At 49.1% G+C, this 48850-nt stretch carries 39 protein-coding genes and 1 pseudogene; 35 read left to right on the top strand and 5 right to left on the bottom strand.

Translation table 11 applies throughout. The features are described 5' to 3' along the window. Nucleotides 1–95 precede the first annotated feature (95 nt). The 7 genes and pseudogenes from PUQ60_RS06770 (at nucleotide 96) to PUQ60_RS06740 (ending at nucleotide 8088) form a co-directional block, all read left to right on the top strand. Entirely contained in the window at nucleotides 96–779 is a 684-nt protein-coding gene (locus PUQ60_RS06770) for an HAD family hydrolase (RefSeq protein ID WP_273380213.1), read from the top strand. Between the two features lie 175 nt (nucleotides 780–954). After that, nucleotides 955–2163, top strand: coding sequence for a metal ABC transporter substrate-binding protein (locus tag PUQ60_RS06765; RefSeq protein ID WP_273380211.1), 1209 nt, complete (start codon nucleotides 955–957; stop codon nucleotides 2161–2163). Between the two features lie 89 nt (nucleotides 2164–2252). Further along, nucleotides 2253–2954: pseudogene (locus PUQ60_RS06760) on the top strand (ABC transporter ATP-binding protein); the annotation flags it as partial. Between the two features lie 147 nt (nucleotides 2955–3101). After that, nucleotides 3102–3929: a metal ABC transporter permease gene (locus tag PUQ60_RS06755; protein ID WP_117796421.1), complete on the top strand. Its 828-nt coding sequence runs from the start codon at nucleotides 3102–3104 to the stop codon at nucleotides 3927–3929. 429 nt (nucleotides 3930–4358) lie between these two features. Then, the gene (locus PUQ60_RS06750; RefSeq protein ID WP_273380209.1) at nucleotides 4359–5693 is read left to right on the top strand and encodes an MATE family efflux transporter; all 1335 of its coding nucleotides are present in this window, start codon (nucleotides 4359–4361) and stop codon (nucleotides 5691–5693) included. 244 nt (nucleotides 5694–5937) lie between these two features. Then, on the top strand, nucleotides 5938–7134 hold the full coding sequence (locus PUQ60_RS06745; RefSeq protein ID WP_273380208.1) for a CobW family GTP-binding protein: 1197 nt from the start codon (nucleotides 5938–5940) through the stop codon (nucleotides 7132–7134). Nucleotides 7135–7152: 18 nt separating this feature from the next. Beyond that, nucleotides 7153–8088: a GTP-binding protein gene (locus PUQ60_RS06740; RefSeq protein ID WP_022359817.1), complete on the top strand. Its 936-nt coding sequence runs from the start codon at nucleotides 7153–7155 to the stop codon at nucleotides 8086–8088. 141 nt (nucleotides 8089–8229) lie between these two features. On the opposite strand, the gene PUQ60_RS06735 is transcribed toward PUQ60_RS06740, so the two are convergent. Next, nucleotides 8230–9690 carry a polysaccharide deacetylase family protein gene (locus PUQ60_RS06735; RefSeq protein ID WP_273380206.1) on the bottom strand — a complete coding sequence of 487 codons (1461 nt, stop codon included), beginning with the start codon at nucleotides 9688–9690 and terminating at the stop codon, nucleotides 8230–8232. Nucleotides 9691–9946: 256 nt separating this feature from the next. Between PUQ60_RS06735 and PUQ60_RS06730 the strand changes: the two genes are divergently transcribed. Then, the gene (locus PUQ60_RS06730) at nucleotides 9947–11380 is read left to right on the top strand and encodes a D-alanyl-D-alanine carboxypeptidase family protein (protein WP_273380203.1); all 1434 of its coding nucleotides are present in this window, start codon (nucleotides 9947–9949) and stop codon (nucleotides 11378–11380) included. Nucleotides 11381–11436: 56 nt separating this feature from the next. Here PUQ60_RS06730 and PUQ60_RS06725 read toward each other — a convergent pair whose 3' ends face one another. Both PUQ60_RS06725 and brnQ read right to left on the bottom strand, forming a co-directional pair. Continuing rightward, nucleotides 11437–12453: an ABC transporter substrate-binding protein gene (locus PUQ60_RS06725; RefSeq protein ID WP_118637017.1), complete on the bottom strand. Its 1017-nt coding sequence runs from the start codon at nucleotides 12451–12453 to the stop codon at nucleotides 11437–11439. Between the two features lie 28 nt (nucleotides 12454–12481). After that, nucleotides 12482–13867, bottom strand: a complete 1386-nt coding sequence (gene brnQ, locus PUQ60_RS06720; RefSeq protein WP_273380201.1) for a branched-chain amino acid transport system II carrier protein — start codon at nucleotides 13865–13867, stop codon at nucleotides 12482–12484. Nucleotides 13868–14001: 134 nt separating this feature from the next. Between brnQ and PUQ60_RS06715 the strand changes: the two genes are divergently transcribed. The 9 genes from PUQ60_RS06715 (at nucleotide 14002) to PUQ60_RS06675 (ending at nucleotide 26011) form a co-directional block, all read left to right on the top strand. Continuing rightward, the gene (locus PUQ60_RS06715) at nucleotides 14002–14904 is read left to right on the top strand and encodes a LysR family transcriptional regulator (RefSeq protein WP_022359822.1); all 903 of its coding nucleotides are present in this window, start codon (nucleotides 14002–14004) and stop codon (nucleotides 14902–14904) included. Between the two features lie 92 nt (nucleotides 14905–14996). Continuing rightward, nucleotides 14997–16412 (top strand): Wadjet anti-phage system protein JetA family protein, encoded by a 1416-nt coding sequence (locus PUQ60_RS06710; protein WP_118691633.1) that lies wholly within the window; start codon nucleotides 14997–14999, stop codon nucleotides 16410–16412. A 3-nt stretch (nucleotides 16413–16415) separates the two neighbouring features. Then, on the top strand, nucleotides 16416–17102 hold the full coding sequence (locus PUQ60_RS06705) for a DUF4194 domain-containing protein (protein ID WP_273380198.1): 687 nt from the start codon (nucleotides 16416–16418) through the stop codon (nucleotides 17100–17102). Beyond that, nucleotides 17077–20337, top strand: a complete 3261-nt coding sequence (locus tag PUQ60_RS06700) for an SbcC/MukB-like Walker B domain-containing protein (protein WP_273380196.1) — start codon at nucleotides 17077–17079, stop codon at nucleotides 20335–20337. Before PUQ60_RS06705 ends, PUQ60_RS06700 begins: the two co-directional genes overlap by 26 nt. 16 nt (nucleotides 20338–20353) lie before the next feature. Beyond that, complete coding sequence (locus tag PUQ60_RS06695) at nucleotides 20354–21631, top strand: Wadjet anti-phage system protein JetD domain-containing protein (protein WP_273380195.1); 1278 nt, start codon at nucleotides 20354–20356, stop codon at nucleotides 21629–21631. A gap of 74 nt (nucleotides 21632–21705) precedes the next feature. After that, the gene (locus PUQ60_RS06690; RefSeq protein WP_273380193.1) at nucleotides 21706–22410 is read left to right on the top strand and encodes an FCD domain-containing protein; all 705 of its coding nucleotides are present in this window, start codon (nucleotides 21706–21708) and stop codon (nucleotides 22408–22410) included. 181 nt (nucleotides 22411–22591) lie between these two features. After that, nucleotides 22592–23380 (top strand): electron transfer flavoprotein subunit beta/FixA family protein, encoded by a 789-nt coding sequence (locus tag PUQ60_RS06685; protein ID WP_022359830.1) that lies wholly within the window; start codon nucleotides 22592–22594, stop codon nucleotides 23378–23380. Between the two features lie 11 nt (nucleotides 23381–23391). Then, nucleotides 23392–24579 (top strand): electron transfer flavoprotein subunit alpha, encoded by a 1188-nt coding sequence (locus PUQ60_RS06680; RefSeq protein WP_273380191.1) that lies wholly within the window; start codon nucleotides 23392–23394, stop codon nucleotides 24577–24579. Nucleotides 24580–24607: 28 nt separating this feature from the next. Next, nucleotides 24608–26011, top strand: a complete 1404-nt coding sequence (locus tag PUQ60_RS06675; protein ID WP_273401028.1) for an FAD-linked oxidase C-terminal domain-containing protein — start codon at nucleotides 24608–24610, stop codon at nucleotides 26009–26011. Nucleotides 26012–26223: 212 nt separating this feature from the next. Here PUQ60_RS06675 and PUQ60_RS06670 read toward each other — a convergent pair whose 3' ends face one another. Then, the gene (locus PUQ60_RS06670) at nucleotides 26224–26826 is read right to left on the bottom strand and encodes a YcxB family protein (protein WP_273401030.1); all 603 of its coding nucleotides are present in this window, start codon (nucleotides 26824–26826) and stop codon (nucleotides 26224–26226) included. A 455-nt stretch (nucleotides 26827–27281) separates the two neighbouring features. On the opposite strand from PUQ60_RS06670, the gene dctP reads away from it, so the two are divergent. The 14 genes from dctP to nadA all read left to right on the top strand — a co-directional run bounded on the left by dctP (nucleotide 27282) and on the right by nadA (nucleotide 43277). Then, nucleotides 27282–28370: a TRAP transporter substrate-binding protein DctP gene (dctP, locus tag PUQ60_RS06665; RefSeq protein ID WP_022359834.1), complete on the top strand. Its 1089-nt coding sequence runs from the start codon at nucleotides 27282–27284 to the stop codon at nucleotides 28368–28370. 397 nt (nucleotides 28371–28767) lie between these two features. After that, on the top strand, nucleotides 28768–29268 hold the full coding sequence (locus tag PUQ60_RS06660) for a TRAP transporter small permease (RefSeq protein WP_022359835.1): 501 nt from the start codon (nucleotides 28768–28770) through the stop codon (nucleotides 29266–29268). Next, nucleotides 29268–30578 (top strand): TRAP transporter large permease, encoded by a 1311-nt coding sequence (locus tag PUQ60_RS06655; RefSeq protein WP_273380949.1) that lies wholly within the window; start codon nucleotides 29268–29270, stop codon nucleotides 30576–30578. The genes PUQ60_RS06660 and PUQ60_RS06655 overlap by 1 nt, the downstream gene beginning before the upstream one ends. A 197-nt stretch (nucleotides 30579–30775) precedes the next feature. Continuing rightward, nucleotides 30776–31477, top strand: a complete 702-nt coding sequence (locus PUQ60_RS06650) for an MgtC/SapB family protein (RefSeq protein WP_022359837.1) — start codon at nucleotides 30776–30778, stop codon at nucleotides 31475–31477. A gap of 125 nt (nucleotides 31478–31602) precedes the next feature. Further along, nucleotides 31603–33042 (top strand): NAD(P)/FAD-dependent oxidoreductase, encoded by a 1440-nt coding sequence (locus PUQ60_RS06645; RefSeq protein ID WP_273380944.1) that lies wholly within the window; start codon nucleotides 31603–31605, stop codon nucleotides 33040–33042. A 2-nt stretch (nucleotides 33043–33044) separates the two neighbouring features. Further along, complete coding sequence (locus tag PUQ60_RS06640; RefSeq protein ID WP_022359839.1) at nucleotides 33045–34310, top strand: FAD-dependent oxidoreductase; 1266 nt, start codon at nucleotides 33045–33047, stop codon at nucleotides 34308–34310. Continuing rightward, nucleotides 34310–34672, top strand: coding sequence for a DUF1667 domain-containing protein (locus PUQ60_RS06635; RefSeq protein ID WP_022359840.1), 363 nt, complete (start codon nucleotides 34310–34312; stop codon nucleotides 34670–34672). The genes PUQ60_RS06640 and PUQ60_RS06635 overlap by 1 nt, the downstream gene beginning before the upstream one ends. Nucleotides 34673–34890: 218 nt before the next feature. Continuing rightward, complete coding sequence (locus PUQ60_RS06630; RefSeq protein WP_022359841.1) at nucleotides 34891–35703, top strand: HAD-IIA family hydrolase; 813 nt, start codon at nucleotides 34891–34893, stop codon at nucleotides 35701–35703. A gap of 1 nt (nucleotide 35704) precedes the next feature. Then, the gene (locus PUQ60_RS06625; RefSeq protein ID WP_022359842.1) at nucleotides 35705–36265 is read left to right on the top strand and encodes a glycerol-3-phosphate responsive antiterminator; all 561 of its coding nucleotides are present in this window, start codon (nucleotides 35705–35707) and stop codon (nucleotides 36263–36265) included. Between the two features lie 350 nt (nucleotides 36266–36615). Continuing rightward, nucleotides 36616–38220, top strand: a complete 1605-nt coding sequence (pckA, locus tag PUQ60_RS06620) for a phosphoenolpyruvate carboxykinase (ATP) (RefSeq protein WP_022359843.1) — start codon at nucleotides 36616–36618, stop codon at nucleotides 38218–38220. Nucleotides 38221–38650: 430 nt separating this feature from the next. After that, a complete protein-coding gene (locus PUQ60_RS06615; RefSeq protein WP_022359844.1) occupies nucleotides 38651–40195 on the top strand; it encodes a hypothetical protein in 1545 nt (514 codons plus the stop codon). 107 nt (nucleotides 40196–40302) lie between these two features. Continuing rightward, nucleotides 40303–40833: a hypothetical protein gene (locus PUQ60_RS06610; RefSeq protein ID WP_273381533.1), complete on the top strand. Its 531-nt coding sequence runs from the start codon at nucleotides 40303–40305 to the stop codon at nucleotides 40831–40833. Nucleotides 40834–41260: 427 nt separating this feature from the next. Beyond that, on the top strand, nucleotides 41261–41911 hold the full coding sequence (locus tag PUQ60_RS06605; RefSeq protein ID WP_273381240.1) for a hypothetical protein: 651 nt from the start codon (nucleotides 41261–41263) through the stop codon (nucleotides 41909–41911). A gap of 454 nt (nucleotides 41912–42365) precedes the next feature. After that, nucleotides 42366–43277 carry a quinolinate synthase NadA gene (nadA, locus tag PUQ60_RS06600; RefSeq protein ID WP_273381253.1) on the top strand — a complete coding sequence of 304 codons (912 nt, stop codon included), beginning with the start codon at nucleotides 42366–42368 and terminating at the stop codon, nucleotides 43275–43277. A gap of 123 nt (nucleotides 43278–43400) precedes the next feature. Here the strand turns inward: nadA and PUQ60_RS06595 are convergent, their stop codons facing one another. Then, a complete protein-coding gene (locus PUQ60_RS06595; protein ID WP_273381243.1) occupies nucleotides 43401–43907 on the bottom strand; it encodes a flavin reductase in 507 nt (168 codons plus the stop codon). A 431-nt stretch (nucleotides 43908–44338) separates the two neighbouring features. Between PUQ60_RS06595 and PUQ60_RS06590 the strand changes: the two genes are divergently transcribed. From PUQ60_RS06590 to PUQ60_RS06575, 4 genes are all read left to right on the top strand, one after another. Then, the gene (locus PUQ60_RS06590) at nucleotides 44339–44614 is read left to right on the top strand and encodes a transcriptional repressor (RefSeq protein WP_118651120.1); all 276 of its coding nucleotides are present in this window, start codon (nucleotides 44339–44341) and stop codon (nucleotides 44612–44614) included. A 176-nt stretch (nucleotides 44615–44790) separates the two neighbouring features. Further along, the gene (locus PUQ60_RS06585; RefSeq protein WP_118651118.1) at nucleotides 44791–45105 is read left to right on the top strand and encodes a DUF6110 family protein; all 315 of its coding nucleotides are present in this window, start codon (nucleotides 44791–44793) and stop codon (nucleotides 45103–45105) included. Between the two features lie 105 nt (nucleotides 45106–45210). Further along, nucleotides 45211–47310 (top strand): heavy metal translocating P-type ATPase, encoded by a 2100-nt coding sequence (locus PUQ60_RS06580; RefSeq protein WP_273381248.1) that lies wholly within the window; start codon nucleotides 45211–45213, stop codon nucleotides 47308–47310. A gap of 201 nt (nucleotides 47311–47511) precedes the next feature. Then, a complete protein-coding gene (locus PUQ60_RS06575) occupies nucleotides 47512–48279 on the top strand; it encodes a prolipoprotein diacylglyceryl transferase (protein ID WP_273381251.1) in 768 nt (255 codons plus the stop codon). Nucleotides 48280–48850 lie beyond the last annotated feature (571 nt).

The following is a 48850-nucleotide window of genomic DNA, read 5'->3' as shown; positions in this document are numbered from 1 at the left end:
TGCGAAGCCACGGCAAATTCCGTTACTGGGCACGTATGCGTGAACAGTAACAAAAAAGTTACAAGAAAAGATGGAAACAGAAAGGAAGAAACGCAATGTACCGCTTATGTATATTTGATTTGGATGGAACTCTTTTAAATACGGTTTATGCGCTGACTTATGTGACAAATTTAACATTGGATGCATTCGGACTGCGCCATGTTACACCGGAGGAAACGAAACGGATCGTGGGAAATGGATACCGGATGCAGATGAAGCGCGCGCTGGTGCTGGCGGGAGATGAGAAGCTGGTTCATTATGAAGCGTCGCTTCCGATTTATATGGAGAATTTCTCTAAATACTGCCTGAAAGACGTAGAGCCATATGACGGTATCCGGGAACTGCTGGCGTCGTTAAAAAAGATGGGTGTACATGTGGCTGTCCTTTCGAACAAGCCGCATGAGCAGGCAATTGTGAATATTGAGACATTCTTTGGGAAAGGATATTTTGATGTGGTGCGCGGCGAGCAGGCGGGAACGCCGAAAAAACCGGCTCCAGACGGAGCGTTCGCCATCTGCCGGGAACTGGGTATAAAACAGGAAGAGTGTCTGTATCTGGGCGATACGAATACAGATATGGAAACTGGGCTGAATGCCGGAATGGACACGGTCGGTGTGCTCTGGGGCTTCCGTAACAGGGAAGAGCTGGAAGGCTGCCACCCGCAGTATATTGTGGCACATCCGTCGGAAGTAGCGGAGATTGTGAAGAAAAAGAATGAGTCACATGGAAGAATGGAGTAGTGTCTGTGTTTGTTCATAGCTGTGAAAAGAGAAACAGTTGTGAAAGAAAATGATATTTGAAATAGTAATTCGAAATGTTTATTGAAAAACATTTACTGAATATAGAAGAAGTTAAGGGTAAAAAAGAAATATGGTAAAACACAAGAATGGATTTAAATGTAAATGGATATCATGGATGCTTGCTTTTTTGATTGCCTTTTCCTGTGTTCTTACAGCGTGTACGCCACGGCGGGAAACTGCATCGGATTCATCGTCGAATCCGTTAAAAGGGGCAGATGCGTCTGGTGATACGCGCTTAAACGTTGTGACGACGCTATTTCCGTATTACGATTTCCTCCGGCAGATTGCCGGGGATTCGATCCGGCTGACGATGGTCGTTCCGGCGGGCATGGATAGCCATTCGTTCGAGCCGACGCCGGCGGACATGATCACGATCCAGAATGCAGATCTGTTAGTCTGCAACGGCGGTACGATGGAACAGTGGCTTTCGCAGGTGCTTGATTCCTTCGGGGAAGGCACCGGACCGAAGCGCGTCGTGACGATGATGGACTGCGTGGATGTAGTGCAGGAGGAGATCGTCGAGGGCATGGAAGATGGAGAGGCGCACGATCATGGACATACGCATGTTCATGCGGATGGAACAGTTCATGCGGGTGATCACGATCACGAGTCGGAAGATCATGCTCACAGTGAAGAAGAACATGAGCCAGAGGACCATGTTTACAGTGAAGAAGAACACGACACAGAAGAGCATATTCACAGCGAGGAAGAGCATGATATGGAAGATGTGGCGGTTCATGATGAAGATCACGCTCAAGAGTATCTGGATGAGGACGATGGTCACGGCGTCGAGATTGAATATGACGAGCACATCTGGACGTCCCCGGTCAATGCGAAAAAGCTGGCTGGCGTGCTGGCGGAGGTGCTGGCACAGGAAGATCCGGCGCATGCGGCTTCCTATGCGGAAAACTGCGCGTCCTATCAGGATAAATTGACGGAATTGGATGCAGAATTCAGAGAAGTTGTCTCCCATGCCAAGCGCCGTCTCGTCGTTTTCGGTGATAAATTTCCACTCCGGTACTTTTTCGATGAGTATGGGCTGGAATACAGGGCGGCATTTTCAGGATGCAGTACGGATACGGAGCCGAGTGCCAAGACGATCGCCTACCTGATCGATAAGGTGCGGGAGGAACAGATACCAGCCGTCTATTACCTGGAGCTTTCCAGCCCACGCGTGGCGGAGATCATCGGGGAAGAGACGGGCGCGGAACCACTGTTGTTCCACTCCTGCCACAATGTGACGAGACACCAGTTTGATTCAGGCGTTACCTATCTGGAATTGATGGAGCAGAACGTAAAGAACTTGAAAAAGGGATTGTCATAAAAAGAATAGATGATTATGGGAAAAAGTCTTTAGCCATGGTGAATGTTTATGACAATAGAAGAGTAGAGCAGTAGTGAAAGGAATTATAGATGGGATTACTCTTAAAATGTGAGCATGTAGGTTTTGGTTATGAAAACCAGGATGCGGTGCTGGATGTGAACCTGGAGGTAAATGAGGGCGATTACATCTGCATTGTCGGGGAAAATGGTTCGGGAAAAAGTACCCTGATGAAGGGCATTCTGGGACTTTTAAAACCGACTTCGGGCAGGATTGAATATTCGGAAGAATTAAAAAAAGCCGGTATTGGTTACCTGCCGCAGCAGACCGACGCGCAGAAGGACTTTCCAGCGACTGTGTTTGAGGTGGTTATCTCCGGGTGCCTGGGAAAACGCGGCAGCCGCCCGTTTTATTCGATGAAAGAAAAGAAAGAAGCGCGGGCAAATCTGGATCGTCTGGGAATCCGCGATCTGGAAAAAAGCTGTTTCCGAGAGCTTTCCGGCGGTCAGAAACAGCGTGTTCTGATCGCGCGGGCGCTCTGTGCGACGGATAAGCTGCTGATTCTCGATGAGCCGATCACGGGACTCGATCCGTCGGCAATTCTGGATTTTTACCAGCTGATCCGGAAACTGAATCAGGAAGAAAAGGTTGCAATCCTGATGGTTTCCCATGATATGGCAAATATTGTGCATCAGGGAGGAAAAATTTTGCAGATGCGGCAGAAGCCGCTGTTCTGGGGTACGATGAAAGAATATGTAAAGAGTGAGATTGCTCATTCTTTCCTGGGACGGGAAGAGCTGGCAACTCTGGGACACAGATGCGGAGTGCCGATGCAGAAGGATGGAATCAGGAAGATGCAGAAGCCGGAAATGGGTTCGGAAACTGATTCTGAAACGAAACAGCATTTGAAAGACAGAAATGCGGAGAAGGAGGTGTAGAAGATGGGAATTATATCTGAAATGTTATCATACCCGTTTATGGTGCGGGCGCTGATCGGCGGTCTTTTAGTCTCTCTCTGCGCCTCTCTGCTGGGTGTCAGCCTGGTGCTCAAACGCTACTCAATGATTGGAGACGGTTTATCCCATGTTTCGTTCGGATCCCTTTCGATTGCACTGGCGGCAGGCTGGTCACCTTTAAAGGTTTCGATTCCGGTGGTCGTGCTGGCGGCATTTTTCCTGCTGCGGATTACGGAACATGGAAAAGTAAAGAGTGACGCTGCGATTGCGATGATCTCGGCCAGTGCGCTTGCAATCGGTATTATCGTAACTTCCCTGACAACCGGTATGACGACCGATGTCAGCAGCTATATGTTTGGAAGCATTCTCGCGATGAGCCGGGAAGATGTCCAGTTTGCGGCGGTGCTTTCCATGGTGGTGCTTGGATTATATCTTTTTTGCTATAACAAAGTATTTGCGGTTACCTTTGATGAGAGCTTTGCCAAGGCGACCGGCGTCAATGTGTCGCTCTATAACGTGCTGATAGCGGTTCTGACCGCGATCACGATTGTGATTGGAATGCGGATGATGGGCGCGATGCTGATCTCCAGTCTGATTATTTTCCCGGCTCTGACCTCCATGCGGGTGTTCAAGAGCTTCCGGGGGGTGGTCATCGCATCGGGGATTCTGTCGCTGATCTGTTTCTTTGGAGGAATGGTGCTGTCCTACACGTACTCAACACCGGCGGGCGCGAGCGTTGTTGTGGTGGATCTGGCGGCGTTTCTGCTCTTTTCGCTGATACAGAGAGGGATAGCTGCTACTGCCCGCAAATAGGATGTTTTTTGTAAAACATACACATTCTGTATGCTCATGTTTCTGTTCACGGGTAGGCATTTTTGGAACCGAAAGTGCCGTAAGAAAACGTGGTGGCAGCAGGAATTTGCCGCGATGATTTGCCGGGGAGTGGTTGACAAATAAAATGGCTTGCGGTTATAATAATATTCGGTTGCCGGAATGGGCAGATCGCCAGCAAAAGCTTGCAGAGTTGCTGGTCGGCGATAGAAAACGAAAATCGAATAGCTTGTCTAAGCGTTAAAGAGACTATAGGGTTTGTACTGTTTCTGAGATAAACAGTAAAGTCCGTAGTCTCTTTTTATTTGATAAGAAATGCTTTGAAGAAGAACCCCAGGTGTTTTTTTGCGAAGAATGTGTCAGAAACGCTCATGAAAAGTGAAAAATAAAAAAGGGAATGGAGATGGAAAAATGGATCAGACCTACATGAAGGAAAAACCAGTTGTCCCGCTGCTGCTTTCGATGGGAATCCCGGTCATCATATCGATGATCGCCGGGGCACTCTACAATATCGTGGACAGCATTTTCGTGGCAATGATCAGTGAGGACGCGATGACGGCGGTTTCGCTTGTCTATCCGATCCAGAACCTCGCGCACGCAGCCGGGGTTGGGTTTGGCGTTGGTATCAATGCGATGGTGGCGAGACGCCTTGGCGAAGGAAAAACACGGATGGCGAACCAGACAGCATCGCAGGGAGTATTTTTAAGTGCCTTACATGGAATGATTTTAACGATTTTAGGAATGGCGGTGATTCCGTATTTCCTGCGGATGTTTACGAGCGATGAGGTAACGATTTCCTATGGACTGACGTATTTTTGCAATGTGTTTCTGTTTTCAACGATCGACACGATGGGAATGGCATATGAAAAGGTCTACCAGTCGGTTGGAAAGATGAAAATATCGATGGCAGCCGTCTTGATTGGATGCGGCGTCAATATCGTGCTGGACCCGATCTTTATCTTTGGCTTAGGCCCCATGCCGGAACTGGGAATCCGCGGTGCGGCGTGGGCGACAGGAATCGGGCAGACGGCGTCGCTGCTGTTTTATTTGATTTTAAACCATGTGAAACCGTTAAATGTGGAGATTTCGCTGCGGGAAATGCGTCCGACGAAGGAGATCTGCGGCGGTATGTATTCAGTCGGAATCGCGGCAACACTCAATATGGCGCTGACATCCCTGCTTCTGACGGCGCTCAATGCGATTCTGGCACCATTTTCGCAGGTATATATTCTGGTGCTGGGTGTTTACTACAAGCTGCAGGCACTGCTTTATCAGGGAGCCAGCGGCGTGGTGCAGGGAATGCGCCCGCTGATCGGTTACAATTACGGTGCAGGCGAGCAGGAGAGGGTGAAAAAGATCTTCCGCGCGGCCTTCATGATTGTTGGCATTATCATGACAGCGGGAACCCTGCTTGGCGAGCTGATGCCGGATTTCCTGATGGGGCTGTTTACGCAGACGCCTTCGACGGTGGAGATCGGCAGAACGGCGCTCCGGCTCATCAGCCCGGGCTTTGTCATGTCAACGGTTTCCGTCATTGCTTCCGGCGCGTTTGAGGGACTTGGAATGGGACTTAAATCTCTGAAAATTTCCCTGATGCGCTATGCCGTGATTATTATTCCGATCGCATTTGTGCTCAGCCGGATCATCGGTCCTACCGGTGTCTGGCACGCGTTCTGGCTGGCAGAGCTTATCACGGCAGTGTATGCTGGGGCGAGCTGGAAGCGGACGATTACTGTGTCTTTATAGGGCGTTTTTGGTCTCAAAAAGGCTGCATATATGTGAGGCTAAAAACGTTACTGTTCACACGCGCCCAGTAACGGGATTTTGCCGATGCTTGACTTTACTAGGTATTTGTGTAAAATAATAAGTGGCTGATCGGAACTTCGGCAGATTCGGGCGATGTAAAGCTATGCATTGCCGGGATGCCAGGTACCGGGCGGACAATGATTTACAGTCAGTACACATTTGTACAGAAAAGAAGGTAAGTAAAATGACAAAGATTGATATTATTTCCGGTTTCCTGGGTGCAGGAAAGACTACGTTTATTAAACAGCTTTTAAAAGAAGCAATTTCAGGCGAGAAAGTCGTTCTGATTGAAAATGAATTTGGACAGATCGGCATTGACGGCGGTTTTTTAAAAGACGCTGGCATCGAGATCCGTGAGATGAACTCCGGCTGTATCTGCTGCTCTCTGGTCGGCGATTTTGGACGTTCCCTCGAGGAAGTTCTGACTAAATATCAGCCGGATCGTGTTATCATCGAGCCGTCAGGCGTCGGCAAGCTGTCTGATGTTATGAATGCAGTAAAAAATGTAGCTTCTGAGATTGAGGTTATGTTAAACAGTGCGGTTACCGTGGTAGATGTCAACAAATGCCGTATGTATATGAAGAACTTCGGTGAGTTTTTCAACAACCAGATCGAAAATGCAGGCACGATCGTGTTAAGCCGTACCGATGTAGCGGATCCGAAGAAGGTACAGGGCGCGGTTGAGATGCTTCGTCAGCACAATGCAAAGGCAACCATCGTGACCACTCCATGCAGCGAGCTGACCGGCGCACAGCTTCTTGAGATGATCGAGCAGGAAGATGATATGGCAGAGGAGCTGATGAAAGAGGCAAGAGAGCATATGCATGAGCATCATCACCATCATGATCACGATGATGACTGCGATTGCGGCTGCCATGACCACGATCATGAGCATCACCACCATGACGATGACTGCGACTGTGGCTGCCATGATCATGATCACGAGCATCATCACCATGACGATGACTGCGATTGTGGCTGTCATGATCACGATCATGAGCACCATCATCATGACCATGAGCATCATCATCACGACCATGATGACGAGTGTGGCTGTGGCTGCCATGACCACCACCACGATCACGAAGGACACCATCATGCAGATGATGTATTTACAAGCTGGGGCTTGGAGAATGTCGGCGTGATGAAGAAAGAAGATCTGCAGAAGATTCTGGATGATCTGGCTTATGGTGATAAATACGGCGAGGTTCTGCGTGCGAAAGGCATGGTTCCGAGTGAAGAAAAGGGTGTATGGCTGCATTTTGATATGGTTCCGGAGCAGGCTGAGATCCGTGAGGGAGCACCGGATTTTACCGGAAAGGTGTGCGTGATCGGTGCCGAGCTGGACGAAGAGGGTCTGAAGGCAGCGTTTAACGCGTAAATACAAGGAGAATGAACTATGAATGAAGATAAGATGCCGTTGTTTCTCATCAATGGTTTTCTGGAAGCTGGAAAAACCCAGTTTATTAAATTTACAATGCAGCAGGATTATTTCCAGACCGAAGGAAAAACACTTCTGATTGTCTGCGAAGAGGGCGAGGAAGAGTATGATGAGGAGCTTTTAAAGCAGACTCATACAGCGGTTGTCTATATAGAGGAAGCGGAAAAGCTGACGCCGGAATACCTACAGGATCTGGAGCTTCTTTACAATCCGGAGCGAGTTCTGATGGAGTGGAACGGTATGTGGAATCTGGATGCCCTGAAACTTCCGAACGATTGGGATCTGTATCAGCAGATCACGATCATCGATGGTTCCACATTTGATTTATACCTGCAGAACATGAAACCATTGATTGGTGCCATGGTCCGCAACACGGAAATGATTATTATGAACCGTTGCGACGAGATCGAGGATCTGGATGTATACCGCCGTACTTTAAAGGGCATGAACCCGCAGGTTCAGATCGTATTTGAGGACGCAGAGGGCGAAATTGAGGAAGTGACCGAAGCGGATCTTCCATTTGATGTCAATGCCGAAGTGATCGAGATTCCGCCGGAGGCATATGGTATCTGGTATATTGATGCGATGGATAAACCGGATCGTTACCGTGGAAAGACCGTTGAATTTACCGGCATGGTACTGAAAACCCCGGATTTCCCGAAGAACAACTTTGTTCCTGGACGTATGGCGATGACCTGCTGCGAGGCAGATATGACGTTCTTAGGTTTCATGTGCAAGGCAAAAAATGCCCGTCTGCTTGAGACGAAAGACTGGGTCAAAGTACGTGCCCGCGTAGAATATGAGTATATGCCGGAGTATGAGGGCGAAGGTCCGATGCTTTATGCAGATTACGTGGAAAAGGCAGAGCCGATTGAGGAGATTGTGCAGTTCTAAGATTTGCAACGGAAAGCTGTGCTTGAAAGAAAAGGTGTGCCCCGGAGTGTGGAAGACTCCGGGGTTTTTAAAAAAGAAAGAGAAATCGAACAAATGCTCGATTTCTCTTTCTTTTATTTAAAATTGGATTACAGCTTTATCTTACTCCGTCATCTTCGGCACCGGAGTAGGTCTTGACCGGTCAAATACCGCGTTGACATCAAACAGGTCACTCAAATGGTCGCCGCCGACTCCACTTTCCGGAAGGTCATAATACATCCGGTAGCCGTCGAGATTCCGACGCCCCTGTCGCATATAATCGTCGCCGATCTGGACGAAATACTGGGAGGAATCTACGTTACAGAAGTAACGGAATCCCTTGTTGTACAGGTACTGGAAGCGCTCGCTGCTTGTATCATACGGATGCCAGTCCCCAATATCGCTTCCAAACGGGAAGAGGATGATATCACACGGACCGGTCAGCGTTTCGACTTCATTTGCCCATTTATCGGTATCTTCACGGAATTTATCCATTGGGATCGTACCCATGTTGCGGTGTCCCCAGCTGTGGGAGGCAATTTCAAAACCGTCGTCGCGCAGGCACTGGACGACTTTTGCTGCGTTGGCGCGTTCTTCCTCAAAGTTGAAATCCGGGTGTTCCGCTTTGTACTCGTCAGTATTGTAGGCGGAATCGGTGCGGTAGCCCAGGATGCCATTGTAACCGGTAAAAGCAATGCACGCTTTTGCGCCGCGGTAGGAGAAATCCGGGTGCTCTTTGATGAAATCATCCAGTAACGGCACCAGATCATAGGAACCGACGGAAACAGAACCGTCGTCCATCTTCATCTCGTTCGTTGGCTTGCCATCCTCGCCGATAATCATACGGGAGGCGAATCCGTCGCCATCCATGTATTCGTAGTAGCAGACATCATCCTGTGACATGACGAACGGCTTCTTACCTTCCGGAAGCATGATATCGCCCTCCTGGAAATGCCTGGAACCGTCCTCTGCGGTCACCTCATATGCTACATCGTGCAGACGTACCAGAACGAAACCGCGCTCATACATCGACTGGAGAATCTTCATAAATTCATCCTTGGTCGTCATGACCTGATTATAACCCTTTTCGCGGCTGTCGCCGTCAAATGCTTTCGAGGTATCCATAATCAGTGTATGGAAGAATACATGCGTTACCTTGCGCGGATCAGCGCGCACCAGTGTTTCTTTGGTGGCGTTGTATTCGTCGATCGCTGCCGTCACGGACTCGTCAGATGCGTATGTACTGCTGGACAGGAGATTGATTGCCCCGTCATAGTCATAACCGTCTGCCAGAAGCTTTGCCTGAGCGATGACACCCTCGAGGCTGTCATCAGCAGGTGCAGATGCATTATCAAGGGAAATTACTCCATTTTCAGAATCCGTTTCGGTTGCCGCTGGAACCGAAGATACATGTTCTGCCGGAGAGCGGCGCACCCAGAGGAACGCGGCAATTCCAAGCAGTACAATCAGAATGCCGATTAAAATTAAATACGGAAGTTTGGAGGAACCGCCGTGCCGTCGCCTGGAACGTCCGCCACGTGCAGAAAATCCAACGCTTCCAAGGGAGGAATTTCTTCTCATCATAGTTTTCACCTTTTGTTTATTCATATTTATCTGTCGTTTTTTGCGTCAGATAGTAATAACAGGCCGAGAAAGTTTGCCACCGACTCGACACAGCAAGAAAGAGAGCGGAAAACGTTTTTATAAGCCTGTCTGTGTTCTTATAGTATACCATAAAAAGGAAAGGTGGTCTATGACAGTTTCTTACAATTCTCTTTGGCATAGGGACGGGCGGATATGCCATATCTTGAGAAGAGAGTATGTGCAGACGGAGGAAGATATGAATGAAAAATGTATCATGCAGGGAGAGGCGTGGTATTTGAAATGGAAGCGTGTGGAAAAATGGTGTTGGTTTGTGAAAAAGAAGCTGTTTCGGGAAAAAGAATGTATGTGTTGGGACGAAGGGGGCAGAGACAGGAGAAGAGAGTATTTAAACAAAAATGCTTGGAGAGGGCTGGCAGCGATTGGTGTAGCGGTTGTGCTTACGATGGGAGAATGTGTGTCAGGCATACAGCTTGGAATTGGTAAATTGGGGGGAAGTGGTATGCTCATATCTTACGCGGAGGAACTGTGGATTCCCGTTTCAGTAACCGCAGAGACAGCGCAGGCAGCAGAAAATGCCGCAGAGCTTCCCGTCCAGGCACCGGAGGCGATCCTTATGGAAGCCTCCACCGGAACTATTTTGTACGAAAAAAATGCGGACGAGGCGCGAAATCCAGCCAGCGTGACGAAGATTATGACGCTGCTTCTGATTTTTGATGCGTTACATTCGGAAAAAATTCATTTGCAAGATGAGGTCACGACCAGCGCGCATGCGAAATCCATGGGGGGATCCCAGGTGTTTTTGGAAGAAGGGGAGGTACAGACGGTCGAAACGCTGATCAAGTGCATCGTCATTGCATCGGGAAATGATGCCAGTGTGGCAATGGCAGAGTATATCGGCGGCAGTGAGGAGGCATTTGTTGCGATGATGAACGAGCGGGCGAAAGGGCTTGGAATGGAGACAGCAAAGTTTGAGGATTGCTGCGGTTTGACGGCGTCTACGACGCACGCGATGTCGGCGCGCGACATTGCCCTCATGTCGCGGGAATTGATCACGAAGTATCCGGAAATTTTTCAGTATTCAACGATCTGGATGGAAAATATAACGCACCGGACCAAGCAGGGAGAGAAGGAATTTGGACTTTCCAATACGAATAAGCTGCTGAAAATGGTGACAAATTTTGAGGTGACGGGACTGAAAACAGGTTCTACATCGCTGGCAAAATATTGTCTGTCCGCAACCGGGCGGAAAGATGGCGTTGATCTGATTGCCGTCATTCTGGCAGCACCGGATTATAAGGCGCGGTTTGCGGATGCGGTCACATTATTAAATTATGGGTTTGCAAATTGTCATCTTTACAAAGATGAAAATCCGGGAGCTGTGCCGGAAACGACGGTGGCAGGCGGCATCCAGGAACAGGTTGCAGGGCGTCTGCGGGGAACCTTTTCTTACCTTTCGATGGGAGGAGAGAATCTGGATGGAATCGAAAAAGAGTGGATGATGGAAGAATCCTGCAAAGCGCCGGTTCGGGAAGGTGATGTGATCGGACATCTGGTCTACCAGCTGGATGGACGGGAATTGGGAAGTGTAGAGATAGAAGCGGCAGAAACGGTGGAGAAAGCGGGACTCTGGGACTATTTTAAGAAGGTAATGGGAGTGTTTGCGGCATAAAAATAAAGAGCTGTCATGTTTGAATAGTGATACACGACAGCTTTTTTCATGGCTAGTTATTCATTCTGCAATCCAGCCGCTTTTTCAGAATACGTGGTCGTTACCAGTTTTTCATAAGGAATCCGTTCCTTGAGTTCACCTGCTTCTTCCAGAATATTTTCCAGAAGCTCAAAGCTGTCCCTGTGGAAAATGGTATCATTTTTCCAGGTGTCCTGCGCTTTGTAGCGTTCAACGATGCGGGCGATTGCCGCGCGGTCTGTTTCTGGAAACTGAGGTTGGATTGTCTCGGCGATTTCATCCGCACTGTGGGAGTTGACGTAAGCTAAGCCCTTCTGGATGGCATTCGTGAACGACTGGATAATTTCCGGATGCCTATTTAGATAGCTCTGCTTTGCACAGTAGGCGGTGTAGGGGACATAACCGGAATCGACGCCGAGCGAGGCGACAACGGTGCCATTTCCTTCGGTTTCAAGGGTGGTGGCGAAGGGCTCGAACTCGACCGTGTAATCCGCGTCATTACTCGTAAACGCCGCCGCTGTCAGCCCGAAATTGATACTCTGATCGATTGTCAGGTCATTTTTTGGATCGATGCCATTTTTCTTTAAAATATACTCAAAGACCATTTCCGGCATTCCACCCGCGCGCCCGCCAAGCACCTTTTTGCCTTTCAGATCCTGCCAGGAAAAGTCTGGTTCGGCACTTCGTCCAACGAGAAAGTTTCCGGCACGCTGGGTCAGCTGGGCAAAATTGACAGCATAATCGGCGGAACCTTCCTGGTAGACATAGATACTTGCCTCTGAGCCCATGAATCCGATATCGGCATCCCCGGAGATGAGCGAGGTCATAACCTTGTCGGCACCGGCACCGTTTACGAGTGTCAGAGCGATGCCTTCATCCTTAAAATAGCCCAGCTCGATCGCGGCGTACTGTGGCGCATAAAAAATCGAGTGGGCTACCTCATTGAGTGTGACCGGTTCAAGCGCCCCGTCCGCCTCCTTCGCCTGTCCACACCCGGTCAGGGTGGTAAGCAGAGTGAGCACAGCCAGGGCAGCTGCAAATTTAGTTCGTTTCATGGTTGCCTCCTGCGGTTCGTTCATACTATTAAGATATGGGGAATACAGGAAGGTGTGAGTGGTCTGCTGATTTTTCTTTCTGTCTCCAGAGAAGTCCAATACAAAGCCCGACAAGCGATGGCAGAATCCATCCGAGGTTCAAATCAAACAGCGGAAGCGTATGTCTGGCAAATGCGATGACGGGTTCCAGATGTAGGGCAGACTGCATTTCGTCCGGCAGAGCTGCTAAAAAGTCAAAGATGGAAGCTGCCCAGGAACAAATGGTAACGCAGACATAGACTTTTTTGTTATGCTGGAATGCATTTCCAAGCAGCGCGAGGAGAATCAGCGTGATGGCTGGCGGGTAAATCAGCATCAAAACAGGAACCGAGTAAGTGATGATAGCGGACAGTCCTATATTTGACACAATGAGTGAAAAAAGGGTAAAAACGACCGCCCATGCACGGTAGGAAAGGGCATGGGGAAACAGTTTCACAAAGGTTTCCGCACAGCTCGTTACAAGCCCGATGGAGGTCTTGAGGCAGGCGAACGTGATCGCAATGGCGAGGATCCAGGTGCCCATCCGTCCAAGGTAGTAGTCTGCAATCTGGGAGAGGGCGATGCCGCCGTTTTCTGAAAGTTCGAATTGTCCCAGTGACTGTACTCCAATCAGGATGGTAAGCAGATAGATAAATGCCATCAGAAGCCCAGCCAGCATACCGGAATGCAGAACCTCTTTTGCAATGGTTGAATCTTCCCGCACGCCCATCTGGCGGATAACCGAAATGACCACGATCCCGAATGCGAGTCCGGCAATCGCATCCATGGTTTCATAGCCCTGGGAGAGCGCGGAAAAGAAAGCTCCATTCTGATAAGAGGCATCGGGAACTGCCGCTGAAACCTCGATGCTCGGATGAAGCAGGGCAGTCACAATCAGAACGCCTAGAAACAGAAGAAACAGCGGATTGATGATTTTTCCGATCCAGAGCGTGATGCTGCCTGGACGAATGGAAAATACAAACACCAGCGCAAAGAAGATCAGCGAAAACAAAAGCAGCATAGTCTGTTCGGAAAGCTGTGTTCCTAAAAGGGGTCTGACTCCGGCGGTAAAGGAGGTCGTAGCGCACCGCGGAATAGCGAAAAACGGTCCGATTGTCAGGTAGAGCAGACAGGTAAAGAAATAGCTATATCTGTGTCCGACGCGGCGGGACAGATCCTGAAGTCCCTCCGAATGCGTGCTTCCGATCGCGGCAACACCCAGGATCGGAATGCCGACGGCAGTCAGAATAAATCCAATCGCTGCCGGGAGAAACTGGCGTCCGGCAAGCTGACCGAGATGTACCGGAAAAATCAGATTTCCGGCGCCGAAGAACATACCGAATAATGTTCCGGCAACTAAAAGCCGTTGCTTATGGGAAAGACAGGTCTGCGTCATAGATATTCACTCCTTTTACATGAGAATTGAAAACTTTTTTGTAATCATCATTATAAAGCCTTCCTTGTGGTTTGTGAAAATCTAGTTTATAATAGAAATATGACAAAATGTAATATCATAAAAGGAGGTGCGGCATGGATGCCAAAAAACTGGAAATATTGATGACGGCGGTAGATCTTGGAAGTTTTTCGAAAGCATCCGAGGTAGTTGGCTACACGCAGTCGGGGCTGACCCATCTGGTGGACAGCCTGGAGCGGGAGATTGGATTTCCGTTGATCCGCCGCAGTTACAGCGGCATCGCGCTGACGGAGGCGGGAGAAAACCTGTTGCCGGATATCCGCCAGTTTTTGCAGGCAAATGCCACCCTGGAAAATAAGATTCAGGCGGTGCGGGAACAGCAGGAGGAGTCGATCCGTGTGGCGGCATATGCGAGCATCGCGATGTACTGGATGCCGGAGATTTTATACCGGTTCCGCCGCCTCTGCCCGAAGGTGGACGTTGATCTCCGCATGGTCGATCATGCGCTGGAACCATTTGAATTATTACAGAGCGGAAAGACGGATGTCATTTTTGCAAGCAGACAGAAAGAACCGAAATGCGAGTGGATTCCGCTGTATCATGAACTTTTGTATGCGATTCTGCCAAAGCAGTATCCCTTAAATGGGCGCAAAGAATTTCCGCTGCGTGAATTTGAAGGAAAAGATTTCCTGATGCCTTATGGGCGGTTTGACATCGATGTACATGCCGCATTTGCAAAAGAGGGAGTCAGGGCAAAGGAGCAGTCCGTCTATGTGGATGACGAGACGGTGATCCGCATGGTGGGAAAAGGACTGGGCATTTCAATGATGTCTGAACTGATGATCCGCGGAAATACGGAAGATGTCTACTGCGTTCCGGTTTCCCCGACCTGCATCCGGGAAATAGGAATGGGTATGAAGCCGGGGACGGAGGAGAATGGGAGCATTGCAAAGCTGAGAGAATGTGTGATGCAGTTTGTGAGCACGTTAAACAAAGGCGGAAACGTCTCTTTGAAATAACCGGAATCACAGACCAAACAGTCCCAGCCTTGCCATTTTCCCAGTATAGAGTATATAATTAAATACAGATAAATATATGGAAGGAATACACCGTGAACATAAATAAAAACCTTTTTGACGCTCTCCCAATCGGCTTTTTCAACTGCCTGGCAAGCGGCAGCAGCAACCGCATTTATTCGGACTGTCTTCTGCTCATTTATCATGAGTATGACCGGGAGATCACCTACCGCATTGCCCGCAGCCGCATCCGGGATGCGCTTGCCATCTATCTTCTGGAAAATCACATTGATTATTTGGACGATGAGATGACAACCGACCGGAATTACAACCAGCTTGCCAATTCCGTGATCCGCAAATTCTGCTCGAAAGAGGTCGGATGGCTGGAGGAGGACACGGACGATGCGACGTATGAGAAGCATATCATGATGACGGAGCAGGGCGTCTTTCTGGCAGAATTTCTCCAGAAGATGATGAAGCCGGAGTGGGAAGAATTTTCAAGTTATATTTTCAATATTTATAATATTTTGCAGAATCCCGACCAGTGGGAACCGGATATCTATGTCAATGCGCTGCGCTCGGTCTACCGCAACGCGAAACAGCTCTCCGGTGCGCTCAAGCGCCTGGCGACCTTTATCAAAAAAATCATCGAGCGGATGGTGCGCGAGGAAAGCCTGGAAAGTCTGACCGAGAACGTCCTCGAATACTGTGAGGGCGATTTTATCCGCGAGTACGCGCGTCTGACGAAACAGCAGAATATTCATATGTACCGTTCCTTTATCCGGTCAAAGCTGGAAGCGATGCAGAACCGGCAGGAGCTGTTTGAGGGCCTGGTGGCGGGATGCGCGAAGGAAGAAGAACTGGAACACATTGAGGCGGAGAATAAGGTGCTGGATATGATCCAGACGATTCTGCAGTTTTTCTCAGTCGATTACGACCAGATCATGCGGGATATCAAGCATAAAATTAATATCTATTTACAGATTGCGATTGGACGCGCGAGATTTCTTCAAAACCGGGACAGCGATGTGCGCGGGCATGTCGAGCAGACGATCCGCGTGATTGCGGCGGAGATGAACACACTCGGTTGGAAGGAAGAACTGCCGGAGTCGATGAACGGGTTGTTTTTGCTGGAAAATAATGAGTTTATCGATACCGACTCGATCCGCTATCCGCGACGGGAGCAGATGATCCGCGAGGCAACCTATGCGGAGCTGGAAGAAATGACACAGGAGGACATCGATCGTGCGAGGGAGGCACAGGAGAGGGAGGCAGAGAACCCGTATTCGAAGGATAAGATGAAGAATTATCTGGAGGCGCTTTTAGGAGATCGGACGGAGATATCCAGCGAGGAGGTTCCGATGAAGAGCAAGCGGGATCTTTTAAGCGCGCTCTCGGCGGTTGCATATGGTTCGGAAAATGGGTATGAGATACAGGCGGAGGATGGTTATCTGGAAACGCAGCAGATGCTTCTGCGGCGCTTTAAAATCGAACGCCGGAAGGAGAAATAAAACATGGGATTTGAAGAAATATGGAATGAATATACATCCTCTGAGAAGGACATGTTCCAGAAAAGTGTCAGGCGTCTTCTGAAGCAGAGCTTTATCGTGCGCGACCGTGACGAGGACAGCAAAAAGGCGTACTATTTTGTCTCCAAGCGTTCGGAACCATTTTCAGCGTACCTGGGATATATCGGATACGATATTGTAATTGACCGGGAAAATGGCGTGATTATGCTGCAGAACTGCCGGGATCTCGGCGAGAATGGAAAACTGCAGATCAACCATGTGACACTCAAAAAGATGGAGAGTGTGGTTTTATGCTGCCTCTGGACTCTCTATGCGGACCGGGTGCGTTCTGGAAATCTTTCGAAAAATATTGAGATTTCGGTGACCGATCTGCGCTATGAGATGGAAAAATATGGCATTCGGGATCAGATTGACAAGAGCAGTTTTGCATCGATTCTGACGCTGTTTACCAAATATCAGCTTCTGCAGGTGATTGGAAAGCTCGGCGAGGAGGACTGCCGGATCTGTCTTTATCCGTCGATGCAGTTTGTGCTGGAACCACAGGAGTTTGGCAAATTTGTGGAAAATGTCAACCGGCGGATGCAGGAAAAGTGGAGCCGTGAGGACGAATGGGAAACGGAGCTGACAAAAGAGGAGGAAGACGGCGATGAAGAATCAGACGATCATGAATAGGAAATCGGCGAAAAAACTTTTGATGGTCCAGTGGTCGCGTTTCCAGAATGTCTGTATCGAGCTGGAAGGTTCGACCCTGGTGACCGGTGTCAACGGAAGCGGAAAATCGACGGTGCTTGATGCGATGACCTATCTCCTGACGGGCAACACGCAGTTTAACAAGGCGGCGAAGGACCGAGACCGGACGGTGCTTGGCTATGTGCGCGGCGACACGCGCAGTAATGGCGAGGCGCGTTATTTGAGAAATGGCAGCGTTGTCAGCTATATTGCGATGGAATTTTCCGATCCGACGCTGGGAGTGCCGCTCACGGTCGGAGTATGCATTGAGTCTCCAAGTGAGTCTGGTAAGCCGGTCAGCAGCTGGTTTATCTGTCCAGGGGCGGCGATTGACGATATCGATTTTACACGGATTGAGGGAAATGCACTCCGCATCACGCCGAAAAATGAGCTGACAGTGAATGGCGAGGAGATGAAGCTTTCCTCTTTTATGGGACGGGACCGCGGCACGGAGGCGGTACTCCGGGCGCTGGGGCTCCGCGTGGACGCAGCCAAATACCGGACAAAGCTTCTGAAAATGATGGCATTTAACCCGGAAAATAATATCGACCAGTTTATTCAGGACTGTGTTCTGGAACCGGGAAAAGTCCAGTCGCTGGAGGAACTGCGCGAGCAGAAGCGCCAGTTTGAGCGCCTGCGGGAACTCTATGAGAGTCTCAGACAGGGCAAAATCCAGCTCGAAGAGGTGCTTCGCCAGAGTGACGAATACGAGAAGAAAAAGCGGGTACTCCGCATCCGGGAGCTGATGCTTTCATACCAGGCGCTCCGGGAGAAGGAAGAGGAAGAAAAGCAGACGAAAAATCGTTATCAGGCCTTAAAAGACCAGTACGGGCGCCTGACCGAGCGGGCGGGAGAGCTCATCCGGCAGCAGGAAGCCGCACAGGAACGCCTGCGAATTGCAGAAAATAACGATATGGTCAAGGGAATGCAGGAAAGCCTGGATTCCCTGAAACGCCAGATCGAGGAAGCGGATCGTGAGAAAAAGAACTGGGAGGACAAGCTGGCGCAGATTTTGAAATTGAAGAAGAAGATAAGCGCGCTTATCAAGCTTCTGGAAGCAGATCTTCCGTCCTTATCCTCGGAAAACACCTATCTGGAGACACTGGAACAGGCGGATGGGGAGACGGCGAAGAAGCGGGAGGCGTTTGACGCATTCCGCGAGAAGGTGCACCGTCAGGACGGCATCTATGAGGAAAATAAGATCCACCTGCAGGATCAGTGTAAAGAGCGCGAAAAAGAGATAGGGGCGCTGCAGGAGAAGATCCGCCGTCTGGAATCGAATATCCTTGTGTTCCCGGCGGAGGTGGAAAATGCCCGGAATAAGATTCAGAGAGGGTTAGAAAAACAGGGTATCCAGACCGAGGTCCACATTTTTGCCGAATTGGTCCAGGAGGTGACCGCTCCGGAGTGGAGAAAGGCGGTTGAGACATTTCTGGGAAGAAAGCGTTTCTATATCATCGTGGACGGCGCGCACTGCCATAAGGCGATGCAGATTTTACAGAAAGAGCGGATCTATGATGGAAATGTCGTGATCACGGATAAGCTTCCGGAAACAGAGGCGGTGGAAGGTTCTGCGGCGGAGATTCTGCGGATCCCGAACGTCTATGCGAGACGTTACGCCAATTATCTGTTAAACGGCATTCATCTCTGTGAAAATCTGGAAGAGCTGCATGAATACCCGAAGGGCGGACTCATGCGGGATGGCATGCTGGCGAAGAGCTATGCGGTTGCGATGATGGATATGAGACGGACCGAGCTGTGTCTCGGCGCAGACGCGATCCGCTGCCAGCTGGAACAGTCCAGAAAAGAACTGGAAGAATTACAGGTGGTTCAGCGGGCCGATAAAGAGGCACTTTCACAGGTTATCAAATACCGTGATGCGATCAAGGAGATCGACTGGGACGGCGGACACTACGATTTTGGCGCGGCATATGGGCTGAAGGACTGCGGAAAGCGCAGGGACAGCCTGGTAAAGGACCGCGAGGAGATCGAGGCAAATCCGGACTTTACCGCAGTCCTGAAAGAACTGGAGACGGCGGGACGGTTGGCACGCGAGGCAAATGAGAGTGTGAACCAGAACCAGAGTGAGCTCGGCGGCTGTAAGAATGATTTAAAGGGCTGCGAAGGAACACTGGGCCGTATCAGCACGGAGATCTATTTATGCCAGAAGGCATATGAGGAAAAATGCCTTGTCAACATGGAACTCAAAGAGGCGATGCTGGAGGAATATAACCGCGAAAGCGAGAAGCGCGGCACGATCCGCGTGACGACACAGCTTTCCATCGACAAGAGCAAAAATATGCTGGCAGAGCGGGAGCGCCAGCTGGAGGACGCACAGCTGGCGTATTGCCGCCTGGCGGGAATCGACGTCGGAAAGCGCGGCATCGGTTACATCCCGTGGTACCGGGAAGAATACCGGAACCTGGCGCACGTCAAGGTGGAGGAAGCCCAGCAGAAGCTGCAGGAGCAGGCAGGACGGCTGGAGAGCGCGTTTATGAACGATTTCGTGGCGGAGATTGACGAGAATGTCCGCGAGGCAAAACGTGAGATGGACGCGATCAACCGTGAACTGCGCCATATGCCGTTTGGCAACGATACCTACAAGTTTGTGATGAAAGAAAAGCCAGACCGCGCTCTCTTCTTCCGCATCTGCAGGCGTCTGGAAAAATATATGAGTTCCCCGCAGGTCTATATGAATTCGGCGCGCGACGACGAGGAGATGGAGAATGATATTCAGGAGTTTATGAGTATCATTCTGGCGGAAGAAGATGAGTGGGAATACACGGATTACAGGAGATATTTCTCTTACGATATGGAGATCAGCAGCCGTCAGGGACAGACCGAGATCACGGCAGAGTTATCAAAAAAACAGGGTTCCGCCAGCAACGGCGAGAAGCAGACCCCGTATTTCATCATTCTGGCGGCGAGTCTTTTGCAGTGCTACCCGGCAAACACCTGCTGCGCCCGTCTGGCATTCATCGACGAGGCATTCTCGGCATTGTCGAGAGAGCGGATCGAGCAGATGGTCCGTTATTTCGAAGAAAATCACTTCCAGGTATTCTATGCAGCCCCGCCGGAGAAGATCAACAGTATCGGTCAGTTCATCGATTCAACCGTCAGCCTGATCGTGACAGGACGGTATACGAATGCGGTAGAAGGATTGGTGAAGCAGGCATAGGAAACGAGGAGAAAAAATGGCGGATCGGAAAGAGTGGAAAGAACAGCTTTTAAGTAAATTGCTGGATCAATACGAAAAAAGCGTCACCTACGCCGGTGAAAACAAGGTAAAACAAGTGTTTTCGGTCAAACCATCCGATATTTTCAAGGGCTACAACAAAGATTTTCTCCCGCCGGAACAGCTTTTCCAGGAAAAAGAATTTGAACGACTGATCCGTCAGATGGAATCGGAGGGACTTATTCATGTAGTTCCTCCGAATACGGGTATTCTCCGTCAGATCTGTGCTGTCCCGGAACGCTGGGAAGATTACTATGCCTGCCTGAACCGGACAGAAAAGAATATTCTAAAAAAACGGCTGGAAGAGGTTTATCATCGCTTCTGCCAATGCGATTTATTGGAGGCATATGGAAAAGAAAAGCTTCAGACACTGAAAAACAGCCGTGCGAGAAAGCTGGATGAAAAGAAGGTAGAAAAAGAGATAACCGAGGCAGAAGCTATCTGGAATCTGGTGCAATTTTTAAAAGAAAATCAGGAAAAGCAGAGAACTACGCTGGAGCGGGAAATGTCAGAGGCAGTTCTGCATGACAGTAAACAGTGGGAAAAGATATACCGGAAAAAGGTGTGTGGAATTTTGGAGCACACGGGGCGGTATGATGAACCGCTTGCGGGGCTGGAAGAAGAACGGGAGCGGCAGACGGCGCTTCTGGAGGAATTTTACATTTATTCCAATCCGGCGTATATCTATCTGAAAGGGGATGCACGGATCTGCCTTGAAGACGGACGCAAACTTCGGATTTATCACGATCTGCCGATGTCGATCCCTTTTGAGACATTCCAGAAGGCAAAAAGCATCCAGATCCAGGATGTGGCGCTGATGACGGTGGAAAATCTGCCCTCGTTTCACCGGCTGGAGCGGGAACATATATTTTATCTGTTTCTGAGCGGCTACCATACCCGCACGAAACAGGCGCTATTGCAGCGGATCGCCAGAGAAAATCCGGGACTTTCCTGGCATCATTTTGGCGATCTCGATCCAGACGGTCTGGCGATCGCGGGGCATCTGATCCGAAAGACGGGACTGCCGTTTCAGCTGTGCGCGATGGGAGTGCAGGAATTGCAGCGGTTTCAGACATATGCGAAGCCATTGGAAGCACCCGATCGGGCGAAGGCGGAAGCGATGATAAAACAGGGCAGCAGCTATGCGGGAATATTGCGGTATATGTTGGAGCACAACTGTAAATTGGAGCAGGAGATTATAAGCTGGCAGGAGACGAGATTGGAGAGCTTTCTGTAAAAAGAATCTTTTCGGTTCAATCCGGATTTTTATATATGATATGATAAAGACAAAGTGAAAGGAATGCAGCGTCTATGGAAAAACAGGAAAAAGCCTACAAAGGCGTCATCGAATATTTCAAGAACCGCATCATGGCGGGCGAGCTGCGTCCGGGGGAGAAGCTTCCTCCGGAGCGGGAGATTGCGCAGATGCTGGAAGTCAGCCGCAATTCCGTTCGGGAAGCGCTGCGGATCATGGATATGACGGGAGTGATTTCCTCCCAGCAGGGATCGGGGAATTACATCACTTGTGAATTTCAGAAAAGCATTGCGGAGACGATGGGGATGATGTTTGCTATGTCCCAGATTAATTATCAGCAGATCAGCCAGATCCGCTATGCGCTGGAACAGCAGGCGTTTGCCCTGGCGATTGAACAGGCGTCGGAGAGCCAGATGGAGACGCTGGAAGAACTGGTAAAACGTCTTGACCGGAGCATGGACGAGCAGGAAAACGCCCGGATTGATAAACAGATCCATTTTACACTGGCACAGGCGTCGGGAAATGTGCTGCTGCTCAATATTTTAGAGGCGTGTTCCGGCGTGATCGATACCTTCATCCGGAATATGCGCGCGGAAATTCTGCGGACAAAAGAGGCGAAAGAAGCACTGAATCTCTGTCACCGGCAGATTGCGGAAGCACTGCGGAACAAAGATAATGCAGCGGGGAAGGATGCACTGGACCGGCATTTCCGGATGATAGATAAAATTTTGGAAAAAAATGAAAAAACACATTCTATGTGAAAAGATAAACAATCGTTGACAACCAGAACGCAGCCCACTATACTAACGAATAAAGAAAATTGGTTCTACCAAAATTCTTTTTCTTTTCAATAAATTGGTAGAACCAATATGCGGATTAAAAATTCTTTACATCCATCATTTAAAGATTTTTACAAAGCATCCATATGAAGGAGGAAACAGAATGAAGATTCTTGTCTGTATCAAACAGGTACCGGAAAGCAATAAAGTAGAAGTCGATCCGGTTACCGGCGTGCTGAAACGAGACGGCGCGGCTTCGAAGATGAACCCATACGATCTGTACGCGCTGGAGACGGCGTTCCGGATCCGGGAAGAAGTGGGCGGAAGTGTTCACGTCATTTCCATGGGACCGCCGCAGGCGCAGCAGGTGATCCGCGAGGCATTTGCGATGGGTGCGGACGGCGGAACGCTTTTATCGGATCGCAAATTTGGCGGTGCGGATGTACTGGCGACCAGCTATACACTTGCGCAGGGCATCAAGAGCTGCGGCGATTTTGACCTGATCCTCTGCGGCAAACAGACAACGGACGGCGACACCGCGCAGGTTGGTCCGGAGATCTCCGAGTGGCTGAATATCCCGAGCGTGGCAGATGTTGTCAAGATCAATCAGATTGATGAGGACGGCATCACCGTCAGCATGGATCTGCCGGAAGAGGTCGAGGTGGCGAAAGTGCAGTTCCCGTGTCTCTTAGCCGTTGACAAGGACATTTTCCAGCCAAGACTTCCTTCGTATGTCCGGAAAATGAACACGAAAGACCGTGAAATCCGGATTCTTTCCCTGGCGGATATGGACGATAAAGACGCGATGCACTATGGACTCAATGGTTCCCCGACGCAGGTTCAGCGCATTTTCCCACCAGCTGTCAATGACAAAAAGGAAATGTGGGACGGAAGCGGCGAAGAGCTGGCGGACCGGCTGTATCAGAAGATCGTGGATATGAAATTCGTGTAGGAGGTGGAATCATGGCTGAGTTAATCATACATCAGGACAAAATCCCGGATAATCAGGAACTTATCAAGCTCTGTCCGTTCGAGGCGATGGAAGAAAAAGACGGAAAGGTGACGATCAGCGCCGCCTGTAAAATGTGCCGTCTCTGCGTGAGAAAAGGTCCGAAGGGCGCGGTTGAATATGTAGAAGACGCGGTAAAACCAAGCGTCGATAAGAGTGCATGGAAGGGCATTGCCGTTTACGTAGATCACGTGGATGGAAAGGTGCATCCGGTTACATTGGAACTTCTTGGAAAAGCGAGAGAACTTTCCAAGGTAACGGGACATCCGGTTTACGCCCTGTTTATGGGAAATGGAATCGAAGCGGCTGCACACGAACTGCTTCATTATAATGTAGATAAAGTATTCGTCTATGATGTACCGGAACTGGCACGTTTCCAGATCGAGCCGTACACGGCTGTTTTTGAAAACTTTATCCAGACAGTAAAACCATCGTCTATTCTCGTCGGTGCGACCACGGTCGGCAGACAGTTGGCGCCGCGTGTGGCTGCCCGTATGAAGACAGGTCTGACCGCGGATTGTACGATCCTGGAAATGGATGAAAATACTGATTTATCCCAGATCCGACCGGCTTTTGGCGGCAATATCATGGCACACATCAAGACCCCGAACCACCGTCCGCAGATGGCAACCGTGCGCTATAAGATCATGAACGCACCGGAGCGTGCCGAGAAAGAGAGCGGTGAGATTGTGGTCTGTACAATTGAGAAGGAAAAACTGCTTTCCCACGTGAGGGTTCTGGATATCGTAGAAAAGCCGAAGGAAACCTTTATCGAAAATGCTGACGTCCTGGTGGTAGCCGGACGAGGCGTGAAGAAGCCGGAAGATTTGAAAATGCTGGAAAAACTGGCAGATCTGCTGGGAGGTCAGCTTGCCTGCACCCGTCCGATGGTGGAAGCCGGATGGCTGGATGCCAAGTGCCAGATCGGTCTGAGTGGCCGTACGGTCCGCCCAAAACTCATCATCACCTGCGGCGTGTCCGGTGCGGTCCAGTTTACTGCCGGCATGAATCACGCGGAGACGATCGTCGCGATCAATAAAGATCCGAAAGCGCCGATTTTCAAGACGGCACATTACTGCCTGACTGGTGATCTCTATGAGATTCTCCCGAGACTGATTGAGAAGATTGAGATGGGAAGATAAAGATTCACAGGAAGGAGAGCAGGATATCATGGGAAATTACAAGAAAATAGATAAAGATGATATTTTATATATAAAAAACACAATTCAGGATGACGAGCGTGTCCTCGTAGGTGAAAATATCAACGAAGAGTACAGCCACGATGAGCTGAGCGGCACCAGCAGTTATCCGGATGTGGTGGTAAAGGCAAAATCAGCCGAAGAGATCGCGGCGATCATGAAATATGCATACGAAAATACGATTCCGGTGACACCGAGGGGCGCCGGAACGGGTCTGGTTGGTTCTTCGGTTCCGATGGAACATGGCATCATGATCGATACCACCCTGATGAACCAGATTCTCGAATTGGACGAGGAAAACCTGACGGTCACGGTGGAACCGGGCGTCCTTTTGATGGAATTGTCCGCCTATGTAGAAGATCACGATTTCTTCTACCCGCCGGATCCGGGTGAGAAATCAGCCATCGGCGGCAACATCAGCACGAATGCGGGCGGTATGCGTGCGGTCAAATACGGTGTGACGAGAGACTATGTCATGGGGCTGGAAGTGGTTCTGCCGGATGGCACGATCACTCAGTTTGGAGGCAAAGTCGTAAAGAATAGTTCAGGCTATGACTTGAAAGATCTGATTATTGGTTCCGAGGGAACTCTTGGCTTTATTACCAAGGCGATCTTAAAGCTTCTGCCGCTTCCGAAGCGTGTCATCAGCCTTCTGATCCCGTTCCCGACCCTGAAACAGGCGATCGACACCGTCCCGGTTATCATCAAATCTAAGACGATCCCGACCGCGATCGAGTTCATGCAGCGGGAAGTGATTGAAGACGCCGAGGAGTATTTAGGAAAAGCGTTCCCGGATAAACAGTCGGATGCGTATCTGCTTTTGAAATTTGATGGTAATTCCACCAAGGAGATCGAAGAAGCGTATGACAAGGTGGCCAAACTCTGTCTGGAACAGGGCGCACTGGACGTGCTGATTTCCGATACCCAGGAGCGTGAGGAATCCATCTGGAAAGCCAGAGGCGCTTTCCTGGAGGCAATCAAGGGATCCACGACTTACATGGATGAGGTCGATATGGTTGTTCCGAGAAGCCGCGTCAATGAGATGGTGACGTATCTGCACGATCTCCACAATGAGATTGATATCCGCATCAAGAGCTTCGGTCATGCGGGCGACGGAAATCTGCACGCGTACATCCTGAAAGACGATTTGAGTGATGAAGAGTGGGAAAAACGGATGTCTGCTGCAATGGAGAAGATCTATCAGAAAGCCCATGAACTCGAAGGTCAGGTGTCCGGCGAGCACGGCATCGGATATGCGAAAAAGCCGTATTTAAGAGAATCCCTGCCGGAGAAGAACCTGGATCTGATGAACGGAATCAAGAAAGTGTTTGATCCGAAGAATATTCTGAATCCGCATAAGGTGGCGCAGAGATAGAAGAAAATAACTGCATTGATATTTTTATCCACAAGTGTTGCAAAAACGTTTGAGCACCACGCGGTAAGGCTGATTCTAGGAACTGCAGAAGATTTTTTGCAGAAAAACAGAATAGAACAGCAGGTTTTTGAGAAAGCCACGATCTGAATCAAAGAGTTCAAATCGTGGCTTTTTATAGTTGTTGAACTATTTTATAGTTTATATCTATCGACCTATCTTTTCTTCTTCAACGCCTGCATCACCCGAACCAGCGGAATCGTCTTCCTGTAAATCCGTTTCCCACTCTTATTTTCCAAAAATTCCCGAAACGCGCCAATTGCTTTCAAATTCTGGCTCTCATCCGAATTTGAACGGGACCCCGCGCTTGTGTCAATCCCCTTTTTCGGCACCATATACCCGCCGTAGGAATCGCGGAACAGATAGAAATAATCGCGGTCCTCACCCAGCTTTTCAAATTCATTGTAAGCCAGTGTGCTTTCGCGGGTGCTTTTCGGAAGAGAATAGACTTCCAGATGATTTTCACGGAATTCATAGCGGGACGCCGGGAACGGCATGCCGCTTTTTTTGATCTGGTCAGCGAGCTTGTGGGCGGTGTGGTTGGCGGAGCTGTAGGTGCTGGTCGTCAGATAGCAGCCGTAGGCGGCTAAGAGGATGCCCCACCACTCGCTTAGATTGATGATACCTCCGGCGATGAACAGGATGCTTAAAATTGTCCGCGTGATCCGGTTGGAAGCGCAGAAGAGATCGTACTGCATCCGGGACAGGGATTCGAAGGTTTTTTCGTTGTGGTGCATTTCTATCTTATAGTAAATCATGGTAAGCCCTTTCATATAAAAAATCAATCATCACCTATATAAAAACAGTATATAGAAGCATAGAAAATATCTTAAGAAGTAGTATACTGTTTCTTCCCTGTTTCCGCAACCGGATCTGTTAAATCTATAATATTGATAAAAAATAAACAAGATTGTTACAAAAATATCACATAAAAATCGACTAAAATCGAGAAAAAATTATATAATTTCGACAAAATAGCTTGCCTAATCGTAAAATAAGTGTTAGAATTAGGTAAAAGATGAATAAAGAACCAAAAGCAGAGACGAAGAGATGCGCCATGGTTAGAAACAGCTGGAAAAGACTGTTTTTTAAAAATGGTGCTATTTTTTTGCCTAAATGCTGAAATGGTAATTTATTTAGAAAGTAGTAGAAACTGTTGATGAACCGGTCAGAAAGATGACTGGGGGAGGTTAAGAAAAAGGAGAGAAAACGTATGAGAAAAGTATTATCAGTAGTACTGGCAGCGACGATGGCGATGAGCCTGGCGGCCTGCGGCGGCAGCGGCGCAAAGACTGACACAAAGACTGACACAAAGGCAGCAGACGCAGGAACGGCAGCAGGTGACGAGGCATCTGCAGATGATTACTACATCACCATCAAGTTTTCCAACGTATTTCAGCCGGCAGAGTGGAACTACAAAGCCAGCGAATATCTGGCAGACCTGGTAAAAGAGAAGACCGATGGTCATATCACTCTGGAGTATTACGGACAGAACCAGCTTGACTGCTACGCGGAGTCTGTAGCACAGGCACACAACGGCGCTGTCTGGATGGGTCTGGAGGAGCCGTCCTACTTTGCTGATTACATCGGCGATTACAACGTATTAGTTGGACCAATGCTTTACAAGAACAATGCAGAGTACAATGCAGTGATGGATTCTGATATTGTAAAAGATCTGAATGAAAAACTGGCAAGCGAGCACAACATCCACGTTCTGGATACCCATTTTTCGTTCGGATTCAGAAGCGTATGTACGAACAAGGTAGTTGAGAAACCGGCTGACTTAAATGGTCTGATCATGCGTTCGACCGAGTCTCCGTTGTTTGTTAAGACGATTACCTGTCTGGGTGCTACCCCGTCTGCAATGAGCTTTACGGAGTGCTTATCTGCTATGTCCAGTGGTGTTGTTGATGGTTTCGAAGGTTCCATCTCCACCCTGAAGGATACAGGTGCTTATGAGTACACCAAGAAAGTTGCAAACACGAACCACTTCATCGCAACCCGTTGGTTATTCATGGCTGAGGATGTATATCAGTCCATCCCGGAAAAATGGAGAAACATCCTGGATGAGTGCTGTGTAGAAGCTGGTAAGTGGGAGCAGGAAAATGCTGAGAACGACGAAGCTTCCATGATCGAGTTCCTGAAAGACAAAGGCGTTGAGTGGAACGATGTAGATATTGACGCATTCACAGAGGCTTGTGCACCGGTTTATGACTGGATCGTAGACGAGTACGGCGCAGATCCGGAACTTCATCAGAAACTGGTTGATTTCCTGAATGACTACCGTGCAAAGAACGAATAATGTAGATTGTTCCGAACAAATACAGTATTTTAAAGCAATTATGAAATGGTAAAACGTAACGGTTATCAGAACCGCTGCGGAGAAGAAAGTATATCTGCCCGGGCTGTCAGAACAAAGAAGATTGTCTGAGGTCCGGGCAGAATTCCGACAAACGTATAGTGCCGGAAATATGAAACTGCTGGTAACTGTTCAGTAGGTCTGCGCATTTACTGCGCTGACCGTACGAAAACATGGGCCAGCAGGCAAAAATCCCATTGCCGTAGGCAATTTTTAATGGATTTTTGCGCGTGACTGTGAAGGTACTGAACAGTTACAACTGCTGGAAAGATGGCTGTATGACAGAACAGTCGTCGGTTATGCAAAACTGACTGCCATTATGAATGCATGAGGATATACTATGGAAAAGAAAAAAATCACACTGGGGTCGGTGCTGGTAAACCTGGATGCAATTATTACCTGCGTGACACTGACACTCTGTACAATCGTTGTAAACGCAAACGTCCTTATGCGCTATTTCCTGAAAAGACCGTTGTATTGGTCGGAAGAGGTCGCTACGGGGCTCTTCGTCTGGACCGTCTTTATTGGAAGCGCATATGCGTACCGTAAGCACGCACATCTGGGCGTAGACATCCTGATCAACATTCTTCCGGAGAAGATAAGAAAAGTTGTTAAGGTTATTATGGATCTTCTGGAGCTTGCTACTCTGATTATGCTGACCAGAACAAGCGTCCAGTATGTGATGAACACGATGGATAAGCTGACGAATACGCTGCGTGTTCCGAGCTGGTATATTTCCGGCGCGGTTCCGATCGGATTTGGGCTTTCACTGATTTTCTGTATTTACTTTTTGGTTAAGGATATTATCAAGGTATTTAAAGGGAAAGGGGGAAATAACTGATGGGACTCGAATTAATTGAACTCGTTCCGATTTTTATGGTATTTATTCTCTATTTCCTGGGAATGCCGATTGTATATGCGCTGTTTGGTTCAACCTTCTTTTATTTTACATTTATTGATACAACCAGTAAAAACTGGCTGATCTTACAGAAGGTTATGACCTCTACACAGTCGTTCTCGATGTTAGCGATTCCATTTTTCGTTATGGCTGGTTCCGTCATGAACTACGGCGGCATCAGTGACAAGATGATGGATTTCGCGGAAGTGCTGACCGGTCATATGAAAGGCGGTCTGGCACAGGTAAACGTAGTACTTAGTATGCTGATGGGCGGATGTTCCGGTTCGGCCAACGCAGATTGTGCGATGCAGTCCAAGATGCTGGTTCCGGAGATGGAGAAGAGAGGTTACTCCAAGGCGTTCTCCGCAGCGATCACAGCGGCTTCATCGGCTGCTACACCGGTTATTCCGCCGGGAGTAAACCTGATCGTTTTTACCCTGATTGCACAGATTTCCCTGGGTCGTACGTTTGCGGCTGGTTATATTCCGGGTATCCTGATGGCAATCTCGATGATGATCGTTGTTTCGATTATTGCGCATAAGAGAAACTACCCGACCACCCGTGAAAAATTCCCGGCTCTGAAAGAGATCGTGAAACAGGGTATTACCTCTTTCTGGGGGTTGTTTTTCCCATTTGGTATCATTCTGGGAATGCGTTTTGGTATGTTTACTCCGTCTGAGGGCGGTGCGGTAGCCGTTCTTTACTGTATTATTATCGGACGTTTCGTTTACAAGAAACTGTCCCTGAGAGAGCATCTGGTTCCGATCCTGCTCGACAGTATCGCCGGTACTTCCAGCGTTGTCCTGATCATGGTTGCAGCGAATGTATTCGGTTACTACATGACCTGGATCAACCTGCCGAGAGTCGTGGCAACTGCTATGTTAAGCCTGACAACCAACAAGTGGCTGTTCCTTATGGCATGCAACGTAATCCTTCTGATTATGGGTATGTTCCTGGAAGGCGGTGCGGCTCTGATGATCATCACGCCTCTGCTGCTTCCGGTTGCAAGACAGCTTGGAATCAACGATTACCACTTTGGACTGGTAGCGATCGTAAACATCATGATCGGCGGTATCACACCTCCGTTCGGTTCGATGATGTTCACGACCTGCGGTATCACGGGATGCCCGATCAGTGAGTTCCTGAAGGAAGTATGGCCATTTATCGTGTCACTGATGATTGTCCTTCTGCTTCTGACTTTCTGTCCGTTCTTAATTACATGCGTACCGGATCTTCTGTACGGCGCAGCATAGAAACAGATTGACAAAACGTTAATAAATTGGATATAATAAAGCCTGTGAGATTAAGAGCAGAAAGGCAAACGTAGAAATACGGGTGCTTTCTGCTCTTTTTTGTTTCATAAAAGATACCGATATCGGTCATGGAAGAGTCTTGTGGAGCAAAAAAAGGCTGTGTTTTAGAAGTTTTACGGGCTGGCAGGGGGAGAAAAATGGCAGTTTGGAAATGGATTGTGGAGACGGCGGCGACCTGGACAGCGGTCGGCATCTGGATTCGTCTGCTGTTTTCACTGGCGGTGGGAATGTTCATTGGAATTGACCGTGGTCTGAAACGGCGCGGTGCGGGTATCAAGACGCATGTGCTGGTCTGCCTGGGTTCAGCGATTGTCATGCTGACGAGTGAATATATGTTCCGGACATTTCCGTCCGCGAAAGCGGACATGGCGCGGATGGGCGCACAGGTTATCAGCGGCATCGGATTTTTAGGAGTCGGCACGATCATGGTAACCGGGCGCAATCAGGTGCGTGGACTGACCACGGCGGCATGCCTATGGGTGTGTGCCTGTGAAGGGCTGGCAGCCGGTATCGGATTTGTGGACGGCGCGTTTTATGGTCTGATTCTGATTGCAGTTACCTTGAAGCTCCTGACACGCGTGGATACAATGATTCACGAGCATGCGAAGGTGTTTGATTTCTATCTGGAATTTACCAGCAGCCGGTGTGTTGGGGCGTTCATGGATACCATGCGTTCCAAGGATGTGAAAATCGTGTCTTTTGATATTGCCAAGAATAAGTTAAAGGGCGAGGGTCCGTCCGCGACGATGTCGGTCGAGGTGCAGGACAAGTCGCTCCGGAAAACGCTTCTGGGCGACATTCAGGCGATGGAGGAGATCCGGTTTGCAGAGGAGCTGTAGCAGCTAAAGGGTTCAGATGGGCTTACGCACGAAATGCAGCAGAAATAGGATGAATTGTCTAAACAAACAGGATAGTTGAAACGAGAACAAGAAAACATTTAGTATAAATAATGGAGGATCACAGTATGAACGGAAATACATACGACGTAGTGATTATCGGAGGCGGCGTCATCGGCAGCAGCATCGCCAGAGCACTTTCGAAATATGAGTGCCGCACCGTGCTTCTGGAAAAAGAAGAGGATGTCTGCTCCGGCACATCGAAGGCAAACAGTGCTATCGTCCATGCGGGCTATGACGCAAAGACAGGTTCTTTAAAAGCAAAGCTCAATGTAAAAGGCAACGCCATGATGGGAGATTTATCCAAAGAACTCGATTTTGATTTCAAGCGGAATTCCTCCCTGGTACTCTGCTTCGCAGAGGAGGACCGCCCGGCGCTGCAGGCACTCTATGAGAGAGGCGTGGCAAACGGTGTGCCGGATATTTCCATTCTGACCGGCGATGAGGTCCGCAAGATGGAGCCGAACGTCAGCGGGGAGGTTGTGGCAGCGCTCTATGCACCGACCGGCGGCATCGTATGTCCATTTGGTCTGACGATCGCGCTGGCAGAGAATGCCTGTGATAACGGCGTTGAATTCGTATTCAACACAAAAGCAGAAAAAGTTGAAAAAACGACAGAAGGATACCGTGTGATAACCAACAACGGTGTCTTCGAGACAAAATATGTCGTGAACGCAGCCGGCGTGTATTCTGACGAGATTCACAACATGGTTTCGGAAAAGAAGCTTCACATTGTGCCGCGCCGCGGCGAGTACTGCCTGCTCGATAAAGAGGCTGGCAACCACGTATCAGCGACCGTCTTCCAGCTTCCGGGCAAGTATGGCAAGGGAATCCTCGTCAGCCCGACGATTCACGGAAATCTCTTAGTCGGACCGACCGCGGTGGATCAGGAAGATAAAGACGGAACCTACACGACCGCCGAGGGACTGGCAGAGGCATGTGAGAAGGCAACCAAGAGTGTCAACAACATTCCGTTCCGTCAGGTCATCACTTCCTTCTCCGGCCTGCGTGCTCATGAGGACGGCGATGATTTCATCATCGGTGAGGCGGAGGACGCACCGGGCTTCTTTGATGCAGCCGGAATCGAGTCTCCGGGACTTTCCTGCGCACCGGCGATCGGTGAATATCTGGCTGGGATGATCGAGGAAAAAGCTGGATTTGGCAAGAATCCGAATTTCAATCCGGTCCGCAAGGGCATCGTGAAAGCAGCACGTTTAAATACGGAAGAACGCGCAGAACTGATCCGCAAGAACCCGGCATACGGCGCAATCGTCTGCCGTTGCGAGACAATCAGCGAGGGGGAGATCGTGGATGCGATCACCCGTACACTCGGCGCACGCTCGATGGATGGCATCAAACGGCGCGTCCGTCAGGGTATGGGACGGTGTCAGGCAGGCTTCTGCACTCCGAGGGCGATGGAAATTCTCTCCCGTGAGACGGGAATCCCGATCACAGAGATCTGCAAAAACCGCAAAGGTTCCGAAATGATAAAAGGTGAGGAGGCATAACCATGATTCAGCATGACATTGTAATTATCGGCGGCGGTCCGGCTGGACTGGCAGCGGCAGCAGCGGCAAAGAAAAGCGGCGCAGAGGATATTCTGATTCTGGAGCGCGACAGCGTGCTGGGCGGTATCTTAAATCAGTGTATCCACAATGGTTTTGGTCTTCATACCTTTAAAGAAGAGCTGACCGGACCGGAGTATGCGGCACGTTATGAGGAAGAAGTGAAAAAGCTGGAAATTCCGTACCGCTTAAACAGCATGGTACTGGATATCAATAAAGACAAAGAGATCACAGTCGTAAGCCGCAGCGAGGGACTGGAGCTCATCAAGGCAAAAGCGATTATCCTGGCGATGGGATGCCGCGAACGTCCGAGAGGCGCCCTGAACATTCCGGGGTATCGTCCGGCAGGTATCTACACTGCTGGTACGGCACAGCGTCTCATGAACATCGAGGGTCATATGGTCGGTAAAGAGGTTGTCATTCTCGGTTCCGGCGATATCGGACTGATCATGGCGAGACGTATGACACTGGAGGGCGCAAAGGTTAAGGTCGTAGCGGAGCTGATGCCGTATTCGGGCGGTCTGAAGAGAAATATCGTACAGTGCTTAAATGACTTTGATATTCCGTTGAAGTTAAGCCATACGGTTGTGAATATCGAGGGAAAAGAGCGTGTGAAAGGCATCACGCTGGCACAGGTCGGACCGGACCGCAAACCGATTCCGGGTACCGAAGAGCACTATGACTGTGATACGCTTCTGTTATCCTGTGGCCTGATTCCGGAGAATGAGTTGACGAGAAATATGGGCGTGGCGATGAACCCGGTTACCTCCGGCCCAATGGTCAATGACCGTCTGGAAACAGGCATCGAGGGTGTATTTGCCTGCGGCAACGTGCTTCATGTACATGATCTGGTTGACTATGTATCCGAGGAGGCAGCGCTGGCAGGACAGAACGCAGCGAAATATGTGAAATCCGGCGAGACGAAGAAAGGTCACAGCGTGACACTCAAGGCAGAAAATGGCGTCCGCTACACGGTACCGCAGTCGATCGATACCGAGGCGATGGCAGACAAGCTGACCGTTCGTTTCCGTGTGGCAGATGTTTATAAAAACCGCAGCATTTCCGTTTATTTTGACGGAGAGCGTGTGAGCAGCCGCAAAAAACGCGTGCTGGCACCGGGTGAGATGGAGCAGGTGATCCTGACGAAGGAAAGTCTGGAGAAATATCCGGATCTGAAAGAAATAACCATTTGCACGGAGGTGGATGAGTGATGGAAGTAAGAGAACTGACCTGTATCGGATGTCCGCTGGGCTGTCAGCTCACTGTGACGATGGGAAATGACGAGATCAAGGTAGAAGGAAATACATGCCCGCGCGGCGAGGCGTATGCAAAGAAAGAGGTAACCAATCCGACGAGAATCGTTACCTCAACGGTACGCGTCGAGGGCGGCACGATCGAAAGAGCAGCGGTCAAGACGGCTTCGGATATCCCGAAGGGCAAAATCTTTGATTGCATGAAGGAGATCCGCGCCGTGAAGGTGGCAGCTCCGGTGCATATCGGGGATGTGATTATCGCAGACTGCGCTGGAACCGGGGTTGCGGTTGTGGCGAGCAAGAATGTAGGGCGGGCGTAAAAAACGTAAAAGTGACGCCGCCAGCCTGTCGCAGAATATAAAGATGAGAGATGGGAGGTTGTACAGACTCATAGAAGAGATTTGTACGGCTTCCCATTTTTGAAATTAAGATTTATGAAAAACGTGCTTGCATATTTGTGCAGGATTGGATAAAGTTGTTTTGGAAAAAAATTTAGTGTTTACATATTTACAGAGATAAAAATTACAAGGAGAGAGGCATGGAAAAACGTGAAATTTTAAAGGAGACAGAACTGTTTGTCCTCGATATGGACGGGACGTTTTATCTGGATACGGATGTGCTCGACGGGGCGTTGGATTTCCTGGAGGAAGTGAAGAAAGCAGGGAAGAGATATGTATTTTTTACGAATAATTCGTCGAAATCTCCGAAAACATATATTGACAAACTGGCAAAAATGGGGTGTTATATTAAAAGGAATCAGATCATTACATCCGGGGATGTGATGATTCAGTATCTGAAAGAGTATTATCCTGAAAAGAAAGTCTATCTGGTGGGAACGCCGGATCTGGAGGAGAATTTCCGTGAAAATGGCATTCTTCTGACAAGGGAGATGCCGGATGTGGTCGTGATTGGCTTTGATATGACATTGACCTATGAGAAGCTGGAGCGCGCCTGCACGTATATCCGCAACGGCGCTGTGTTCCTGGCAACGCATCTGGATATCAACTGCCCGACGAAGGATGGTTTTATCCCGGACTGCGGCGCAATGTGCGCGGCAATCTCCTTATCGACCGGAAAGGAGCCGAAGTATGTCGGAAAACCATTCAAGGAGACCGTGGATATGGTTCTGGAGATGACCGGGGCAAAGCGCGAGGCAATGTCGTTTGTCGGTGACCGGATCTACACGGATGTGAAAACCGGTGTGGTAAATGGGGCACACGGAATCCTGGTGCTGACCGGCGAGACGAAGCTGGAGGATGTACCGAAGGCGGATGTCGTGCCGGATGCGATTTTCACAGGGCTGAAAGAGATGGGAGAAATACTCAAGACTATGAGAGAAGAGGAAGCATAGAATGACAATGCTTGAATTACTGGAGGAATCTCCGATAATCGCAGCGGTTAAGAGCTGGGAAGGGCTGGAAAAAAGTCTTAAATCTGAATGTAAGGTAGTATTTGTGCTGTTTGGCACGATCTGTGATATTGATCAGATTGTAGCGCGCATCAAGGACGCCGGGAAGGTGGCGATCGTCCACGTGGATATGATCCAGGGACTGAGCACCAAGAGGGTGGCGGTCGATTTTATCGCCCACAATACGCGGGCGGACGGTATTATCAGCACAAAAAATACACTGGTGGAACACGCGAAGGAGATGGGACTTTATGCGATCCAGAGAACCTTTGTTGTGGATTCGATCGCACTCGATACGTTGAAAAAACAGATCGAAATGTTCCGACCGGATGCAGTCGAGATCATGCCGGGGGTGATGCCGAAGATTCTTAAGATCATGCGCGAGTACACCGATATTCCGCTGATCGCCGGGGGACTGCTGTCTGACAAAAAAGATGTGATGGCGGCCTTTGAGGCGGGGGCGGATGCCATTTCAGCGACGAATGAAGCGGTGTGGTACGTGTGATTTTAAAACTTAAACGATTTAGACGCTGTGAGTGACAGATATATTTGAAACAACGGAATTGATAAAAAAATATCAATCATTTCGCGATTTCGCTTGATTTTTTACCATGAATGCATTAGAATGATGAAGTAATCTCTTTTGGTAAAAATAGATAAAGAGAAGAAAAGGCGAACTTTCGCATTGTACAAAATATAAGAACCGTGAAAAGGTAAAGCGGTTGCAAACTATACACATGTACAGTGGGGGACACTGAAATCCCCGGTTCGGTGAGAAATGTCAGACAAAAAAGACTGCTGGCATCGGATTTCACACAGACGGGAGCCGCCGGATAACAGGAAAGGGGTATTAAGATGGCTAAGATCGATTTAAGCAAGTACGGAATCACAGGAACAACGGAGATTGTTTACAACCCTTCTTATGAGATGCTGTTTGAAGAAGAAACCAAACCGGAGCTGGAGGGCTATGAAAAAGGTCAGGTCAGCGAGCTTGGTGCAGTAAACGTTATGACAGGTATTTATACCGGACGTTCCCCGAAAGACAAATTCATCGTTATGGATGAGAACTCTAAGGACACAGTATGGTGGACTTCAGATGAGTACAAGAACGACAACCATGTAGCATCCAAAGAGACCTGGAACGCAGTAAAGGATATCGCTTTAAATGAGCTCTCCAACAAGAGACTGTTTGTAGTAGATGCTTTCTGTGGAGCAAATAAAGACACCCGTATGGCGATCCGTTTTATTGTGGAGGTTGCTTGGCAGGCTCATTTCGTAAAGAATATGTTCATCGTTCCGACCGACGAAGAACTGGCTGATTTCGAACCGGACTTCGTAGTATACAACGCTTCCAAGGCTAAAGTTGAGAACTACAAAGAGCTTGGATTAAACTCTGAGACAGCTGTTGTCTTCAATATCACAAGCCGCGAGCAGGTTATCATCAACACCTGGTACGGTGGAGAGATGAAGAAAGGTATGTTCTCCATGATGAACTACTACCTTCCGTTAAAGGGCATCGCTGCTATGCACTGCTCCGCTAACACCGACTTAAATGGCGAGAACACAGCTATCTTCTTCGGACTTTCCGGAACCGGCAAGACTACCCTTTCTACCGACCCGAAACGTCTTCTCATCGGTGATGACGAGCACGGCTGGGATGACAACGGTGTATTCAACTTCGAGGGCGGCTGCTATGCGAAGGTTATCAACCTGGATAAAGAGTCTGAGCCGGATATCTACAACGCTATCAGACGTGATGCACTGCTTGAGAACGTTACCCTGGATGAGAACGGCAAGATCGATTTCGCTGATAAGAGCGTAACCGAGAACACCCGTGTATCCTACCCGATCGATCATATTCAGAATATTGTACGTCCGGTATCCTCTGCACCGGCAGCTAAGAACGTTATCTTCCTGTCTGCAGACGCATTCGGAGTACTTCCGCCGGTATCTATCCTGACACCGGAGCAGACACAGTACTACTTCTTATCCGGATTTACAGCAAAACTGGCTGGTACCGAGCGCGGCATTACCGAGCCGACCCCGACCTTCTCCGCTTGCTTCGGACAGGCTTTCCTGGAGCTGCATCCGACCAAATACGCAGAAGAGCTGGTTAAGAGAATGGAGAAGAGCGGAGCAAAAGCTTACCTCGTAAATACAGGCTGGAACGGAACCGGCAAACGTATCTCCATCAAAGATACCCGTGGTATCATCGACGCTATCTTAAACGGTGACATCCAGAAGGCTCCGACCAAGAAAATCCCGTACTTCAACTTCGAAGTACCGACCGAGCTTCCGGGCGTAGATCCGGCTATCCTGGATACCCGCGATACCTATGCAAACGAGGCTGAGTGGGAAGAGAAAGCAAAAGATCTGGCAAGCCGTTTCATCAAGAACTTCGCTAAATACGAAGGAAACGAAGCTGGCAAGGCTCTGGTAAAGGCTGGTCCGCAGTTATAATGCCAGAAATAAATGGTAAATAAATCCAAGAGGTAAACCTGGTTAGATAGAAAACCTCCAGTTTGTTTGGATGAGAAATGTGATTCTCATTCGAATGGACTGGAGGTTTTTTGTTTCATAGGAAATTACGTCCTATGAAACAAAAAACGCTCCGCGAGGATGCGCACTCGCGCGAAGCAGAAACATGTCGCAAGCGACCGCGCTCGGCGCGAGAATGTGCCAGGGCACATTCTTTTTCACTGCTGTAAAACACATGTTTGGATTTGAGTATTTCGTGAAGCTGATGGTTATGCTATAATAGAAGCACTTAGTGAGTTTTTAACTGGATTTTCATGTGTACGCTCGGAATCTTTCTGTGCTTGATTTTGTGAGATGATTTTTTACCAGTGGTGCTCAAATTTTAAATTCATAGAGAAGGGAGGATCCTGCCATGCAGAAAACAGTTTCCAGGCGCGCGTACATTGCCATTGATTTAAAATCGTTCTACGCATCGGTCGAGTGCATCGAGCGAGGTCTGGATCCGTTGACGACGAATCTGGTCGTGGCGAATCCATCGCGGACGGAGAAAACGATCTGTCTGGCGGTATCGCCGCCGCTGAAATCCTATGGTGTGCCGGGGCGTCCCAGGTTATTTGAGGTGATTCAGCGGATTAGGGAAGTCAATGAGGAACGCCGCAGACGGGCGCCGGGACGCCAGTTCCGGGATAAATCGTGGAGAAATGAAGAATTAAAGGCGGATCCGTCGCTGGCGGTCAGCTATCTGGTTGCGCCGCCGAGAATGGCGCACTATATGAAATGGAGCACGCAGATCTATCAGATTTATCTCCGGTATGTGGCACCGGAGGACATCCATGTGTATTCGATTGACGAGGTATTCATGGATGTTACGGAATATCTGGGAATTTACAAGGTTTCGCCGCGCGAGCTGGCAAAGCGCATCATCCGCACGGTGTTAGAGGAAACGGGCATCACGGCGACGGCGGGGATCGGGACGAATCTGTATCTGTGCAAGGTGGCGATGGATATTGTGGCGAAGCACGTGGAAGCGGACAAGGACGGCGTGCGGATTGCCGAGCTGGATGAGCAAAGCTATCGGGAACTTTTGTGGACGCATGAGCCGCTGACCGATTTCTGGCGGGTTGGACCAGGATACCAGAAGAAACTCTGGCAGGCGGGACTTCGGACGATGGGCGATATTGCGCGTTGTTCACTGGGAAAATCGGGCGAGTTTTACAGCGAGGAACTGCTGCACCAGATGTTCGGCGTCAATGCTGAGCTTCTGATTGACCATGCGTGGGGCTACGAGCCGTGCACGATCGCACAGATACGGGCATACAAGCCGCAGAGCAGCAGCCTGGGCTGCGGGCAGGTGCTTCCCTGTCCGTACACGGCGGATAAGGCGCGGATCGTGGTACAGGAGATGATTGACGGGATCTCGCTGGAGCTGGTGGAAAAACGGCTGGTGACCGATCAGCTCGTTCTAACGGTCGGATATGACATCGAAAACCTGACCCGCCCGGAGATACGGAAAGTATACAAGGGACCGGTGACAACCGATCGCTACGGGCGGCGTGTGCCGAAGCATGCACATGGAACGTGGAATCTGCCGCGTGCGACTTCGTCCTCGAGCGAGCTTCTGGAGGCGATGGCGGCTCTGTATGATAAGATTGTCAACCCGGCGCTTCTCATCCGCCGGATGTCGCTCTCGGCATGTCATGTGGTAAATGAGAAAATGGCGAAAGAGCGTGAACAGAAGGAAACATTTGAACAGCTTGATTTGTTTACCGATTACGCAAAAAAGGAAGCAAAAGAGAAGGAAGAACAGAAAAAACGCGAGCGGGAGCGCCGGATGCAGGAAGCGCTTCTGACAATCAAGAAAAAATACGGAAAAAACGCGGTGCTGCGCGGGATGAACTTTGAGGAAGGCGCGACCGCCAAGGAGCGCAACGGGCAGATCGGGGGACATCAGGCGTAGATGGAAGATGCGCCTGCTGAGCTGTATGCCTGAGAAAAGAACCATTGGGTGATATTTGACAAAAAAGAAATTGCGGTGGAAAAGGAAAAATGGGAGATCCATATAGAGTGAATGAATTTGAAAACTTAAAAGGTGGACGAAGCAAAACCCCAAAAGGGCAGGAAAGTGACGCCCAGCGCCGCTATGGCGATATCCTCGGTCATTCTTACCCATTTCCCTTGCGCCATGCACGGATGCCGGTGGAAGACCGGGCGGCGCAGTTTGCCTCGTTTGCAGCACTGAATGGCTATGAGGAGGCGGTAGAGGAGGAAGCGCGTCTGACCGAGCGGGAGATCGATCTGGATGACAGCGTGCGTGAGATGATCAATCAGACGCTTGTGGAAGCGGAGGAGCAGCTGATGCGTGGCGAGACGGTTTGGCTTTCTGTGACCTGGTTCCAACCGGACGTGCACAAGGATGGCGGCGCTTACCGGACGGCAGCAGGACGATTGAAGAAAATCGACTATTACCGGCAGGTTTTGTGGTTGGCGGAAATAAAGAGTGGAAATCAGCCTGGACTTGAAAATATAGGCGGGGAGATCGCGGTAAATTTTCCACAGATCTGCCGTGTGGAGCTGATAGAAGAGGAAGTGGAGTGAAATGTTACATGGCAGCACAGTTGCTGAAGCTTTGCATGGACCTCCTGACCGGCAAAGAAAAATATCGTTACTGTTTACGGGTAGGCACTTTTGGAACCGAAAGTGCCGTAAGAAAACGTGGTGGCAGCAGGAATTTGCCGTATTTAAATGCGAAGCCACGGCAAATTCCGTTACTGGGCACGTATGCGTGAACAGTAATAAAATATCAGAAATCCGTAAGAAAAAAGCACTTTTACTTTTGAATGAAATAGGGTAGACTGTTAGAACAGAGAAAACCAGATAGAAGAGATGAATACAGAGTATAAGGAAAAATATTTCACTGGTTTTAGAAACTAAAAAGTGCCTGGGAAGTTTTGAAAAATTTCAGAGAAGTCCCTGGGAACAGACAGGGAGCAGGCATAAGAACAGTCGGAAGGAGATTCAAATTATGAAAAAAAATTCGTTATATATTGCAGGAATTTGTGCAGCACTGTCGGTAGGTGCGCTTGGGTGCGCTTCCAGTGCAAAAGCGGGCGATGAGGAGACAAAGCCGGTTGTCGAAGATACGGAGGCAGCTGGGGAGTCCACTGCAGCGGAAACTATTTGTGTTTATGGTCCGGTTTCGGAGGTTACCAGCGATTCCGTCACGATCGACAATCAGTCGGGAATCAGCAGTGCCGGCGAGATGGTGATCACATTTTCACCGGAAACGCCGATTTTTGACGCAGAGACAGGCAATCCGGTCGATATGACCGAGGCGGAGACAGGAACAGTTGTATATGCCTACATCGGGGATGCGATGGCGATGAGCGAGCCGCCAATCACGAACGGACAGCTCTTCTTCGTCCATGTAACCGATGTGAGCGCCGTGCCGGTTTACACGGAAATCGAGTCGGTGAAAAAGAGTGCCGAGAATGATGATACCGTCTGTGTGAAAGCAAAGGATGGCGTGACCTATACGGTCAGCGCTGAGACACGTATTCTGCCGTATTTAACCCGGAACATCGTGACCGCAGACGATCTGGAAGCGGGAAAAAAATGTGCGATCTGGGCGGACGCGGAAGGAAAGGTATCGAGACTGGTGCTGTTTCAGCAATAAGGGCGGATGTGCATAAAGCGATAAAATTATAAATATATCATGTAGATCGGACGGTTTGAACAGCGAAAAACCGTCCGATTTTTGGTTTGACTTTTTGTTGCACAGTAAAATACATTTGTGAAACAAAAAAATGCATAAATGCATATTAGATGCTCTGGTTGAAGCGCCGGAAAAGCAGACGTTCAGTCTGTATGTAGATGAATTGCTATATGACAAGACAGATGTAATAAAAAGTGTCAAAATTTCATTGACACAGCTTTTCTCTTAGAGGTATAATCACAGAAGTTTACCGTGTGGAAGCTATATGGACAGAGAAATATGGCGTGGCAAAGATGTCGGATACATTGTAAAGAAGAAAATGAACCGCAGCTGTCGGAAAAATGGTATGGTTTCTGTCAATCGATGGGGATTCGGAAGCGTGAACAGAGCGGTGAAAAAAGGAGAGGGAAAAGAGATGGATCAGGAGATAAAGCAGCGGATCGAGACATTAAAAAAAGAGAGGGATGCCGTGATTCTGGCACATTATTACGTAGATGGAGAAGTGCAGGAGATTGCCGATTATGTGGGCGATTCGTATTATCTGGCGGAGCTGGCGACGACGGTGCCGCAGAAGACGATCATTTTCTGTGGCGTGTCATTTATGGGCGAGAGTGCGAAGATTTTAAGCCCGGAGAAGACGGTTATCATGGCAGACCGGAGCGCGGACTGTCCGATGGCTCACATGGTTGAGGTGGAGAAGATCCGCGAAGTACGCAAAGAGTATCCGGATGTAGCCGTTGTCTGTTATGTGAACTCGATGGCGGAGATCAAGGCAGAATCGGATGTCTGTGTTACGTCATCGAATGCACTCAAAATCGTGAAAAAACTGCCGAACAAGGATATTTTCTTTATTCCGGATGAGAATCTGGGACGTTTTATCGCAAAAAAGGTGCCGGAGAAACATTTTATTTTCAATGACGGTTTCTGCCATGTACATAAGAGTATTCATGCGGAAGATGTAAAGAAAGCAAAAGAGCTGCATCCGGAGGCAGTTGTGCTGGCGCATCCGGAGTGTACCGGCGATGTGCTGGAGCTGGCAGATTTTGTCGGAAGTACCTCCCAGATTATTGATTATGCGACGAATTCGGATGAGAAAGTCTTCCTGATCTGCACCGAGATGGGCGTGTTCTATGAACTGCTGCAGAAGAACCCGGAGAAGAAGTTTTTCTCCGTAGGTCACCGTCAGTTTTGCCCGAATATGAAGAAGATTCATCTGGACAGCGTACTGCGGGCGCTGGAAAATCCGGAGGAGGAAGTGGAGATGGATGAGGCGATGCGGCAGAGGGCGGTTGGTCCGCTGGCGCGGATGCTGGAATTGGCAAAATAAAGGAATAAATAAAGATACAATATAAACAAATAGACCCAAAAGGATCATTCAAAGGATTCCCACAGAAAATGCTGCAAATCAGCGTTTCCTGTGGGATTTAAATTTTAAATGGAGCGGCTCTGCTTATTCAGCCACAACCGCTTTCACAATCTCCGCAATATACATATCATGATAGTCCTTTTCCGGATAGAACTTGCTGTCAGCGTCCTTATCGATAAAATCTGCCGGATTCATGGATGTGCGGTACATTTTGCGGCAGATGAGGATGGTGTCAGCTTCTTCAAATGCCGGTACGCCGTCGATGAAGACCGGGGTCAGGCCGGCTTCCTTGATTTTGTCGTGGTCACGGCCAGATACGGAGCCGCAGAGTTTGAGGGCATCGCGGTATCCGTCTTTTAAAAAGCTGACGGAGAAGAGTTCTTCTTTGTCTACAAATTCTTTGGTGTAGCGCTGGGGACGGATATAGCAGGTAACAGCCGGTTTGCCCCAGAATACGCCTGCGCCGCCCCAGCTGGCAGTCATGGTGTTGAATTTATCCTCGGTGCCGGCGGTTAAAAGCATCCAGTCGGAACCGATGCGGGTAAACGGGTTAAAATTTAATTCTTCTGGCTTTATTTCTTTGAAGCTCATCGAAAAATCCTTCCTTTCCTGTCTGAATTGATCATTCTGTGAGTACCTTACCATTATCAGAGAAGAAAATCAAATATATTTTCGAAAATTCATTGACAGATGAGAAAAAAAGAGGTAGTCTTTAAATTAAGGTTAGAGATATCTAACTTGAGTTGTGGCATTCTAACCTGAGTTTGTTCATGCTAATTATGTTTTGTTTTTGATGAAACACGATATGATATGAGCACTTAGTGCGAGTCGTATCTAAGGACTTAATGAGGCTGAGCCAGAGGCAAAAGCGGAATTTAGTACTTGCAAAAAGAGTGGCAAGCAGAGTATGCTATATATTTTAAACGAACAGTTAGTCTGCGCTAATAAAAAGCCGGGTTGTGGACGGAAACGGCAGATGTGCGGCAAAATAATTTAGAAGATATGGAAAGAGAGATGATACGATGCAGCAGAGAGAGCAGATTATCGGCGAACTGAAGAGACGGGGGAAACGGATGACCGATCAGAGAAAGATCATGTTGGATGTGATCCTGGAGGGAAGATGGAGCAGTTGTAAGGAGATCTACTACGAGGCATCCAAGCGCGACCCGGGGATCGGCAAGGCAACGGTGTACCGGATGATTGCAGTGCTGGAAGAAATCGGCGTTTTAAACCGTTGCCGCCAGTATTCTCTGCGGAATGAGGATGAGCTGTCAAGTATAACTTCGGATGCTAGCTGATAAAAAATCTCAATAAGCAAAGTTAGGTTTGACTATCATGGGGGTAAGCTGTTACCATCTACTTGTACCTCAGAAATGAGTCATTAAACGCAGCAATATTCGCATTTGAAATGGAATAAATAGTTTTCAAAAATCATATGTGAATATAATTAGATAATATCAGAGGAGGAGTAATCATGATGGACATTTTCAAATTAAAAAAATTAGGTTTATTTGCAGGCGGCGTTTTGTTCGGAACAGCAGGTGTTAAGATTCTTGGCAGCGAGGATGCAAAGAAATTTTACGTAAACTGCGTAGCAGCCGGACTTCGTGCACGTGATTGTGTGATGACCACCGCTACCAATATTCAGGAGAACGCTGAGGACATCCTGGCTGAGGCAAAGCAGATCAACGAGGCTCGCGGCTATGAGAGCTTTGGTGAGGATGAGGATTTCAACGAGGCTGCTGAGGCAACCGAGGCCGCACCGGAGGCTGAGAAGGCAGAGCAGTAATAGCAACTCCAAGAATACATGAATCTAAATAACAGGGGGGCTGCCGCAAGATAGCATGGGATGCTGTCTCGCGGCAGCTCTTCTATAACCGGAGGAAGATGAATCATGAAATTCATTATAAAGCATGAAATCAAAGGAAGAATCCGTATCAGCCTTGCCCGGAAATTCCATACCGTGCGCGAAGCGGACGTTCTGGAACAGTATCTGCTTGGTCTGGACGGCGTGACGGCGGCCAAGGTGTATGAGCGGACAGCAGATGCGGTTATCTATTATAAGGAGGATCGGGAGGCGGTACTCGTACAGGTAGCGGCGTTTGATGGTCAGATTACCGAAAAACAGGAGATGGCAGTTAAAAGCAGCGGACGCGCCCTGAATCAGGAGTACAAAGAAAAGCTGATTCAGAAGGTATTGACCCGTTTTGCGACGAAGACATTTCTCCCGGCGCCGGTCCGTGCGGTATACACGTCCGTGCAGGCGATCCGTTATATCGTGAAAGGTATCCACTGCCTCGTATTTAAGCGCAAGCTGCATGTGGAGGTGCTGGATGCGACGGCGATCAGTGTTTCCCTTCTGCGCCGCGATTTCAATACGGCTGGCTCCGTTATGTTCCTGCTCGGCGTCGGTGAGCTTCTGGAGGAGTGGACCCATAAGAAATCCGTTGGTGATCTGGCGCGGAGCATGTCCTTGAATGTGGAAAAGGTCTGGAAGAAAGTGGACGGGACCGAAGTTCTTGTACCGCTTTCGGATGTTACCGCGGGCGACGAGCTGACCGTCCATATGGGTACAGTGATTCCGCTGGATGGTGTCGTAGTGAGCGGCGAGGCGATGATCAATCAGGCTTCGATGACCGGCGAATCCCAGCCGGTCAGAAAAGAGCCGGGCAGCTATGTTTACGCAGGAACCGCGCTGGAAGAGGGCGAGATTACCTTCAAGGTAGAAAAATCCGCCGGCTCTACCCGTTATGAGCGTATCGTACAGATGATCGAGGATTCGGAGAAGCTCAAATCATCCGTTGAAGGCAAGGCGTCGAACCTGGCAGATGCACTCGTTCCGTGGAGTCTGGGCGGTACCGCGCTTACCTATTTGTTGACCCGCAATGCGACGAAAGCACTGTCGATTCTGATGGTTGATTTCTCCTGTGCACTGAAACTGGCAATGCCGCTTGCAGTCCTGTCTGCGATGCGTGAGGCAAGCCAGCATCACATTACGGTCAAGGGCGGCAAGTTCCTGGAGGCAGTTGCCGAGGCAGAGACGATCGTATTTGACAAGACCGGAACCCTGACCAAGGCAAAACCGGTTGTATCCGATGTGGTATCTTTCAACGGCATGGAGAAGGAAGAACTGCTTCGTATCGCAGCCTGCCTGGAAGAGCATTTTCCGCACTCGATGGCAAATGCGGTCGTACAGGAAGCGAAAAAACGTCATCTGGTACATGATGAGATGCACTCGAGAGTGGATTACATCGTAGCGCACGGTATCGCTACCTATGTGGGCGAAGAACGCGTCGTGATTGGAAGCCACCATTTCGTATTTGAGGATGAGAAGTGCACACTGCCGGAGGATGGAAAAGAGAAGTTTGAGAACCTTCCGGAAAATTGTTCCCATCTTTACATGGCAATCGGCGGGCAGCTTGCAGCCGTTATCTGCATCGAGGATCCGCTGCGTGAGGAAGCGCCGTCTGTCATCCGCCAGTTAAAAGAGGCTGGATTTAAGCGCATTGTCATGATGACCGGCGACAGCGAGCGGACCGCAGCGGCGATCGCGAAGAGGGTCGGCGTGGATGATTATTTCTCTGAGGTACTTCCGGAGGATAAGGCACGCTTTGTTGAGGAGGAGAAGGCGAAAGGCCACAAAGTTATCATGATCGGTGACGGCATCAACGATTCACCGGCCCTGTCAGCGGCAGACGCGGGCATCGCAGTCAGCGAGGGCGCGGAGATTGCCAGAGAGATCGCGGATATCACGATCAAGAAAGATTCCCTGGATGAAGTCGTGCTTCTGCGTCATCTGAGCATGGATCTGATGAAACGTGTCCATGGAAACTACCGTTTCGTTATCAGCTTCAACCTAGGTCTGATTCTCTTAGGCGTGGCTGGTATCATCACACCGTCGATGTCGGCGCTGCTGCACAACAGCTCGACACTGGCGATCAGCTTAAAGAGCATGACGAACCTGCTGCCGGAGGAAGAGCGGGAAGAGGCGTAAGGAGTCTGGATACGGGCTTGATTAGCTTGATTGTATCCTCAATTATAAAATAAGTACAGTGAAGCAGATGTAGAATGGGAAGAAAAAAGCCTGTTTTACATCTGTTTTTCTGCTATCTATTAACATTTGTTTTTTTATATAAATAATGCTATAATCGAAAAGCATCAGGGAACGTAAACTAAATAGGAGGATAAACCTTTCATGAAAAATGACTTATTCACAATCGGCAGCATCACGATTCACGGCTACGGTCTGATGATCGGCATCGGCATTATCGCTGCGTATTACCTGGCAGAGTACCGGGCAAACAAGCGGGGGATGGATGTCGATATGATCCTCTCGATCGCGATCTGCGGTGTTGTATGTGGAATTTTAGGTGCAAAACTTCTGTACTATGTCACAATCTTTGATGAAATTCTGGCAAACCCGAAGAAATTGCTAGATATCAGCGATGGATTTGTTGTGTACGGCGGCATCATCGGCGGCGTGCTGGGCGGCTATGTGCTGAGCCGGATCAAGCATATTTCTTTTTTCCAGTATGCGGATCTGGTCATGCCGTCGGTTGCGCTCGCGCAGGGCTTTGGACGGATCGGCTGTTTCCTGGCTGGCTGCTGCTACGGTATGCCGACCCACAGCCATTTTGCGATCGTGTTCCACGATTCGGACTTTGCCCCGAATAACATTCCGCTGGTTCCGACCCAGCTTATCTCAAGCGGTCTGGATTTCATGCACTGCCTGTTGCTTCTCTATGCGGCAAAAAAGTGCAAAAAACAGGGGCAGGTGGTATCACTGTATCTGATCTGCTACAGTCTGGGACGCTTCGTGCTGGAATTTTTCCGCGGTGATTTGAACCGGGGAGCGGTCGGATCCCTCTCGACTTCACAGTTTATCTCGTTGTTTATCTTTGCGGCGGGCGTGGCGATGTTTGCGTTCTGCGGGAAGAGGACGGAAGTACCGTTAGAAAAGTAAAAATTTTACTGAGCAAAGGACAGAATCGCAGAGTATGTGGCAACACATAAATGTCAACCCAAATAAAAAATATTCTTGACATTTTACCAAAATCGCTGTATGATACTTCTGATATGGAAAATCTTAACATTTTAAGAGTCATCCATGCAAATATATCTGACCACCTGTGAAACAGGGAATGGCCATACGGACAGCCGGGTCAAATGCCGATTGGCAGTGCGAACTGCCCTATTGATTGAGTTAAAAGCTCAATTTTATAAGTTGGTTACTTTACAACCAGTGCTCATGCACATCAACTTGTAAAACGGTCAATAAGAGTGGTAAAAGTAGATATTTGCTATATAGACTCTGAATGTGAGATTTCTGTGGATAAAAAGGTTTGAAGCAATGTGCAGTATATGCGGTAAATAGGGACAAGGGAAGATTCCGCAGGTATACGGCAGATTTGTAAAAATAGAACGAAGCAGAAAAAGAACGTTTTGCGGATGATGTGGAGACACGTCATCCGCTTTTTTGTTTCATAGGAAATTACGTCCTATGAAACAAAAAACGCTCCGCGAGGATGCGCACT

The organism is Clostridium sp. AF02-29, assembly GCF_934835585.1.
Lineage (GTDB): Bacteria > Bacillota > Clostridia > Lachnospirales > Lachnospiraceae > Otoolea > Otoolea fessa.
Note: the sequence above shows the minus strand (reverse complement) of the source record. Positions and strands in the feature narration are given on the sequence as shown.

Excerpts from the sequence above, each read along its gene's own strand:
- PUQ60_RS06770 (WP_273380213.1), top strand. The coding sequence starts at position 96 with ATGTACCGCTTATGTATATTTGATTTGGATGGAACTCTTTTAAATACG.
- PUQ60_RS06765 (WP_273380211.1), top strand. The coding sequence starts at position 955 with ATGCTTGCTTTTTTGATTGCCTTTTCCTGTGTTCTTACAGCGTGTACG.
- PUQ60_RS06755 (WP_117796421.1), top strand. The coding sequence starts at position 3,102 with ATGGGAATTATATCTGAAATGTTATCATACCCGTTTATGGTGCGGGCG.
- PUQ60_RS06750 (WP_273380209.1), top strand. The coding sequence starts at position 4,359 with ATGGATCAGACCTACATGAAGGAAAAACCAGTTGTCCCGCTGCTGCTT.
- PUQ60_RS06745 (WP_273380208.1), top strand. The coding sequence starts at position 5,938 with ATGACAAAGATTGATATTATTTCCGGTTTCCTGGGTGCAGGAAAGACT.
- PUQ60_RS06740 (WP_022359817.1), top strand. The coding sequence starts at position 7,153 with ATGAATGAAGATAAGATGCCGTTGTTTCTCATCAATGGTTTTCTGGAA.
- PUQ60_RS06735 (WP_273380206.1), bottom strand. The coding sequence starts at position 9,690 with ATGATGAGAAGAAATTCCTCCCTTGGAAGCGTTGGATTTTCTGCACGT.
- PUQ60_RS06730 (WP_273380203.1), top strand. The coding sequence starts at position 9,947 with ATGAATGAAAAATGTATCATGCAGGGAGAGGCGTGGTATTTGAAATGG.
- PUQ60_RS06725 (WP_118637017.1), bottom strand. The coding sequence starts at position 12,453 with ATGAAACGAACTAAATTTGCAGCTGCCCTGGCTGTGCTCACTCTGCTT.
- brnQ (WP_273380201.1), bottom strand. The coding sequence starts at position 13,867 with ATGACGCAGACCTGTCTTTCCCATAAGCAACGGCTTTTAGTTGCCGGA.
- PUQ60_RS06715 (WP_022359822.1), top strand. The coding sequence starts at position 14,002 with ATGGATGCCAAAAAACTGGAAATATTGATGACGGCGGTAGATCTTGGA.
- PUQ60_RS06705 (WP_273380198.1), top strand. The coding sequence starts at position 16,416 with ATGGGATTTGAAGAAATATGGAATGAATATACATCCTCTGAGAAGGAC.
- PUQ60_RS06700 (WP_273380196.1), top strand. The coding sequence starts at position 17,077 with ATGAAGAATCAGACGATCATGAATAGGAAATCGGCGAAAAAACTTTTG.
- PUQ60_RS06695 (WP_273380195.1), top strand. The coding sequence starts at position 20,354 with ATGGCGGATCGGAAAGAGTGGAAAGAACAGCTTTTAAGTAAATTGCTG.
- PUQ60_RS06690 (WP_273380193.1), top strand. The coding sequence starts at position 21,706 with ATGGAAAAACAGGAAAAAGCCTACAAAGGCGTCATCGAATATTTCAAG.
- PUQ60_RS06685 (WP_022359830.1), top strand. The coding sequence starts at position 22,592 with ATGAAGATTCTTGTCTGTATCAAACAGGTACCGGAAAGCAATAAAGTA.
- PUQ60_RS06680 (WP_273380191.1), top strand. The coding sequence starts at position 23,392 with ATGGCTGAGTTAATCATACATCAGGACAAAATCCCGGATAATCAGGAA.
- PUQ60_RS06675 (WP_273401028.1), top strand. The coding sequence starts at position 24,608 with ATGGGAAATTACAAGAAAATAGATAAAGATGATATTTTATATATAAAA.
- PUQ60_RS06670 (WP_273401030.1), bottom strand. The coding sequence starts at position 26,826 with ATGATTTACTATAAGATAGAAATGCACCACAACGAAAAAACCTTCGAA.
- dctP (WP_022359834.1), top strand. The coding sequence starts at position 27,282 with ATGAGAAAAGTATTATCAGTAGTACTGGCAGCGACGATGGCGATGAGC.
- PUQ60_RS06660 (WP_022359835.1), top strand. The coding sequence starts at position 28,768 with ATGGAAAAGAAAAAAATCACACTGGGGTCGGTGCTGGTAAACCTGGAT.
- PUQ60_RS06655 (WP_273380949.1), top strand. The coding sequence starts at position 29,268 with ATGGGACTCGAATTAATTGAACTCGTTCCGATTTTTATGGTATTTATT.
- PUQ60_RS06650 (WP_022359837.1), top strand. The coding sequence starts at position 30,776 with ATGGCAGTTTGGAAATGGATTGTGGAGACGGCGGCGACCTGGACAGCG.
- PUQ60_RS06645 (WP_273380944.1), top strand. The coding sequence starts at position 31,603 with ATGAACGGAAATACATACGACGTAGTGATTATCGGAGGCGGCGTCATC.
- PUQ60_RS06640 (WP_022359839.1), top strand. The coding sequence starts at position 33,045 with ATGATTCAGCATGACATTGTAATTATCGGCGGCGGTCCGGCTGGACTG.
- PUQ60_RS06635 (WP_022359840.1), top strand. The coding sequence starts at position 34,310 with ATGGAAGTAAGAGAACTGACCTGTATCGGATGTCCGCTGGGCTGTCAG.
- PUQ60_RS06630 (WP_022359841.1), top strand. The coding sequence starts at position 34,891 with ATGGAAAAACGTGAAATTTTAAAGGAGACAGAACTGTTTGTCCTCGAT.
- PUQ60_RS06625 (WP_022359842.1), top strand. The coding sequence starts at position 35,705 with ATGACAATGCTTGAATTACTGGAGGAATCTCCGATAATCGCAGCGGTT.
- pckA (WP_022359843.1), top strand. The coding sequence starts at position 36,616 with ATGGCTAAGATCGATTTAAGCAAGTACGGAATCACAGGAACAACGGAG.
- PUQ60_RS06615 (WP_022359844.1), top strand. The coding sequence starts at position 38,651 with ATGCAGAAAACAGTTTCCAGGCGCGCGTACATTGCCATTGATTTAAAA.
- PUQ60_RS06605 (WP_273381240.1), top strand. The coding sequence starts at position 41,261 with ATGAAAAAAAATTCGTTATATATTGCAGGAATTTGTGCAGCACTGTCG.
- nadA (WP_273381253.1), top strand. The coding sequence starts at position 42,366 with ATGGATCAGGAGATAAAGCAGCGGATCGAGACATTAAAAAAAGAGAGG.
- PUQ60_RS06595 (WP_273381243.1), bottom strand. The coding sequence starts at position 43,907 with ATGAGCTTCAAAGAAATAAAGCCAGAAGAATTAAATTTTAACCCGTTT.
- PUQ60_RS06590 (WP_118651120.1), top strand. The coding sequence starts at position 44,339 with ATGCAGCAGAGAGAGCAGATTATCGGCGAACTGAAGAGACGGGGGAAA.
- PUQ60_RS06585 (WP_118651118.1), top strand. The coding sequence starts at position 44,791 with ATGATGGACATTTTCAAATTAAAAAAATTAGGTTTATTTGCAGGCGGC.
- PUQ60_RS06580 (WP_273381248.1), top strand. The coding sequence starts at position 45,211 with ATGAAATTCATTATAAAGCATGAAATCAAAGGAAGAATCCGTATCAGC.
- PUQ60_RS06575 (WP_273381251.1), top strand. The coding sequence starts at position 47,512 with ATGAAAAATGACTTATTCACAATCGGCAGCATCACGATTCACGGCTAC.